This is a genomic window from Paenibacillus fonticola DSM 21315 (assembly GCF_000381905.1).
GTDB classification, from domain to species: Bacteria; Bacillota; Bacilli; order Paenibacillales; family Paenibacillaceae; genus Fontibacillus; species Fontibacillus fonticola.
In genome coordinates this window covers 1-49140 of the sequence record NZ_KB907284.1, presented here as the reverse complement: position 1 = coordinate 49140, position 49140 = coordinate 1, and the positions used below count along the sequence as shown (strand labels likewise).

The following is a 49140-nucleotide window of genomic DNA, read 5'->3' as shown; positions in this document are numbered from 1 at the left end:
CCCAGTTCTTTGATGAGTTTACGAAGTGCCGCCGCCGAATGTGGAATGCTCCCGTAATAGCGAGGGGCTTCCCCGGTTGAATCCGCAATGGCCACCGAAATTTTTTCTTTGGATACATCTAAACCGACGAATTTTGTGATAGACTGCATAGTATCAGCTCTCCTTTGCTATGTAGCTCTGAAATGGTTGGTCTTTCCACTTTCCATTTTAACCTACGAGATGTAGCAATGTGGAGGGCTGTCTGTTTATCGTTCATCATAGCTAGAATCATAAAACAGCTCTTGTTGCTCCTGAACGGATCTGCATACTCTTTTACACTCAGCTTATCTATGGCTCGATCATGTGCTTCTTGTTCACGAATGTATTTCGCAACAGCGGCTTCATTTAAGCCCACTGTACATAATATCCTTCTGCCCAGAATTTTCGATTCCATATTTATACTTCAACTGCGCATGCTTCTCAAAGATCGTTAACGAATCCTCCACCCGCATAGCGGGGCGTTTCTTTGTTTCGCGCGTTTCACGCACTCAACTGGCTAAAGCTTAAAAAATAAAAAACCTCGCTCTACGCGAGGTTTGTTCATTATCGGTTCGGCATCGTAAATTTGTCAGGCAAAACTGACCCATCGCTAAACCGGAAAAATTGATAGTAGTAGTGCTCTTTCTCTTTGTAAAACAGCTCCCATACATATTCGCGGTCATGGATCGCCGGTACAAGTCTTACGATTTTAATGCCAGGCAGCGTTTCCTTGATAATACTTCGCATCTGACTCTCCGACTTTCCGTTCGCCAGAAGCTCTTCATGCGCCTCTCCATTTGCCGGCAGCCAGACGATCAATTCTTCTCCCGCTTCGTTGTTCCCTTGGACGACCCAGCACACATCATCCCAAACCGATTTCCAGGTTTTCACCACTTCAACGATACCAGATTGCTGTTTAGCTTGCTGAATCGCCGTTTTCTCCTCGCTCCAGGTATCTTGCAGAATATATACATAGTAACGATGAAGGCCGAAGAGCAGGAGCAGCACAATGAGGATGGAAAGCAGAATCCATTTGGTTCTCTTCTTCAACCTTCTCTTCCTTTCCCAGGCAAAAATTCATTCTATTTGTATCTAGCAGATTAGCACAATTACGATCTGGCCAGCAGCCCCTCAAAAGCGGCCTGCGCCTCATGACGGATGCGTTCCTCATCCAAAGTAAGGCAGGCGCCGTGCTTTACAACCTGCTTCCCGTCTACCCATACGTGCTCGACATCTTTTGGCCCTGCTGAATATACAACATGGGATATATAATCCGTTCGCGGCACAAAATGAGCCTGCTCCGTATTCAAAGCGATAAAGTCCGCTTTCATCCCCGCGGCAAGCTTGCCCGTATGTTCCAGGAACAACGATTTGGCTCCGTATTCCGTGCCCATGCGCAGCGCTTCGATCGCAGGTACAGCCGTAGGATCGCCCGATACCCCTTTATGAATCAATGCCGCCAGACGAATTTCTTCAAACATATCGAGATTGTTGTTGCTAGCCGCGCCATCCGTTCCTAAAGAAACCGTTACGCCAGCTTTCAGCAATTCCGGCACCCTTGCCACGCCGCTGGCCAGCTTCAAGTTGCTGCCCGGGTTATGTGAAATGGCCACCTGATGGTTCGCCAGCACCTCGATCTCATCGTCCGTCAAATGCACGCCATGAGCAAGCAGCGTTGGACGCGAGAACATTCCGAGTTTCAGCAAATGCTCTACCGGCCTGACGCCGTAATCCGCAACGTTTTGCTCCACCTCTGCCTTCGTCTCGGACATATGAGTATGCATTGGCAAATCGAGATCATGCGCCGCCTGTACGAATTGCGCAATATAGTCCGGCGGGCAAGTATAAGGCGCATGCGGCGAAATCATCGTCGTAATCCGTCCGTCCGCCTTGCCATGCCAGGTCCTAGCAAATGCAACGGCTTCATCCAGCTTCTGCTTCTGTACATCGGCAGGACATAAGCCGATCGCGCCCCGCATCAGCACTCCGCGGATTCCAGATTGCTCCGTCACTTTGGCAACCTCGTCCATGTGGTCATACATGTCCAGAAAGGTTGTCGTCCCGCCCTTGATCATTTCCAGAACGGATAGCGCTGTACCCCAGTATACGTCACTGCCGGTAAACTTCGCTTCCATCGGCCACATTTTTTCCTGCAGCCACTTTTGGAGCACCATATCGTCGCCGTATCCGCGCAGAAGCGACATCGCCGCATGGCCATGCGTATTGATCAGGCCCGGCAGAAATAACAAGCCGCTTCCGTCAAATATAGTTACGTCGTCTGTAACCTCTGGCTTCTCGGAGCCAACATAAGTAATAAGATCGTCCTCGACCAGCATAAATCCGTTAATGACGGATTTATCCTGCTCCAGGACAGCAAAGCTTCCATTCGTGATAAGCAATTTACGACTCATCTGCTACGGTTTCCTTTCCATTATCCAAGTAATAAGCAAGGCTCAGCAAATCCGTTGTGAAATCCGCCGCATGGATTCTCACCTCTGCAGGCACTTTCAAAATAGTAGGGGCAAAGTTAAGAATCGCCCCAATGCCTGCGGCGACCAGCTGATCAGCGACACGCTGGGCTTCAAAATCAGGAACGGTAATTATCCCGATCCGGATGCCCAGGGCCCGGACCGTTTCTACGAGCTCTTCAATCGGCTGGACGGTAATGTTGTTGATTTTGGTGCCGATTTTAGACGGGGCTGCGTCAAACACAGCCACGATCTTCATGTTGTCCTTCAAATAAGCGTTATAGTTGGACAGCGCCTGACCTAAATTACCGGCCCCGACAAGCGCTACGTTAATCTGCTGATCCAAGTTCAAAATCTGTCTTATTTTCTCAATAAGATAAGATACATCGTAACCGATCCCCTTCCGCCCGAAATCCCCAAAATACGCCAAATCCTTGCGGATTTGAGCCGGATTAAGATCGAGCTTCTGACCTAGCTCCTGAGAGGATACCGTCGGTACTTCGCGAAGGCTCAGCTCATTGAGGAAACGCAAATACACTGGCAATCTGCGTACAACCGCATCCGAAATTTTTTCTGATTTCATTAGCTTTTCTCCCCTTATAATAGCGCGATATGAACAACCGTTATTCCGTCTTTCCTTCCTCATCCCGGCCGGCCTGAACATCGAGCCATTCCGAAATTCTCGGTACCATTTGCTCTGTCGGCATATGTTCGATTTTGGGCCCAGGCAAGGAATATAAAAAATATTTACCGTAGTAAGATTCCAAGATGCGTGTGTCATAGACAACGACGATGCCGCGGTCCTGTGAAGAGCGTACCAGGCGTCCAAAGCCCTGTTTGAAGCGAATGACCGCTTGCGGTACAGACAATTTCATAAACGGGTTCTTCTTCTCCTTCTGCAGCCGTTCGCCCTTCGCTTCTACAAGCGGGTGATTCGGCGGCTGAAACGGCAAGCGGACAATCGCCAGACTCGTCAGCGCTTCTCCCGGAATGTCCACCCCTTCCCAGAAGCTGCTCGTACCCAGCAGGACGGACGCTTCCTGACCTTGGAACCTGCGGGTCAGCTTCGTCCGGCTGCCGCTGTCCATCCCTTGGCCGATGACGGTTATCCCCGCGGAGGATAACTGCTCCTTCAGCGGCTCATAGACCTGCCTCAGCATCCGGTAGGACGTAAACAGCACGAGCATCCGGCCACGGGTCGCTATAGCGGTATCCGCCAAGGATTGCACGAGCGTATTTACAAAGTGTTCATCCCCAACACTGCCTTTGACGCTCGGAAAGTTGCGGGGGAGGACCAATAGCGCCTGGTCCCGGTAATTAAACGGTGAAGGGAGCATCGAGGTAAGCAGCCGGTCGCCAGCCGCTGCCTCCTGCAGCCCAAGCTGGTCGATCATGTATTGGAATGATTTATCGACCGAGAGCGTCGCTGAAGTCATCACCACACTTTTCTTCTTATCGAAGAAATAATTTTTGAGCTGCTCACTTACGTCGATCGGCACTGCATAAAATTGCAATGAGCGGCTGCGATAATTGCCATTGCCTTCAATCCAATAGACCGTCTCAGCATCATCAAGCTTAATAAAGGCGCGGATCGCCTCACGTTCGGCAGCCAAATCCTTGAACAGTCCACTGATATCCGTCAGCAGACTGTCTGCCCCGAACTCCTCCTGCTCGTCCCGGATGTCGTTCACCATGCGCTCCCCTTTGCGAAGCGCTTCGCCAAGCAATACGTAGATATGATTCTCCATTACTGAAAGCGAATCCCAATCCTTAGGCTTCTTATGCGGAAGCAGGCGGAGGACAAACTGCCCGGGATCGCCAGGCGCAGCATCGCTGCGTTCCGGCATAAGGGAAAAAAGCATCTCACACAGCTTATCCCAGTGCTCCTTCACATCCACTAAAGCCGGATAAATTTCATCGATCGTGCTGCACCAATCGGCTGACTTCTCGCTTTGTGCACTTTGCATCATAGCTCTAAGATTGGGAAGCTGTCCCGTTTTGCTATCCTTGAACAAGCGGGTTAGCGTATGCACCACGGTGAAATATTTCATATTCAAGCCAAGGTGCTTGCCTGCAACGTCCTCCAGGTGATGCGCTTCATCGATGACGAGCCGCTCATAACCCGGAAGGAGCTGATGCCCTGCCTGAATATCAGTGAACAGCTTCGAATGGTTCGTAATCACGACATCCGCCACGCCGGCCTCATGCTTGGCCCTATGGTAATAACATTTACGGAACCAAGGACAGGAGCGTCCAAGGCACGAATCGGAGTCGCTGGCCACCGTCTCCCAGAAGTCTCCGCCGCGATTTCCGAGGTTCAGTTCCTCATCATCGCCGGTCACGGTTTGAGTCAGCCACACAATCATTTGCGCAGCAATCATTATCTCTTCCTTAGGTGAAGCAAAATCTCTTCTACTTATTTTATGTTCAAATTTGCGCAGACACAAATAATGCTGCCTTCCTTTAAATACTGCCGCGCGAAAAGGAAACGGCACGGCCTCTGTCAGGAGAGGCACATCGCGCTCGCGAAGCTGCTCCTGCAAATTAATCGTATGCGTGCTGACCATAACCTTCTCGTCATGCTTCACGCCATGATAAATGGCCGGCAGCAAGTATCCAAGTGATTTGCCGGTTCCCGTACCAGCCTCCACCAGCAAATGCTTATCTTCATCGAATGCGCGCATGACTTCTTCCAGCATCATATTTTGCGCTTCCCGTTCCTCATATTGAGGCAGCTTGCTCCGGAGCCGCTCCCTCACCTGCTCCAAAAACTGCCCAAACGTCACATTTTCAAGCGGATTGTCGTACATAGTATCCCTCGCGGGCACGATATCCATCCAGTCTTCCACCTGCAGAGCATACTGACGATAGTAAGTAAATCCGTCGGTGTCCTGCTCGCTCTCCCGCTCTCTTTCCTGCAGGGCAGCATCGAAAAACCAGCTCAAATCGCTGTCCTCTCCCGCAAACAAGTCGGCTAGCCGCTGCAAAGTCAAAAGCGGAAGGCCAGTCAGCTCCTCCAGGCATTTCAAGAACACATGGGCGGTTGCAAGCGCATCGCTGTCTGCCTGATGAGGACGGTCATGCTCCACGTCAAACTCAATGGCAACAAGTCCCAGCTGATAAGAGCTAAGAGATGGGTACAATATTTTCAGAAAATCCATCGTATCCAAAATACGTCCTGTAAAAGGAAGATATCCCGTCTTATCGAGTGCGCTCTGCAAATAATTGAAATCGAAAGCTACGTTGTGGCCAACGAGCACCACATCGTTCAGGAGCGGAACCATTTCCATCATCACTTCATCCAGATCAGGCGCTTCCTGCACATCCTCCTCGGAAATTCCCGTTAGCCCTGTAATAAATGGAGGGATCGGAATCGTCGGCTTAACAAAGGAATGGTACACCTGGGAAATGGTCAAATCATGATCTATTATGGCAAGTCCTACTTGAATGATTTCATCAGTGGACTGGTTACCTGTTGTTTCAAAGTCAAGTACAGCATATTTCATTTGTGATCAATGGTCCCTTTCGTTCCAGTCTCTTTCTTACAAAAACGTTCAGAAGTCAAAGGCTGATGCTGCGGCCCTGACACGTAACTTATTGAACAATCTCTTAACAGCATAACAGAAGATGGCCGATTTGAAAATTAATACAGATAAACACAAAAAGAAGCGATGCGCTCCCAAGGCGGGTCGCGCCTCGCTTCTTATGGCCTGGGCTTCCGCCTACAGCAAAAATGTAAGCTGGTTGCCATATTGAAGCTTTCCTGTACTGTGCAGACAGGCTTCCCAATTTGCTAATGGCTCCGGCAAGGTGGGATCGCTATGGTAAGCCAAAGTGAAATATTCCCTTGCTTTACTGCGGGCGCCTCGTTTGGCCTCAATGCAGCCGAGCGCATTGTAAATGATGGAGCGCAGCCTTTTATTGGCAGCAACTCGGAGCACTTCTTCGAAATAATGAACAGCCTCTTCACTTTCTTCCATATGAAGATAACACATCGCCAAATAAGTGCGGCCAATCACGCTGTCAGGATATTGCTCCAGAACGTCCATAAACTGTGCCATCGATTGCTGGAACATCAGAAGCTTATAGTAGCCTTGCCCCTTTACAAATGCTTCGGCGTTCATTTCCGGATAATCGAGATCCAGCTTCTCTTCGAGACAAAATCCCTTTTGTCGCAGCGCACCCATTTTCTCCTCAAAATTCAGCCATTCCTCAATAATGCTATCGCTCATATGCCGCAGAAGATGCCATTTCTGCGTAAGCTCATGCTTGTGAGCGCCTTGGGCGATCGGGTAATGCCGGGTAATCTCATCCAACATCTCATTCATTTCCGCAAATACATGTTGAAACATCATCCGCAACCCACCCTTTAACGAAAATGAAATCAGTGCGAGGCCTTACGTTCATTTTTTGTTCCGGACGGCCTTTTCATTCCCGCAGGCATTAATTGCATAACCAAAGCATCTTGCTGGATTATAATGCGAGGAGCCTTATTATCGGATCGTTGCGTGAACTTCCTCATGCATCGTCTCTACAGGCCGATTATGCTCATCAACGAACACGACGGTCGGCTTGTGGCTTCTCAGCTCTTCTGGAGACAATTGCGCATAAGAAATAATGATGACGTTGTCTCCCGGCTGAACGAGCCGCGCTGCCGCTCCGTTCAGGCATATGACTCCGCTGCCGCGCGGACCCGGGATCACATACGTTTCAAGGCGGGCACCATTGTTGTTGTTCACAATTTGCACCTGCTCATTTTCAAGCAAATCCGCTGTTTCCATTAAATTCTCATCGATCGTAATGCTGCCTATATAATTTAAATTGGCCTCCGTCACAGTGGCCCGGTGGATTTTGGATTTCATCATCGTTCTAAGCATGGTCAGCTGACCTCCTTCGCTAAAATAATATTGTCGATCAATCGTGTTGCACCGAACTTGACCGCAACTGCGATTAATATGTCGCCTTCGGCATCTTTTACGCTCATCGAGTCGGGCAAAGCTATTAATGATGGGAAATAACTAATTTCCACATAATCAATTTGAGCCGCAGGCTCTAACGCAATGGAACGCGTAATTTGCCGGAATATTTCCCCCGCTGTTATCTGATCGTTCTCACGAACCGTCTGCTCCGCATCGCGCAATGAACGGGACAATACCAGCGCAGCCTGCCGCTGCTCGGGCTCAAGGTAAACGTTGCGCGAACTTAGAGCGAGGCCGTCCTCTTCCCTTACAATAGGGCAGGGAACAATTTCTACGTCCATATTAAGGTCGTTAACCATTTGGGCCACAACTGCGGCCTGCTGGGCATCCTTCTGACCGAAATAAGCGCGATTGGGCGAAACGATGTGCAGCAATTTGCTTACGACTGTCGTCACGCCATCAAAATGGCCTGGACGCGCCGCGCCGCAGAGCCGCTCCGTCAGTTCCTCCACCCGCACGATCGTCTTCGTTGGCTGCGGGTACATTTCCTCGACGCTCGGCAGAAATATGACATCGACGCCTTCCCGTTCAGCAAGGTGCTTATCTTTATCGGGATCGCGCGGATAACGGTCAAAATCTTCATTCGGCCCGAACTGAATCGGATTGACGAAAATGCTCAGCACAACCAAATCATTATTTTTTCGGGCATACCGCAGCAGACTGGCATGCCCCTCATGCAAATACCCCATCGTCGGCACAAATCCGACCTGCAGCACTTTCCCCTCATGAGCTGCAGCGAACCGCTCGGTCCGTAAATGAGCCTTTAAAGCAGCGATTTCCGTAAAAACGATCATGACTGCGAATCCACCTTCCCTTTTCCATACAAGCTGCCAAGCAGCTTCTCATCCGCTGTAAAAACATGCTGCTCCGCAGGAAAGGCCCGCGTCTTCACTTCTTGCACATATGTTGAAATGCCGCTGCGGATTTGTTCTCCGAGATCGGCATAAGTTTTCACAAATTTTTTCTCACGGTATTCCGATGTGTATTTCAGCACGTCATGGAAGACAAGCACTTGTCCGTCACAGCCCCGGCCTGCACCAATGCCGATCGTCGGGATCGTAAGCTCCCTTGAAATCGCCGCCGCTGCCTCTTCGGTCACCAGTTCAAGAACTATGGCGAATGCCCCCGCCTGCTCTAGTGCTTTGGCATCCTCCAGCAGCCGCCGCGCATCGTGCTCATCCTTGCCCTGAATGCGGTATCCGCCGATTTGGTTAACGGATTGTGGTGTCAAACCGATATGACCGAGAACAGGCACTCCCGCCTGGACGATCGTTTGGACCGTAGAAGCAATTTCGGCGCCACCCTCCAGTTTTACTGCATGGGCATGGCCCTCCTGCATTATTCTCCTCACCTGGCGAAGCGTCTCATCGGCGCTGCCATGATAAGTCATGAACGGCAGGTCCGTTACGATAAAAGTATGCCCTGCCCCGCGGGCTACAGCCCGGGAGTGGTAAACCATGTCATCCACCGTAACCGGTATCGTCGTGTCATAGCCCAACACCACATTGCCAAGAGAATCTCCGACAAGAATGATATCGATCCCTGCCTCCTCCGCCAGACTAGCAGAAGGATAATCATAGGCGGTGATCATCGTGATCGGGATGTTATCCTGTTTCATTTTTTTCATTTTAACGATGTTTAACGCATGTTTGGACGTCATTACCTTCATCTCCTTTGGTTTACATTCCTGCAGAAGGATGTAACCGAACATTTTGCCTGAACGACAAAAAAACCTTTTATCGTCGAAGCGCTAAAAAGGTCCGAATCCAAAGAAGAATTGCTTTCTTTCGTTCGTCCCTTCTGTCTCGGTCCTTCCCGGCTCAGAGCAGAATCCAACGTAGCCGACAAAATCGGCCAATACAGCTATTCTGTAATACAAGATGATAAGTCCCCATGAGTGCAGCTCAAGCGATGATGCCGCCTCATGTGGACAGTATAACAAAATTTATTGCGAATTACACCCGTCAAACTGCACTTCACCAGAGAAAATTGTGGTGGGCTGGTTATCCACCCCGATGAGAAGGAGTCCGCCCGTTGCATCCAGGCCAATTGCCCGGCCGCTGATTTCCCCTTGAGCGGTCTTTACGGTAATAAACCGTCCAGTCGTTATCGACTGTGCTTCCCATAAATGCCCGATAGGGGAAAAGCCCTCTTCCATATACAGTTCGTAAAGCTTCTCCATTTCCTTCATAACCGCACCGATCAGCACGGCCCGATCGGCCTTTTTCCCGCTTTCCATTTTTAGTGAGGTCGCAATCGGCACTAATTCGGAAGGGAGATCCTCCTCTTCCAGGTTAACGTCAATGCCAATTCCAGCAATACAATAACGGATCATTTCATCCTCGCCGACCGATTCAAGCAAAATCCCGCATACTTTGCGGCCATCGACAAGCAAGTCGTTAGGCCATTTAATTCCTGCGTTAACTCCCGTTACGGCCCGCACGGCCCGGCATACGGCGACAGCCGTCAACAAGGTAAGCTGGGGCGCTGCTGATAACGGCAGCTTCGGGCGGAGCAGCAAACTCATCCATATTCCCTTGCCTGGCGGCGAATGCCATTTTCGCCCCTGCCGGCCGCGGCCGATCGTCTGTTCCTCGGCAATAACAAGCGTCCCCTCCGCCGCTCCCTGCTCAGCAAGCAGGCGGACCTCTTCCTGTGTCGAGGTCGTCACTTCCAGCAACTTCACCGTCTGCCCGAAAGATGCCGTATCCAATGCATGAAGCAAAGCGCTGTATTCCAGCCGCTCAGGCTTGCTGACAAGACGGTAGCCTTTGCGCGATACCGCCTCAAATTCATAGCCTTCCTCGCGCAGTTTATTTATTTGTTTCCATACCGCTGTACGGCTAATCGACAATTTCCGGCTTATTTCTTCTCCGGAAATAAATTCTCCCGGACGGGACAGAAGCATATCCAGCAAACGACTATGACTCATTATGTTTCACCACAGCTTTCACATATTCGAGCAAGGGCTCCTTTTCATTGGGCAGCTCTTGATTGGCAACGAGCAGCAGTATGTGTTTCATCAGCTCGCCGAGCCAAGGCCCGCCCTTCTTCTCAGACACAACCAGCACATCGTTGCCCCGGATAGCCAAATCCTGCAAATGTTGAACAGGTACTTCAAGGAACCACTTCTGCTCCTGCTCCAACTCCCGTCCCAGCTCTTGCAGACGAGGCAAATCCGCACTCCGGTCCCCATGCTGGGAAGCCAGCCATTGATGCTGCCGGCGCAGCCACAGCTCTGCCGTCGTTTTGCCGAACAAAATTTGCAGCTCGATCCAGCTTTGGCGCAGCCGGTCCGTCCCCGTTTTAGAGGAGGCACCTCTTGCTTCACACCAGGCTTCGTCAAACAAAATGATTCGGGCTGCTGCCTGGGCCATATGATTGGGAAATGTCCATTGCTTCATTTTGGCCGCCGCCTCGCCTCCTGAAACACCCAGTCCTTGCAGCAGCATAGACCAGCGCAGCTCCCCGGGCTCAGCTGCCAAATGAGGGAGCACCGCTAGCCGTTCCAGCCTCTGCTTTGGAGCAGTGTTTGCCTCGTTCAACGGAACCTTGGCATAATGCAGCAGCTGGCTTCTGCGCAGCAGTTCCATGCCCCGCAGCGGATCGGGCCCTAGCACCACCCGCTCCAGCTCAGCCCGGATCCGCTCCATCGCGACGAATGACAGCTTGTCTCTTCCTTTAATTAACGCCCTCCACAAACTTTTCACCGGCCGAAAGCCAAATACCGACGCAAAGCGGACCGCCCGGACCATCCGCAGAGCATCCTCCTCAAAACGCTCCTCAGCCTTGCCAACGCAGCGAACAACGCCGCCGCGAATATCCGCCTCCCCGTGAAAAGGGTCGGTCAATCGCCCGTCCAAGCTGCGCGCTATCGCATTCATCGTAAAATCCCGCCGCTGCAAGTCCTCGATAATCCCGTCCACAAATTCGACAGCGGCTGGACGCCTGTGATCCTCATATTGCGATTCTCTGCGGAAGGTTGTCACTTCAAAAGGAATATCCTCCATCAGCACCGTTACCGTTCCATGCTGTAATCCTGTCGGGATCGTACGCTCAAACAATTCCATCACCGCTTCCGGCTTTGCGGAAGTAGCGATATCCATATCATGAACCGGACGCCCCATCAGCTCATCCCGCACGCAGCCTCCGACGAAATAGGCGCTGTGCCCCGACTCCAGCAATGCTTTAAGCACCTTTTCCCCCTGATGCAGCATCAGGGGGTCTACTTGCTTCCATTCATTCATCGTTCACAACCTCCGAGAAGACCTCTCTTCTTTACCCCAGCGCGCGATGCTGCGCTGTATGAGGGTAGCCTGCGCCGGCTCCGCGCTGACTTGCACAATGCAATCGTCGAATCACCAATCAGTTGCACCACGCGAAGCACCCAGCGGGCGGTGGTCGGCGTCACATGACGGTGGTCAACGGGCATGACAGCATAGCCAGCGTCCGCAGCGGTCTTTATCCGCAAAGCGGCTTTAATGCCGGCACTTTTCTCCCAAGCACCTTGTAATAAATGCTCTCATACTGCGTAGTTATCAGCTCACTGCTGAACTCTCCTTTAGCCCGGGCGATACATGCTTTCTTCATGTTTTGCGCCAGCTGCTCATCTTTAAGAATAGCCAGCGTGTCATCTGCCATTTGCCGCGTATTGCCGATCGGAGCCAGGAAGCCGGTCTCTCCTTGAGCCACCAGCTCGGGAATCCCTCCGGCGATCGATCCGACCGTAGGTATGCCGCAGGCCATCGCTTCCAGGGCTACGAGGCCGAAGCTTTCTTTCTCGGAAGGAAGCAGCAAAATATCCGCCATGGAAATAACATGGGCTATATCATCTTGTTTGCCTAGGAAGTGAACGCGGTCGGCAATGCCTAATTCTTTCACTTTCGATTGAATTTTAGGAAGATCCGGACCTTCACCAACGAACAACAGCTGGGATGGAATTTCCTTATTCACCATTTTAAAAATATCGACGACATCGCCAACCCGCTTTACAGGGCGGAAGTTGGAAATGTGCATCAGCACCTTCTCCCCCGGTGCGGCAAATTCACTGCGGCATGATTTCGTATCACGAGGGTAATAGACCCGCTCATCTACAAAATTATAGGTTAGCTCAATATCTCGCGTAATATCGAGTACTTCCCGGGTTTCTCTCATCAAATCACGCGAAACTGAAGTTACGGCATCACTTTCATTGATCGCAAGCCGAATCAAGTCTTTCAGCGACTCATCCTGGGCAAGGACTGTGATGTCCGTTCCATGCAGCGTAGTGACTACTTTCAGCTTATCTCCCACCATCTGCTTCGCCAAAAAAGCGCAAACTGCGTGAGGGACCGCATAATGCACATGCAAAACATCCAAGTCTTGCTGTTTTGCAACCTGTGCCATCTTCGTCGCTAAAGACAAATCATAAGGCGGATAGCGGAATACATAATAGTCGCTGACTTCCACCTCATGATAAAAAATGTTCTTATGGTAACTGCCGAGGCGAAAGGGGACACTGTGCGAAATAAAATGCACTTCATGGCCTTTCTCAGCCAACAGCTTGCCCAGCTCGGTAGCCACAACCCCAGACCCGCCTAGCGACGGATAACAGGTAATGCCTATTTTTAAAAATGGGTCCATATAGTTGGGGCCTCCTTCATTGTTGAGTACCTTTCAATTTGAACTTATGAGCTGGCGGACCCGAATAGTTCTACCAAATACGGTGACTTGACTGCAAAGCCTTCGGCATAAGGAATGAGCTTTCGCTGCCCAAGCAAGGCATCCCTTGCTTTCACCCGCTCGATATAACCTTGATTCAACGGCGTCGGAGCAATGTCTTCACCTGGTGCAGCCTGTCCAAATTGAGAGCGATAACAGAGTAACGTCTGTTCTTTAATCGCATAAAATTCCGTGACATCAACTAACAGATCTGGCGTACGCCAATCGTTAATGAAATAAAAGTATAGCTCGGGAGCCGGCACGGACGGCGTATCCGGCATATACCTGCGCAGCTTGGCATTAAACACGGCTTCTTCCACAAGCTTGCTTGCCGCGACATGATCCGGATGCCGATCCTCCCAATATGGAGCAAACACAATGTTCGGCGCATGCAGCCGGATCACTTCGGTTACAGCAGCGATGTTGCCGGAAGTTGCTTGCAGTCCCCGGTCAGGCAATCCGAGATTGCTCCGGTGCGACAGCCCAAGCACCGAGGAAGCGGCAGCCGCTTCTTCTTTCCGGAGCTTCACATTGCCGTTAGATGACAGCTCGGCCTCAGTCAGATCAACGATGCCCACCTTATGTCCGGCAGCCACCTGCTTGGCAATTGTGCCGGACATCCCAATCTCCGCATCGTCTGCATGGGCCCCAATAATCAGTATGTCAAGCTTGCTCATTGCGTTAAACCCGGTTTGTTCTGTTCCACAAGCTCGCGCCAGGCAAAATCCCCACGGTCAAGGGCGCGGATTAAAATCTCGGCGCTGGCCATATTCGTTGCTACAGGGATCCCATGTACGTCACAAAGGCGAAGCAGTGCCGTAATGTCAGGCTCATGGGGCTGGGCCATCAGAGGATCGCGCAAAAAAATAACGAGATCCATTTCGTTTTGAGCGATAAGTGAACCGATTTGCTGATCTCCGCCTAAAGGCCCCGAAAGAAAACGGTGAATTTTCAATTCTGTGCTCTCCATAATGCGCATGCCTGTCGTTCCGGTGGAATACAGTTTTTTGTCCTTAAATACATGCTCATAAGCGATTGCCAAATTAACGATATCTTCTTTTTTACGATCGTGAGCAATAAATGCGATATTTATCATGGTCCCTATCTCCTTATCGTGCTTGTTACAATTGGATGCTTTTGAACAAACCTTATATATAATTAATCTACAAAATGCTCGAAACCATAAATTAAGCCTTCATATTCCATTACTTTCTTAATCGCCAGATTGACTCCTGGCATGTAGCCGGCACGCTCATATGAATCATGGCGAATTTTCAGCGTCTGCCCGAACCCGCCAAAAATGACCTCCTGCTGGGCAAATATACCTGGAAGACGCACGCTGTGAATCCGGAATCCGTTATAATATCCGCCTCTCGATCCATCAATTGTCTCTTCTTCAAGCGGATTGCCCTGCCGCAGCTCCTCGCGGTTCATAGCGATTAATTCTGCTGTCTTCACCGCTGTTCCTGACGGGGCATCAAGCTTCTGATCGCCATGATATTCAATAATTTCGAGATGAGGAAAATACTTGGCTGCCTGTGCGGCGAATTTCATCATGAGGATAGCCCCGATGGAGAAGTTTGGCGCAATCAATCCGCCGATTCCTCTCTCCTGGCACTGCTTGTCCAAATCCTCGATTTGTTCCGGAGTGAAGCCTGTCGTCCCAATCACCGGACGGACTCCCTGCTTAATGGCTACCACAGTGTTGGAATATGCGGATTGCGGCGTCGTGAAATCGACCAGCACCTGAGGCTTGCCCTCCACTAAAGCCAATTCCAAATCATTGCTAAGTGTTACGCCGCAAGCTGGAAGACCGACGAGCGTCCCGGCATCCATCCCTTCATCGGATAAATTAACGGCTGCTACAAGGCGCAATTGGGGATCCTCGAGAACCATCTTTACTACTTCTTTACCCATTCTGCCGCCTGCTCCAGCAACAGCTACTCTTATTTGTTCTGTCATTGTCATTAACCTCACATTTCCTAGGATGATGATTGATTGATCTTAGACTTGAATCGTTGTTCCAATTTTAATAGATGCTGCGCGATAACGTCGTCCTGCGGAAGCAAGGAAGCCTCCTGAACCGCCTGCAGGGCGCGTGAATATTGCTGTAATTCACCGTAAGCAATCGCAAGCCATAACTGGGCAAATACGGATAACGGATCAAGGTGAACCGCCCGTTCCAACAAGACCACCGCGGACTTGGCTAACCCGCTGTTCATTTCGGGTTGTTCAAGCTGCTTCTTGGCCATCAATGTAAACTCTCTGGACTGCAGCCGGTCATAATGAGATTTATATTCCCCATGCGCAGGCTCAAGCGTTGCCGCCAGACGGGCATGATGAATCGCTTGCCCCAGGCGGCCGCTTCGAGCGCAAGTAATAGACAGACGAAAATGAATGTCTGCATTGTCAGGTCCCTCGGCTAAAGCCTGTTCAAACCAGTGAATCGCCCCTTCAAAATCATTATCCAAAATGCTTCGAAAAGCTCGCTTCAGCTGTTGTTCCCCCTGCATATGCCGTCCCCCCAGCTGTGGGTAAATATTACTACAGCATATGATACTGCTTGCTAATCGGTGTTCTTCTTAGTCCAGCGATCAGCATCGCGGGTATTAAATTTATGCATAACCTTATTATGGGCTTCCGTTAAATCAATGCCCAGTGAATTGGCAAAGCAAATCGTAATGAACAATATATCGCCTAGCTCCAGTTCAATAGAATTATCAGCTTCCTCCGGCTTTTTCGGCTTCTCTCCAAACCGGTGGTTTACTTCCCGGGCAAGTTCGCCGACTTCCTCACTCATCCGGGCAAGCATACTGAGCGGGCTGAAGTAGCCTTCCTTAAACTGCGATATGTACTCGTCCACTTCCCGCTGCATTTGCGAAAGTGATTTCTCCTTCAAAGCCTGTGCCTCCCCGTCTTTACTCAGGTTTTAACCCTATGTTAACGTAAAGACGTTTTGAAAACAAATCATTTTTTATCGCTGCACAAAAAGGTATACTATATAGATTGAATGAAAAATGATAACTATAAAAGCGACTGGGTTACTTATTCGATAACAGGCGAGGGATCTATGATGAAAATAAACAAACTTTCGGGTTATGTGAAAACGATACTGCCGATTATGCTGGGAACGGCGATTTACGCTTTTGGTTTGCTCTATTTCATTATTCCGAATCAACTAATGGAAGGGGGGGTTACAGGAATAACTATCCTCCTCAACTATGCATTAGGCATCTCTCCGTCCATATCCAACCTGGTCTTGAACATACCGCTGTTCCTGCTTGGCTGGAAAATCCTCGGAAACCGTTCGATTGTATATACAGGCCTGGGCATCGCTTCATTATCTTTCTTTCTATGGCTGTTCGAAAATTTGATCCGGACCGGTTGGATCAATCCATTTACGACGCAGCATGACTACATACTGGCCTCCCTCTATGCCGGCGTTACGCTGGGAGCAGGTCTCGGCATTGTATTCCGTTTCGGGGGCACGACCGGAGGATCGGATATCATCGCGCGAATACTTGGCCGTAAATATGGCTGGAGCATGGGACAGGTTATATTAAGCCTCGATATTATCATTATTGGTCTTTCTCTGTTCTATATTCGGGAGGAAAATATTTTATATACCCTGGTTGCGGTGTTTATCGCTTCCAAGGTCATCGACTTCATTCAGGAAGGCGCCTATTCGGCCAGAGCATTTACGATTATCAGCGACTTTGCTCCTGAAATTGCGGAAATTATTACGAAGGAGATGGATCGCGGGGTAACCTTGATTCCAGCAATCGGTGCTTATTCCAAGCAATCCAAGCATGTGGCATATTGCGTTGTTTCGAGGCAGGAGATCCGGCGCTTGCGCGGGATCGCCAGATCTGTTGACCCCCGGGCCTTTATCATAATCAGCGATGTCCATGATGTACATGGAGAGGGCTTTAAAGAGGATTAGCCCCGCTCCGGGGGAGCAGGGCTATGTGAATAACAATAATGATAATAAATATACGCAGTTTAATCTCGTCTTCTGAACAAACTGCCATTTCCTTGCGGCGGCTTGCGTACGGGCGATACTACCTGCCATGCCTCATATTTCCGAAGGCCGGTATAGATTAACGCCAGCATAATCCAGCCGCCAATCAGAGCTGTCCAGTGCCAGGGATTGCTTGAGCCGGTAAGGGGCAAAAATACCGGTTCATAGCCTTTTCGTCCAAACAGCTGCTTGAGCAGCGGCTTTCCGTGAGGCAGCACCTCCTTCAGCGCCGCCTCGTCCCAGTTCTTGTCGAATCCAAGCCGTCCTACCAACGAGATCCAAGAGTCGAATTTAGTCAACTCTGAAGGGCCTCGCTGAATGAGCGCGGCTGGCCTGATCAGCTCATAATGCTGCTGAAATGCCTGTAATGCCTCCTGGAACGAACTGCGCTTTCCGCCGGAACGCGCTGTGTCCATTTCCGCCAACTGGCTGGACATCACTTTGTAATACTGCTGCCAAAGGGCGTCCCGCTCTTGTATCAAGCTATTTACCGCAAGTCTTAATCGCGCCGACGTCTCTCTCCACGCCTCGGGCGACAGCTCTGCCCTGTTGATCGTTTCCCTTGTATCCATAATGCATTCTGCGAGGGCATGTATGCCATCTACTGATGTAAGCCCCTTGAAAGATAACCCTTCCAGCGCTTCGATCAACCGGTCCATTTCCTGATGAGCTGCTGCTGTTTTCCCTTGCTGCATGGCAGCGTATAAACGTTCGGCAGCGTCCGCAAACCCTTTCAATTTCTCCTCGCGCTTCTCGGCGGACAGTCCATGAGAATCCGTATTGCTGGCAGCGGCATCACTCAAGAACTGTCCGCTCCAGACAACGGACAGCAGAAAAGTTAACAGCATTAGCAGCATCTGTCTTTTCTTATTCCGCTTCACGGACATCCCTCCTTACCATTCATGGTATGCAGGTTGTCCTCACTTAGAACCGCTACTTACTTGGAACTGCTACCTTCTTTGGGCCCCGCGCATAGATAACCAGCCCACAGCGATACTGAACCCGGTAAGAGCTACCGTAAACAGCATCACAGCAGTAATGTCATCCCAGAGCGATGCAGGCAGCCAAGGGTACACACCAAACGAGTAATCGATCGCGTCATTCAAAAATGTCCACCCTCCGGCAGCAAGCAGCATTATCGTACCAAACTTGAATAATCGCACAAACAGCAGCGCTTCTACAGCCATGGCCAAATGGGAGGCCACGAGCATCCAGTCCTGCCAGACGAGCACCTCGCCCTGATACGCCCCGGCAAAAATAATGGCTACCGCCCAAATCCCGTATTTCACGCTGGTGACGACCGCCAGCGCTTCGATCAAGGTTCTGAACTTATGAAACCTTGAGAGAGGCTTTGGAAACATAAGAAACAACAAAGCGAGCGTAAAAAACAAACTGGCCGTCGGGCTATCCGGCACGAACGGAATCAACCACCGCGGATTATTGACCCATGTATATTCGAGCTGGGCTCCATACCATATGTATCCATAGATCGTTCCCAGTAAATTGCTAATAAACAATGCCCATAAAATGATTCGGCTTGATAAAAACTCCTTGCTCCAAACCAAAGACAATCTCAACCTCCATCCTCCTTCCTTTCTTAGCATCAACTTCACTATACCTTCGATTGAAATTCAAAAGCCTGACCGTAATCACGATCAGGCTTTTGAATTATTTCTATTTTACTGTTCGGCTTTTTGTTTCGCAAGCCATTCAGCCAAGTGGTCGATGTCCTCGTCTGTCAGCCCCGCTTTAATCGCGTTATCATAAGCCGGCTGCATGTTGTTATAACCATTGTGGATAATCGCCAAAATGGCTTCCTTGTCGTGCTTGTCGCCAATGCCGCGAAGCGAAGGGCCAGCGCCCCCCTTCAAGTCAGCCGCGTGACAAGATATGCACGTGGCTTTCTTGTAAGACTCCATGGCTGGATCATCTTTGTCGACAATGCTGATTTCTTTCGTTTTAATCGCATTGGACGTAGGCAACCCTTGTGCGCGCTTTTCCCTAGCCTCTTCTACACGCTGAATATGCTCTGGCTTTTGGCCGGATTTCTCAAGCTCATCCACATAATGCGTCCATGCTACGTTCGTCAAATAAACGATCGAAGCAAGGGACAGGAACATTAAAGATGAAGCGATCGGACGGCGATAGAAACGGCGCTCCTTACCGCGATCCAGAAATGGAGCGAGCAGAAGACCGCCAAAGGCGACGCCAGGAATCCCTAAGGTTCCCAATACTACCCAGTCTCCCGAAGCATATGGATACTTCAAATACTGATACAGGAACAGGAAGTACCAGTCCGGCATCGGAATTACCGATGCGCTTGGGTTAGCGGGATAACCAAGTGGAGCAGGTTCCGAAATAGTCAGCACCAGGAAGCCCACAAGCACTACAACCCCAACCATCCATTCCTTCAGCAAAAAGTTAGGAATAAACGCCTCCGACTTCCCCGGATAAGCCGAATAGTCGGGAGGAGTAATAAATCCGTTACCCTTGCGTACGCGCGAATCACCGACAAATACGACTTTCTCTTCCGATTTGTCTATGCGAGCCATGTAAATGCCTCCCCTCTTCTATTTTATAGCGGACCGGAAATACCCTGTCTGCGGATCATAATAAAGTGTCCCACCAGAAGGATAAGCAACACGGCCGGAAGGAAGAACACGTGAATGGCGAAAAACCGGGTGAGCGTCTCCGCACCTACAATCGAACCGCCCTGCAGCAATTCTTTAATAATCGGTCCAACAATTGGCACAGAGTTTGCTATTTCCAATGTAACCTTTGTAGCAAAATATGCTTTACTGTCCCAAGGCAGCAAATATCCGGTCAGACCGAGCCCGATCATGACGAAAAATATCAGCATACCAACAACCCAGTTCATCTCGCGAGGCGCCTTGTAAGAACCCGTGAAAAATACCCGGAGCGTATGAAGGAACATCATAACAATGACCAAGCTTGCCCCCCAGTGGTGCATCCCGCGGACGATTTGGCCAAAAGCCACCTGCGTCTGCAAATACTCGACACTGTTATAGGCATTAATAATATCGGGAACATAGTACATCGTAAGGAACATCCCCGATAAAATCTGGATTACCGTAATAAAAAACGTCAGTCCGCCGAAGCAATAGACGAAAGCGGAGAAATGATGCGCGGGGTTAACGTGTTCCGGAACCTCATGATCCGCAACATCCCTCCAAATCGGCGTGATATCAAGACGTTCATCAATCCAGTCGTAAACATTTTTAAACATCTGAATCTACGCCTCCTTATTTCACTATTGTATTCGGGATAATTTCTCCCAAATAGACCCAATCATCCTTCAGCATGACCTTGTACTCGTCAAGCGGAGCCGACGCAACGGCCAATTGCTTTCCCTCTTTCGTATAATGCGCATTATGACAAGGGCAGTGATACTCGTTCGGGAAATTCGCATTTTTATTCCAGTCGACCGTGCAGCCCAAATGCTTACAGATTGGTGAAAGCGCATAAATATTTCCGCTCTCATCTTTACGAATCCAAGCGACGAGTGCTGCTGTACTTGAGTACCAGCCATCCTGCTGCTGCAGCTCAAATGTAAACTCTTGCGGCTCATTCGTTATTTTACTGGCTTCAACCACCTTAACAAAAGTGCCCGCGCCTTTCTTGTGCAGAATCGGATCTACAGCAAAACGTACCATCGGCAGCGCCGCACCTCCTACCATAAAAGCGGTAGCGCCCCCCAATGTATATGTAAGAAACTGCCGACGGGACATTTCCTTACGAGTAGGCGGTTTATGCGATGATTCATGCTCGTCGTTATGAATGCTCATACTGTCTTCAACCCCCTTTGCAAGCCAATTCTTTCTCCCGTTTCAATGATAAATATCACATGTATTGGTAAGACATATTAATAATATATTAGGGTTCCTAGAGCGTCAAGAATATACGGCGTCTTTTTCCGCTTACATCAGTCAACCGCCGCTAAAAATGTTGATAATTTGTCACAATTAGCGTTTTTGGCCATCCTCCCACATTTGTTGGATTTGCTGCTTTACAATAGCAGCTGGATCGTCTTCGCCGAAATCCAGCAATTGCCGTGCTGCAACGATTAAATCCGCATTGTTCATTTCCGCTGCCGATACTTCCACATCAGCCGACACGACGATCACATAGGTGAATCCGGTCAGCTTGACATGATGACATATTTCATTTACCTGCGGCAATATTTGTTCCCTGCCATATTGAAACGAGGGATATGTTACAACTCTCCCTTTGAACGGGATTTCAATCCAATCCATTACATCCCTTAATTTCTCCAGCGCGGCCGTCACTTCATAAGGCTGTTCTTGTCCTGTCAATCCGGTAATCGGGATAAGGCACGTATCTAAATATGGACGCAGCTCCTTCCAGGAAGCTTCCTCTACTTCACTAAACTTCATCTTTATTCCCCCTTCATGATCTCTAGCCATTATAAACTAAGCTCGGGCAGCTTAACACAAAAAGAAAGAATGCCTTAACGGCACTCCTTCATGTCTTCCAGCGCTTTCAACTCCTCGGTCAAAAGCCGAAATGCTTCCTCATCACCCTTGGCCAAAGCGGAATCAATTTCATGATATATTTGTTCAGATCGATGTTTGCGCAGAGCTTCATCCCATATCATCTCCGCCGCTAGACCAAGCATCACTTCGTAGGTTACCTTCATTTGATCCATAGGATGCACCTCCAAAAATTATAGTGCAGACATCCTATATTCTTTTCCCTTCGCCACATAACTGTCCGTTGTCAGCTTCATTCTCCGCAGGTCGTCTTCTGTAAGTTCGCGGACAACTCGAGCCGGTGAACCTAAAGAAAGAGTATAGGGTGGTATTACTGTATTTTCCGTTACTAAAGAACCTGCTCCTACTAAAGCATATTCACCGATATCAGCTCCGTTTAAGATGATAGCCCCCATGCCAATTAAAGTGCCTTTGCCTATATGACAGCCGTGTATGATCGCGCCGTGGCCAATGGAAACATCATCGTCCACGATCAAAGGCTGACCCGTATTCACATGACCGATAACTCCGTCTTGAAGATTGGTTCGCTCTCCAATGACGATCGGGGCCAGGTCTCCCCTTAGCACAGCATTAAACCAAATACTGCTCTCCTTGCCGACCGTTACATCGCCAATCAGCTTGGCGCCTTCAGCTACAAATACGGAAGCGTCTACAATCGGCCGTCTGCCCTGACACTCCATGAACATGATGACCACCCCTCCATCCTAATTTGGAAGGATTGTAACAATCCGCTGTGCCGTTGTCAATGATGGACGGCCGGTTGTTCATTCTTCATAGCTAGCCTTTTTGGAGCTGTTGGATCGCCTGGCTGCCAAAAGGCGTTACCTGAACAAAACGTTCGGAACTGCCATCTTCTCCAATGCGAATTAAACCGAGATGCAGCATCATCCGCAATATACGCTCTTCAAAAATAGACTCCGGCGTATCATAGAAGAACGGCCTGATCAAAAACCCGATTTGCGCAAACAGCGAGGAGGCGGTGACCCATTGAGCAGAACAGCGCTCGATCCAGTATATGAGAGAGAGTAAGTTAGAAATGGGCCCTTTATAAAGTCTTAACCAAAAGCTAACAAACTGTATCAACGCTTCCTGCTTATTCTCTTCCAGAAACGAGCTCCCGCTTGCCGTTAAGGTCAGCACCCCGCCTTCCTCGCGGATGAGCCTCAAATGGTAGGCATAATCGTACAATAACGCAAATCGGCTTGGGTAGTCCTTGAATCTTCGCCCATAGCCAAATCTCCAGCCTCCCCCTACCAGCGCCTCTGAAACATGAAGCTTCTCCATAAGCTGCAGTTGATTTCTCCGATACATAATCCCTTCGGCATTTAACGGTACTTCATGACGGGATACGTAATCCAGCAGCTCTCTTAAATCTTTAGTAAGCAGATCGAACTCCTCACGGTATGCAGCTGGCTCGGCTTTCGCTTTTACTATATTAGCTTTAAAGCGGCTTTCCAGCGTCTCCTTGAACCGCCTCTTCAAATCCTCGGGCACCTCGAACAAGTATCTGGTGTTCGCGGTAGAGCCGTTAAACAGCCATCCCCGCTGTCTGAATGCGGCGATCACTTCTCGCGGGCTCTCCCGTTGTTTGGCTTCCTCGGTAAAGCGCGACTGCTGCGCAAAAGCGATTAACTCTTCTAAACTGAACTGACGATGCCCGGCAAACAGCAGCATGTTCAGAAACCGCAAATCTTCCACACCTAATTGATCGACACGCTGTTTAATAAATTCTCTTCGCCCAATCATTTGGAGAATGGATTGGATCAGCTCATGCTTGGAGTTCCCATTACACTCGCATTCGTAATGATTTGCTATTCTGCTAAGCTGTCCGATATCGGCAAAAGTGAGCATATCCGCCAAGTTCATATTTTACCGCCTCGCTGTTTTACTACCATTATGGGAAAATTTCCAAATTTTATTCCGGATAAAAAAAAATAACCCGGTTTCACGCCGAGTCATCTCATATGTTCTTCAAGCTTTATTCCAGGTGCTTTGTACAGTTATACAGCAGCAAATCCCAATCACGCTCTGTCCGCTCCACGATCGTCAGTGATAAATTCCCAATCCGCTCAATGCATTTATTATCATATAAGGCCGTATATAACTGAGCCAGCAGCGCTCCATGCGAGATCACCAGCATGCGGCTGTCCGGGTAACGTTCGTACATTTCTTCCATAAACGCCAGAGCTCTTTTCCGAATGTCCGTCTCCTTCTCCTGCCCCAGCTCCAGTTCGTGCCAATCTTTCCCCCATAACGTCTCCCTCTCTTCCGAAGTGAGGCCTTCAACCTGCCCAAATGCCCGTTCCATCAGTCTGGAGTCAGGGTCATACAACGGGATGTCCAAAATACGGGCAATGATCTCACCAGTTTCCTGAGCACGGGATAATCCGCTTGTAATAATAAAATCCCATGGCCGGACATCGCTCTCCTGCTTCAGCCTTTCAGCCAGATTGACCGCTTGCTTTCGCCCTTCATCATTTAACGGAATATCGCTTTGGCCTTGAATTTTTCCTGCAGCATTCCAATCTGTCAATCCATGACGTATTAATCCGACAATCATATTAAACCTCCGAATAATTTAACTTCCTTGTACTTGAAAACAAAGCGCTTCTCCCCATCGTTAGGTGAAGAAGCGCTTGATTATGGATCATCATCTTCTCGCACGCCGTATCCCTTTGAAGGATATGAACGCGAGCACCATTCCTGCCATTGACAGGACCATCCAGTACTGTGGATAAGCCGGGCCAATTTGGACGACGAAGGGTTCAACAACTCCCCTCGATACACTAGACAGATCAAACATAGGTAATCCAGAGGATGAATCCATATCCGCAGTAATTACAGCTGGCTGCATTACCCCCGTAACGGGCTTGATCGATTGATTGCTCTGACCATATCCACCGATCATAAAAATGAGGAAACTGCATAGAAACACAGCCAAGAAGCAGGCTGACCAAATCGAGACCCGCCGTCTGAGCGTTCGCGTAATCGTGCCATGCTCGCCTCCAGGGGCCAGCCAAGGCGACTCTGCATAAATACGATCCATCACTTTACGGTTTACCCGCTCAGCTTCCTCAATCGAAACGCTGACCGGCAAATCATGAACGATTTCCATGCTTTGCTGCCACACGGTATATTCAGCCGCACAGTATTCGCAGCCCAAAATATGCCATTCCAGCATTTTACGCTGGGGATGATCGTCCGGCAAGTCGGGTATTAATCCGAACAACTCCTGGGCCTCTCTACAATTCATCTGCTTTTCATCCCTTCATACTGCTCGTAAGTCTGTTCATAAAAGTAGGGTTCAAGCTGAGTTTTTACACTGCTGCGTGCTCGGAACAACAAAGATTTCACTGCGCTTACGCTTTGTCCCAGCACATTAGCAATCTCCTGATAATCCAATTGGTCGTATTCGCGAAGTATCAAAGCCGACCTTTGCTTTTCCGGAAGATTGTTTATAGCTTCACGCACCAGTCCGACTTTCTCGCTGCGTAAAATCGCCTGCTCCGGCACTACTTCATTCGGCGCAACCGGAACAATTCCGCTCTCTTCCAGCGGAACGCTTCCCGCCCGCTGTTTGCGAAGCTCACTAAGTACGGTGTTTCTGGCGATCGTATACAGCCAAGTGGAGAAAGATGCATCGACTTCACGGAAGGAGTGCAAACTCCGAAATGCTTTATAGAACGTTTCCGAGCATAAATCTTCTGCAAGCAGCTCCATATGAGCGCTCTTTAGCATGTGATAAATGAAAGCCAATATTTTGCGCTGATATCTTCGCATCAGCTCCGAGTATAACTCCGTATTGCCTTCTTTAATTTCACGAATCATTTGGGAATCCGTCATTTGAGTGCGATCCTCCTCGCCCATCCATGTGCTTCTTCCCGTTCGACTCTCTACTCTATATTACCGAACAGGACGTAAAAAGTTGCGGTTTTAATAAATTTTCATCTTCATAAAACCATAATATTTCTGTATTAGCAAACTGCCACCCAGTCCTTGAATATTATACCATAGATTTTTCATTTGAAAAATAATTGCTATGTATGTGCCCCTTCTTCCCTTAAACGCAATTGCCGGATGAAATGTTGCATAAATTTAGTATTTTTCTAAAAATGGCAAAAAAAAAAGACCACTATGAAGTGGTCACTGCTCAATATAGAGCAACAGTTATTGGATAGGAGTGGAGAGAAACCATACTGTAGTTCTATTATATTGTATACGTTTTCATTCTGTCAACACTATTTTTTAAATCGCTTTCATTTTTGTTTGGGCATAAGGTGCCTCCAGCACCAGCGCCGCTTAAACATACACTTTGTAATTTAAAGATTGCAGCAATTGCTTCGCTTTCTCCATATCCTCTTCCTGGCGGAATGATAAGCGCATTACACCGGGAACGTCCTCCCGGCTCTCGATAATTTGCATGTTGCTGAGGTTAATATGCCGGTCTCCAAGCACCGTTGCAATTTGACCGATAATTCCTGGATGGTCCGGTACGTCAATATATATATCAAATAAAGAAGTAATCGCCCCTTTGCGCCGTTCCGGAAGCTCGCTGCGGAATCGATTGGCTTTCTCGAACGCTGCCTCGATCCCTTGCCCGTCCCGGGACTCCAGCAAAGATATAAAGCCGTCGATTTCCTGATTCCAATCCTTGAGCAGGGCAAGCAGAATGTCCCTATTGCTAAGTAAAATGTCGCGCCATATGACCGGATCGCTTGATGCGATCCTTGTAATGTCACGGAAGCCTCCTGCAGCGAGCATTTGGTACAATCCGTCCGTATCGGCATCGTTATAATTGCGGATTTGGTTCACAAGCGCCACAGCGATAATATGGGGCAAATGGCTGATCGCGCCGACAATCTCGTCATGCTTTACCGGATCAACCCGGACGATCTGCGCTTTCGTATGGGTCAGCAGTTCCTCGAGACGCGCATAGGATGCTTCAGGAACATCGCCAGAAGGGGTAAGTACATAATAAGCGTTCTCAAATAAAAGCGTAGAGGCCGCTTCTACTCCCGAGCGTTCCGAACCTGCCATCGGATGACCCCCGATAAAATAAACACCAGGCTGGTTAAGCGTCTGTGCGCAGGCAGTTACGGAAGCCTTGGTACTCCCTACGTCAGTAATAATGCACCCTTCCTTGAGCGGCAGTTCGCTTAACTTGCGGAGATACGGTTCCAAATTTCCTACAGGAACGCACAAAAAAATGAAGTCGGCCCCGCTAACCGCTTCCTCCATAGATAAAGTAACGGCGTCAACGACGCCGCGATCCATAATTCTTTGCAAGGATTGGGGACGATGGCTATGTCCTACGACGGTGATGCCGGGCTTGCCCTTGAGGCAAAGCGCCAGCGACCCGCCGATCAATCCTACGCCAAATATTGCTACTTTTATTGACATGAATTTTCACTCGATTTCTGCGATTTAGATTTAGGGAAGCTGATCAGCAGCTTCCCTCTATCGGAACTATGCCGAAATTAGACCTGTGCTTTACGCTTGCTCAATACTTGCTCCAATGCAGCAATGAACTTTGCATTCTGCTCCGGCGTTCCGACAGTCACCCGGATATAGTCCGGATATTTGTTAAATCCTGCCCGGATAATAATGCCCAGCTTCATCAAATCCTGGAATACTTCTGCGCCCGGTTCCTTGACCTGCACTAATATAAAATTGCCATGAGTCGGAAAATAAGCCAAACCGAGACGGTCGAACTCCGCACTTAAGTATTGAAGGCCTCTATAATTGTTATCCCGGCATTCCTTGACAAACGCCTGATCGGCGATGGCTGCCTTGGCAGCAGCCTGACCGAAACGGGACGTATTAAACGGTTCGCGTACCCGGTTGATCAGTTGAATCACTTCAGGCTGTCCAACGCCAAACCCGATTCGCAAGGAAGCAAGCCCATAAATTTTGGAAAAAGTACGCAGCACAATAACGTTGGAATATTTGCCAAGCAGGCTGATGCCGTCGGTATAGGAGCTGTCTGTCACGTATTCGGCATATGCCTCATCCAGCACAACGAGAACATGGCTTGGAATCCGATCCAGGAAAGAGGTTAACGCATCGTCTGAAACGATCGTGCCTGTCGGATTGTTTGGATTACAGATCCAGACGATCTTCGTCTTCTCGCTGACTTTGGCCAGCATGGCATCCAGATCGTGAGTACCATCCTTCAAAGGAACTTCAACGATAACAGCGCCTTCGATCTGCGAATTTGTATTATAGACGGAAAAGGTCTGATCAGCCATAACCGTCTCGTCACCAGGCAGCAAAAATGCCCGGCAAATCAAAGCGATCACTTCATCTGAACCGCAGCCGAAAATAATTTGCTCCTGCTTTACGCCCAAAAACGCTGCTAGCTCCCCCGTCAACTCGGCAGAGCTGCCGTCAGGATATTGCGTAATGTTAGTAAATTCTGCTTCAATCGCCTCGCGTACTCGAGGGGAGCAGCCATAAGGATTTTCATTGGAGGCCAGTTTAATGACTTCCTCCAGGCCCAATTCCTTCTTCACTTCCTCAGCTGGTTTACCTGGCTGGTAAACGGGAAGATTAACTATTCGGGATTTTGGCAGCATCAGAAGTTCCTCCTTAAAATAACACTATGATTTTAATTGTGCCACAAAATCACGGATTTGCAATATGCCCTGTGACTTCGTGTCTTTGTTCTGCAGGAACGGTATAGATTCCTCGATTTTGCGAACGATCGCACTGCCGATGACGACGCCGTCGCAAATTTCCGAGAAGCGGCGCACCTGCTCATTGCTGGAAATGCCAAAACCTATCGCCACAGGCAAATCGGTTTGCGCTTTGACGGAATTAATGAAGTGTTCTACCCCTTCAAAGAATGAAGCTCTCTCCCCGGTAACGCCTAAGGAGGATACGCAATAAATGAACCCTCGCGCTGCGGACAAAATCCGGGCAATCCGGTCGTTGGAAGTCGGGGCGACGAGCGGGACGAGCCTGATGTTGGCAGCATCCGCTAATGCCAATACTTCTTTAGATTCTTCAAAAGGCAGATCGGGAATAATGACCCCGCTGATGTCCGCCTCCTGCAGCATGGCAAAGAAACGATCCAATCCTAGCTGCAAAGCTGGATTGTAATAAGTAAACAACACGAACGGCATCGTCACCCCGCGCTCTTTGGCCTTCCTTGCCGTATCTAGGCAAGTCTCGATCGTAATCCGGCGTACAAGGGCGCGTTCGGAAGCCCGTTGAATGACAGGTCCGTCAGCCAGCGGATCGGAATAGGGAACGCCAAGCTCTACAATATCGGCCCCGGCTTCCTGCAGTGCGACGAGAATGTCCACTGTAGTATCAGGATCGGGATCACCGACGGTAATAAACGGCATAAGCGCTGCCTTTCCCTCGGCTCGAAGCCGCTCAAAAGTCAAGTCCAAATCATTTAACGCCGCTGCATTCATGAAAGCTTACCTCCTTCCGAATAAGCCATAATCGACTCGACATCCTTATCCCCGCGCCCCGATAAGCAGATGACGATAATTTGATCCGGGCTCATTGCTGGAGCCAGCTTTACAACCTGCGCTACAGCATGCGCGGACTCCAATGCGGGAATAATGCCCTCGGTACGGCTCAGCAAGCCAAGGGCATCCAATGCTTCGGCATCTGTAATCGGTACATACTGGGCGCGCTTAATATCTTTTAAATACGAGTGTTCTGGACCGACGCCGGGATAATCAAGGCCTGCCGAAATCGAATGCGCAGGCTGTACCTGACCATAGTCATCCTGCAGCAGATAGCTCAACGCGCCCTGAAACACCCCTTTCGATCCTTTGGTCATCGTCGCCGCGTGGTGTTCCGTATCGACGCCTTTGCCGGCCGCTTCCACGCCGATCATTTGCACGTCGACATCCTGTACGAACGGATAGAACATGCCTATCGCATTGCTGCCGCCGCCTACCGCGGCTACAAGCATATCCGGCAGCCGTCCTTCCGCTTCGACAATTTGCCGCCGTGTCTCGTCGCCGATGATGCGCTGAAAGTTGCGAACCATCATCGGGTAAGGATGCGGTCCGGTTGCCGACCCCAATATATAGAACGTATCCTGCACATTGCTGACCCAGTAGCGCAGCGCTTCGTTACAAGCATCCTTCAGCGTTCTCGTTCCGGATACAACCGGAACAACCTCCGCTCCAAGCAGCTTCATGCGAAATACGTTAAGCTGCTGACGCTTCGTATCTTCCTCGCCCATGAACACTTTACACTCTAGGCCGAGCAAGGCGGCAACCGTAGCGGTCGCCACACCATGCTGTCCAGCGCCCGTCTCCGCGATCACCTTGTTTTTGCCCATGCGCTTTGCGAGCAGCGCCTGACCGATCGCGTTGTTGATTTTGTGCGCCCCGGTATGGTTCAAGTCCTCGCGCTTCAAATAAATTTTAGCTCCGCCCAGCTGTTCTGTCAGACGGTTGGCATAATAGAGCGGAGTTTCTCTTCCGGAATACTGCTTCAGCAAATAGCGGATCTCCTCTATAAACTCAGGGTCGTCTTCATATTTACGATACGACTCCTCCAGCTCGATGAGCGCATTCATTAATGTCTCCGGCACATACCGGCCCCCAAAAGGACCAAAGCGCCCTTTTTCGTCAGGTACTTGCGTCATATGCCTTTCACCCTCTCTACGAATGCTGTAATTTTTGAAATATCTTTCACTCCATCTGTCTCTACGCCGCTGGAAACATCCACGCCATCCGGCGATATGAGAGCGATTAGTTCCTCTACATTGTCCGCATGCAGCCCGCCGGCCGCCAGAAATTCTACCTGATGCTCCTCGGCCCACTCTTTATAGGGCTGTGCCCGTTCCCAGGCGAAGGTCTTTCCAGACCCTCCACCGTAAAGGGGATCATACGTATCCAGCAGCAAGCCGTCGATAGCTCCTTCATACCCAGCTAAAGGATGAGCATCATGAATGGAGCCATCTTCTTTGACCGACAGAGCTTTGAATACTTTCACTCCGAGATTTTGCTTCACTTCCCTGCAGAAATCAGGCGTCTCCGCCCCATGCAGCTGTATTATATCGAGAGGAGCCTCCGCTAAAATATGCGAAAGCTCCAGTAGAGTGGGATTAACGAACACGCCAACACTCAAAGGCGCGGCGGCTGTCTGCCATTCTTTTAGAATAGGAATCAATTCGGCTGCTTTAGCTCCGCTCACCTGGCGCTTGCTCCTGGCGAACACAAAACCGACATAATCGATAGGTAAGTGTACTATAGATTTTAGCACTTCAACGGATTGAAGTCCACAAATTTTTACCGATGTGCGCTTCATTTACATATGGACTCCCTTCTAAAATAGCTATAAATAAGTTGATTATGGTTCCACTTTGCCTAACGGGCCCATCAGGTCATAAACCGCCTGCTCCACATTCGGCTTGCGCATAAAAGTCTCGCCAACCAAAACTCCTTTCGCCCCGCAGGCGGCCAAATATTGAATATCCTCCGGCGTCTGAATGCCGCTCTCACTGATCAGCGTCACATCCGCCGGCACCTGCTTGGCCAAATCCGCTGTCACCTGCAAAGCCGTCTCAAACGTCTTTAAATTCCGATTGTTAATGCCTACCAGTTTGGCGCTGCCCAGACTTAATACCCGTTCCATCTCGGAATAATCATGAACCTCCACCAAAGCGTCAAGACCGATGGACTCCGCAGCCTGCAAATAATCCCGCAGCTGGATATCGTCCAATATTGCTGCGATGAGCAGGACCGCATCGGCCCCAAGCAATCTCGCTTCGAATATTTGCCGCTCATCAATGATGAAATCCTTGCGCAGAAGCGGCAACTGCACCGCTTCACGGATCGCCGCCAAATAATCGGGGCTGCCCTGGAAATATGCTTCATCCGTAAGTACAGAAATACAATCCGCTCCGGCAGCCTCATAACTGCGGGCAATGTCCACCGGATGAAAATCTTCCCGAATCAGCCCTTTGGACGGCGATGCCTTCTTCACTTCAGCTATTAAGCCCAGTTTACGGTTTGGCCTCTCGGCCAATGCCCGGTAGAACCCCCGGGTCGGAGCCATATTGGCAATCCGCCGTTCTGCTTCATTTTGCGAAAAATGGGCCGCCAGTTGCGCGACCTCCTGCCGCTTCGTTTCAACAATTTTATCAAGATACATAGTTCAATGCCTCCGTTGTTTGAATAAGCTGCTGCAGCTTGCTGTAAGCTTTCCCGGAATCAATCGATTCCGCGGCGATGACGACCCCTTCACGAATGCTGTTGGCTAGGCCCGAGACGTAGACACATGCCCCTGCATTGGCCAGGACGACATCCCGGTAAGCGCCCCGTTCTCCCTGCAGCACCCGCCGGATAATATCTGCGTTCGTGGCCGGATCCCCGCCCATCATCTCGCTGAGCGGATAAGTTCCAAGGCCAAGCTCACTAGGATTCAGCTCATATGTCGTTACGGCCCCATTCCGCAATTCCGATATGCGCGTCGCTGAAGAAATGCTGATCTCATCCAGCCCTTCTGCGCTTGCAACGACAAGCGCACGCTTCAAGCCGAGCTCCCGCAATACTTCAGCTACGGTCTCCGTCCGATCGCGGTCATAGATGCCCAGAACCTGGCGATCCGCGCCGGCTGGATTAGTAAGCGGGCCAAGCATGTTGAATACCGTGCGTACCCCCAGCTCTTTACGCGGCGCTGCCGCATATTTCATCGATGGATGATAAAGCTGGGCGAAGAGGAAGCAAATTCCGATATCGTCCAGACAGCTCTTGGCCTGATCCGCGCTAAGATGAATATTGACGCCCAGCGCTTCCAGCACATCGGCGCTTCCCGCACGGCCCGAGGCCGAACGATTGCCGTGCTTGGCGACCCTTACGGATACGGAAGATGCCACAATGGCGGATGTCGTCGAAATGTTGAACTTGTGAATTCCCGATCCCCCGGTCCCGCACGTATCGAGCAGTTGGCTCGTTTCCGTATGCAAGCGGTGCGCATGGTTCCGCATTACTTCGGCAAACCCGGCAATTTCATCCACAGTCTCCCCTTTCATTCTAAGCGCCGCCAGGAGAGCGCCGATCTGGGCATGCGTCATTTCACCGTTCATGATCATTTCCATCACGCTGCGGGCTTCATCCCGCCCTAAATCATGTCCTTGTATAATACGGTTAAGCACCGATTGCAGCATTTGCTGTCCGCTCATCATCTGTTCCTCCTCTATCTCTAATTTTTTAAGGGGTGTATTCATACAAATAATCCTGATTAATGACCGCTCCATCGCCCGCTTCTGCCGGGAACATCATTTCCGCCATGCGAATAGCTTTCAACAGCGCCTTGGCTTTGTTCATCGACTCCTGATATTCATTCTCCGGCACCGAATCCCAGACGATTCCGCCCCCGGCCTGAACATAAGCTTTGCCGTCCTTGAACACAATCGTCCGGATCGTAATGCAGGAGTCCATGTTGCCAGAGAAGCCCAAATAGCCGATCGCTCCTGCATACGTGCCGCGCGCTTCCCGTTCCAATTCCGCGATAATTTCCATCGCCCGCAGCTTCGGCGCGCCAGATACCGTTCCCGCCGGCAGGCAGGAAATAAAAGCGTCAAAAAAGTCTTTATCACTGCGCAGCGTGCCCGACACTTTGGAAACCATATGCATAACGTGGGAATAACGCTCAATGTCCATGTATGATTCACATTTCACACTGCCAAATTGCGATACACGGCCCAAATCGTTCCGTCCCAGATCAACGAGCATCAAATGCTCGGCACGTTCCTTCTCATCCTGCAGCAAATCCGCCTCGAGCGCTTTATCTTCCACCTCCGTCCCTCCGCGCGGCCTCGTACCGGCGATGGGCCGGGTTTCCACCCGGTCGCCCTCTACTTTCACCAGCGCTTCTGGAGAAGTGCCTACAATAATTTCCTCGCCCATTTTAAGATAATACATATAAGGGGAAGGATTCATCGTACGCAGCACCCGGTATACATGCAGGGGATCCACTTCAGTTTCGATATGAAAGCGCTGGGATAACACAACCTGAAAAATATCTCCCGCGCGGATGTACTCTTTCCCCTGTTCGACCATGGAGATGTACTGCTCCTTCGTCATATTCGAGTGAATGTCGCCAAGCTCGACATCTCCAGGGACCGGCCTGCGGTTCAACCTTTCCCCCGGCCCTTCGTCGAGCAGCAGATCCGCCATTTCATCCAAGGCGCGCTGCGCTTGTTCATAGGTGCCGCGGATATCGCTATCGCTGTCGCCCTCTTGGACATGCACGTTTGCTACGAGCAAAATGCGCTGCTTCACATGATCGAACACAATGACCCGGTCACAGAACATAAACTGAATATCCTGCAAGTTCATATCATCCACTTTATGAGCCGGGAGCTTCTCGTAATATTGAAGCAAATCGTATCCAAAAAAACCGATCGCCCCGCCTGTAAATGGAGGCATTTCCGGGAGCTCAGGGCTCCGGTATTTTCGCAAAATCGCTTTTAGCTCCTCAAGTGGCTTACCGGGCAGCTCTGTTTCTTCTCCCGACCGCTCGATGAAGACCTTGCCTTTCTTGGCTCTCACCATCATGAAAGGATCGGTTCCAATGAAGGAATATCTGGCCCACTGAATTCCCCCTTCTACGCTTTCCAGCAGAAATGCTTTATCCCGCTGGGCGATACGGCGAAATATCCGGATCGGCGTCTCCATGTCAGCCAGCAGCGGACGTACGATCGGAATTAGATTGTATTGCTTGGCCAGTTTGATTACCTCTTCTACATGCGCGGTTGTCATGTCCTTCACTTCCTTCTCCTTAATGTAATGGTGCAACAGGTTGGTTCTCATCGCTTTGCTCCGGTTGTCCCCGCTGCCCGTCAGAGCATCCCCATAGTACAAATAAAAAAACCTCTACCGAGGTAGAGGTTTAATGATTTCGCAGTTCATACAACGAAAATTACAGCATGCTTACCCATCACGCAGAACAAAAGCCGGTTATATCATCATAATTTCTGATTTTCGACTTTACGTTCCCGCCCAATTGGCAAATCACTGCAACTTCAGCTCAACTCTTCTATGCTCTGCTCATCTATACTCTACTCGGCTCAACTCTAAATTCAACTAAATACTGTTCTTAATATACATGATTCTACTTTCCATGGCAATAGTGCGAAATAAAATTATAAACTGCAACAGGAACTAAGAGCTTGATGACGCCAAATCCGGGCGCAAGCTTCTCGCCTCGTTAAGGTATACATGCTTCATTTCGCGCTGACTCTTATTTGTATTCACCTGGATCAAAAACCGGATGCACTTCGGCAGGCTGCCTTTCACCGGAATTTCTGTAGAGCACATTAACGGAACGAGCTCCCACCCCTTTAATCCGCGAATCGCCCGGGCAGGAAATGTCGCATCCAGGTCTTCGGTCATCGTAATCCATACACTGCAAATATCTTCCGGCTCGATCTCGTTGCGGACTACAATTTCTTTCAAAAGAACAGCCGTTGCCTGTAATATTTCCGCCTCGTCATTATGGGTCACAGTCGTTGCTCCCCGAATACCTCGATTATACATGCTGCCCTTCCCCCTTCAATTGAGCAATTACTTTACGGACTTCATCCAGCGTCATATCCGATACGATTTCTACTTCGCCAATCCGCACCGGCAGTACAAATACAATTTGATTTTCTTTGAACTTCTTGTCATGCAGCATAGCCGAAATAATATCATCTTCGTTTAAGTGCCGGGGCATCGTCGTCGGCAAGCCGAATTTTTGCAGCAGCGCCTTCGTCTCTTCATAAATCGAACGGTCCCGCCCCCGGTTCACAGCGAGCAAAGCAGAACCGGCCATGCCTATAGAGATGGCCTCACCATGCAGGAACTCTCCATAACCGCCAATCGCCTCGAGCGCATGACCGATCGTATGCCCCAAATTAAGTATCGCGCGCAGACCTTGCTCCGTCTCATCAGAGGCAACGACTTTCGCTTTAATGGAGCAGCCTTCCGTCAAACCGTGCTCCAGCGCTTTCCGGTCAAGCGACAGCAGCTGCTCCGCGTTATCGCGGCACCAATAGGCGAATTGTTCGTCCCAAATGAGACCATGCTTCACCATTTCAGAAAGCCCGGCCCGTACATCGCGCTCCGGCAGGCTTTGCAAAGTATCCACATCATACAAAACCATCGCCGGCTGATGAAAAGCGCCGATCATATTTTTAGCCAAACGATGGTTAACCGCCACTTTCCCCCCCACGCTGCTGTCATGGGCCAGAATCGTTGTCGGCATTTGCACGAAATGCACCCCGCGCATATAAGTTGCGGCCACGAAGCCTGCCAAGTCGCCTACAACGCCGCCACCTAAAGCGACGACCGTCGATTTGCGGTCAAGCCCGCCTTCAATTGCCGCAGTCATCACTTCCTCGAATACGTCCAGCGATTTTGACTTTTCGCCGGCTTTAACAACAATGCTCACAGTGGCATATCCGCTTGCTTGCAGCGATTGTTCAACCGTGGGCAAATACATCGGTGCGATGTGCTCGTCGGAGACGATCAGAACCGGACTTTTCGCCGACAAATGATGCTGCTGAAAAAAATGACCCGATTGCTGCAGCAAGCCTTCGCCAATGTAAATCGGATATGAGCGCTGTTCCAAGTCAACCATTAATGTTCTCATTTAGCAATTCTCCTCATCCCATTCTTTAGTTCATCTTATATAGCACCATGGGCAGGCGCACATTTCCCCTTTAAATTGGTAAACCGTAAAACTGTAAAGAGCTAAAATCCGATAATATCTTTGCTCATTATAGTATATGCCCCTTCCTTTTGACAAGGAAAGCAGAGCCGTTATTACCTGCAAAAACGCACCGTAATCACTGTCATTACAGCAATTACGGTGCGTATGGCTTCAATGTATCTCATCACTTTATTTTCTACAGCATAAATCGTTAATGAAGCTGATTAGCGCGATGCCGGGCGTTTGTTAGCCGGAGGAGCTGCAATTTGAAAGGTTTCCCCCGGCAAATTGAGCAATCCGTTCAACTGTCCGCATTCAACGCCGAGCACTTGCGCACATTCCTGCGGTGTCAGAAAACCTCTGCGGTATGCATCGATTACTTTTCTCTTATCCATGACCAGCCCTCCACAACCTTGGATATTCCAAGTATCGGACAAGACTGGAATGAATATACGTCAACCCTTTTTGCGATAGAAAAAAGTTTCTGAAGCTTCCAATCCGTAATTCCCCGGCGAGAAAATCTGCTCCGTACTGCCGACAAATAATACGCCGCCCGGCCGTAGTGACTTAGCAAATTTGTGATACAGCATTTGCTTTGCTTCTTCCGTAAAATAAATCATCACATTGCGGCATACGATAAGATCAAAACCGTCTTCAAATTCATCCAACAGCATATTTTGCTTCTTGAATGTAACGGCCTTCTTTAGTTGGCTGTCAATGCGGTACATGACCCCATCTGGCGTAAAATAACGTTTGACGACGTCGGGCGGCACATCCTTGAGCGAGCGCTCCAGATACAATCCATCCGCGGCTTTGCCAAGCGCGCCGTCATCAATATCCGTGGCGAGCAAATATGTACGCTGCAAAAGACCATGGTCGTTCAATATCATCGCCAAAGTATATGGTTCTTCTCCAGTTGAACAAGCCGCGCTCCATATGCGCAAGCGCGAATTACCAGACGCAAGCTCCGGCAGAACGACGTCCCTTAGCGTCTCCCATCGATTCGGATTTCTCCAGAACTCGGATACATTAATCGTCATTTTGTCCAAAAACTCATAAAATAATGGCTTATTGGCGATCATCGCCGTGTAAAAAGACGCGAACGTCGAGAATCCGTTCTTATTTCGAAGCGTTGTCAAGCGCCGTTTCATCTGCGCTTCTTTATATTGTGCCAAATCAATCCCAGTATGCTGCTTCACATTTTTAATAAAACCCAGATAATCTGAATCGGGAACGCCCTCTTGACTAACACGAACCGGATCAGAAGTTAAATCTCTCATATCCATGGATCAATACTTCTGGAGTAGCTAAGTATTTCCTCCGGCTCAAAAAAGTTGGCGATTTCCCGTTCCGCGCTCTCTGGTCCATCCGAACCATGGATTAAGTTAAATGGCGTGTGAGCAGCAAAGTCACCCCGAATCGTACCGGGTAAAGCATCCGTAACCTGAGTCTTGCCAATCAATATCCGGGACAGCGCAACTACATCATCCCCTTGCCATACCATCGCAAACACCGGACCGGATGTAATGAAACGGACGAGACTTTCAAAGAATGGCTTGCCCTCATGTTCGGCATAATGACGCTTGGCCTGCTCTTCTGTTACGTGTATGAGCTTGCCGGCAATCAGCTTCAGTCCTTTGTCTTCGAATCGGCTAACAATTCTCCCAATCAAACCGCGCTGTACTCCATCCGGCTTGACCATTAAAAATGTACGTTCCATCGTTACCCTCCTGTGAATGTGATCCCATCATCTAGCGCATATTGTTACATTTTTCAATCTATTACTACAGCGTATTTTACCAGAAAAAAGGCAGTAAAGGTACCACTAATCCGCACGTTAAAAATAGGCCGTTGTTTAATAGGAGCGTTTATTGACGAATAGAGCTATTTCCTTCAAATGGGTTCTCGCCTTGCCCTCAGGAAGCTGTTCCAGGGCACTCAAAGCTTTATTCGTGAACGTCTCAGCCAACTGCTCCGCCCGCGCTATGCCAGGACCGGCTTTAATCATCTCAATCGCCGCCGCAACAGGATTGCCGTCCTCCCCCCGCCGGATCTTCCCGATCGTCCGGAGAAGCGGTTCCCGAAGCTTCGCGTCTTCGAGCGTATAAATAACAGGAAGCGTAATGTTGCCTTGGCGCATATCGCTTCCCGGCGGCTTGCCGATGCTTTTCTCTGTCCCGCACAGGTCGAGCAGATCATCGCGAATTTGAAAAGCCATCCCGACATTGTAGCCATAACGGTACAAGAGAGAACTGATGTGGCGGGGAGCTCCTGCTGCAACTGCGCCAAGCTGGCAGCTAATCGCAATAAGCAGCGCGGTCTTGCGCCGGATACGCAGCAAGTAGTGGCGCACCGTCTGATCGTTATTGAAGAAATCGCGAATTTGCTCCATTTCGCCAATCGACATTTGTACGAGCGCTTTGGACAAAATTTGATGCACCTCAGGCTCGGGGAGCTGGGTTGCCAGCATTAAGGCCCTGGCATAAATATAATCCCCGGTATACATGGCGATCTTATTGTCCCACTTCGCTTTTACGGTCGGTTTGCCCCGCCGTGTCCCCGCATCATCAATGACATCATCATGGACTAGCGAGGCGGAGTGAATCAGTTCAAGCGGAACAGCAACGTACTGGAGCCGATCCAAATCATACGTTCCAAACTTTCCGCCCAGCAGGACAAACACCGGACGAAGCCGCTTCCCCCCGGCTTTCAGCAAATGGAGCGATGTCTCGTTCAGCAATGCCTCATCGCCCTCAATGCTCCGGTACAGCTGCCGTTCGATGAAGTCCATATCTTTCTTCAACGTACCGAAAATATCCATTAGTTTCATTCTTTCACCCGTATCAACGTATTGTCAGACCATATATTCATCTCTACCTTGTTTTGAAGCAGTCCCAGTTGCTGAGCATAGGAGAAGTACAACGCCAGTCCCTTCTGCTGTTTTTCGCCAAAATCGTAACATAAGTTGTTGAAATAATGCTGCCAATATTGAGGTGTTCCGCCGATTTGACGGCAGGCCTGCTCGACCAATGGCCGAAGATCACTCTGGCTGCGCCGTTTGCTCTCCTCGAAAGCCGAGCATACCCGGGAGATCAATTCAGCATTCTGCTTTGCAAACGATTTCTGTACTGCCCAAACTGCAAAGGTCATGCCAAAGCCGGTCCATCTCTTCCAGACTTCCCCCAAATCGGTCACGATATAATTATGCTCCTGCCAGGAGGCTTGGATGGCATGGTCGCCAATGAGCAGGGCGGCATCGCTGCTCGCCATCATCGCTTCAAGATTCGGCTCGCTTTCCCAATAGACTGGCTGCCCGCCATAGGCCTTCTCCATAATGATTTTTAACAAATTAACAGACGTCGCAGACGTATTTGTCAATGCGATCGTCCCGTTCCTGATCTCCTCCGGCCGTTTCCGGGAGAATAGCAAAATTGAATTGACCGGTCCGTCCGAACTGACGGACAAGTTGGGGAGCAGCCAGAACTTGTTCCAGCCCAATCCAAACGCGAAGGACGAGACTGGCGCGATGTCCAGCGCTCCATTCAGCATTCCCCGATTAAGCAGCGAAGGCACCTCCGTAACCATGCGGGGGCTGCCCGGAAGAAGATCTGTACTGAAATAATGAAATACGGGCCATACATTGCTATATTTTATCCTTCCAATTTGAACAACCTCATTGTCCCTGCTGCTCACTTTGCTCCCCCCATCTGGTAAACAGAGAATGTTCAATTTTCAAGCTGTCCAGTACTTTGCCAACTAAGAAATCTACCAGATCGTCAATATGCTTCGGCCCGAAATAAAAGGCAGGCATCGCTGGAACAATCCGCACCCCAAGCCGGGCCAGCTTCAGCATATTTTCCAGGTGAATGGCATGCAGCGGCGTTTCACGCGGGACCAGAACAAGCTGACGGCCTTCCTTCAGCATCACGTCCGCAGCCCGGGTCAGCAAATTATCCGACACGCCTTGGGCAATTCCGGATAAGGTTCCCATAGAGCATGGCATGACGATCATACTGTCTGTCAAATAGGAGCCGCTGGCAATCGAGGCGCCGATATCCGCGATCGGATGATAAATATATTGCCCGGCAAAGCCGCCGAATTTTTCCTGCAGTACCGCAGCCCGGTCCGCCGTGTTCCAATCCAGCTCTTCCTTAATGACTCTCCAGCCGGCATTCGTAATGACGAGATGTACATCATAACGCAATTCCAGCAGCGTTTGAATCAGCTTTACACCGTAAATAGAGCCGCTGGCCCCCGTTATTCCGACAACAATCCCCTTTCGTCTTTCAGCACTGCTACTCATTTGAAATATTGCACCACCAAGTCAATCAATGTAAAGGAGAAGACTACAATGCTGAGTACGCCGTTCATAAGGAAAAAAGAAGTTTGCAGACGGCTAAGATCCCGCGGCGATACGATATAATGCTCATAAAATAAAATGAGATAGGCGATAATCATCCCGGCAATATACCACCAGCCGAGATCGCTCAGCAGCAGAAGCGCGATAAAGCCGAAGGCGGTAACAATATGAAAAGCTTGCGCTATTTTCAAAGAGGCTGCTACTCCGAACCGGACCGGTATCGAGTACAACCCCTCAGTCTTATCAAACTCTACGTCTTGACAGGAATATACGATATCAAAGCCGGCAACCCAGAACGTAACGGTGAGAAACAAAATCATAGCGGTCGCGTCCACTTTGCCCGTGACGGCAACCCAGCCGCCTAACGGTGCCAGCGCGATCGTCAGGCCCAGTACGACATGGCAGAGCCATGTGAACCGCTTTGTATACGAATACAGCACCAGCATGAAGACGGCAATCGGCAGCAGCTTCATCGACAGCGGATCAAGATTGGCCGCAGCCCAAAACAATAGTACAAAGGACACGATAATAAATAAGACGACTTCCCCGATTTTTAATAGCCCGGCAGGGATAGCCCGGTTAGCGGTCCGGGGATTTTTCTTGTCACTGACCCGGTCGATGAGCCGATTGAGTCCCATCGCGGCGCTTCTCGCGCCGAACATGGCCAGCAATACCCAGCCGATTTGCGCCCATGACGGCAATGTTTGATGAATCATCATCGAGCCGAGCAGCGCTCCCATGAATGCGAACGGTAAAGCGAATACAGTATGCTCAAATTTGATCATTTGCAAAAAAATAACGGCTTTTCTAAACATAAGGCGTCTCCTTCACTCCAATATGTAAGGCGGCGATTCCACCCATTAAAGGATACGCTTGGACCTTCTTTAATCCAATTTCCGTAAATATTTGGGCCAGTTCATCTCTTCCCGGAAACACTGCCAAAGAATCAGGCAGCCATTTGTATTGCTCATAGCGCTTCGCGAACAGCTTGCCGAGCTGCGGCATCATTTTCTCGAAATAAAAGTAATATATTCCTTTGAAGGGCTGCCACGTCGGCTTGGACAATTCGAGGCAAACGACCATCCCTCCAGGCTTTACGACCCGCTGCATTTCCCGCAGCACCTGACGAAGATCAGGTACATTGCGAAGACCAAAGCCGATCGTAGCGTACTGGAATGCGTTATCTTCGAAAGGAAGCTCCATCGCATTTCCCTGCACTAGAGAAATCCGGTCATGCAAACCGCGTTCGTTCACTTTGCGCCTGCCGAATTCCAGCATGTTCTCACTGAAATCAAGGCCTACTATTTGCCCGCCGCTTGCTTCGGCCATACTTATGGTCCAGTCGCAGGTGCCGCAGCAAAGATCGATTGCGGTGTCCCCTGGCGACATGCTCATCTTGTTCATCGTAAATTTACGCCATGCTTTGTGCCGCCTGAAACTGATTATATCGTTCATCATGTCATACTTCGGAGCTATGCTCTCAAATACCGAATGCACAAACTGCTCCTTCGGTTCAGAGGTAGAATTGCTCATATTTATTATTCACCTTACCCTTCCTGCATGGCACGTCGCTGCAGCGCAAGCGCAGCGCGAAAAGGCTCAACGATCGCTGTCAGTTCTGATCGTTCCTTGTCCCCTTTAAGCTCCTGAACCAGCGCCTGAATCCGCTCCACGGATTGATGCAGTATATGAATGAGCTGCTCGTGCACATTGTATTTCAATAGGAGCGAAGACCACTCCCGGTCACCTACTTTACGCCGCGAGACAACTTCCTTGTCCTCCACGGTTCCCGTTTCCAAAATGCGTAAATAAGCATACCCCTGATGCTCTTCCGGCAGCATTTTGCTCGATTTCATCTCGCTGAGCACAACCTCGCAGCGGCTGAGCTCTGCCAGGAGCAAGCGCCACAAGTTTTGCAGAGACTTATCCAGCAATTGAGAGAAAGATTGAAACAGCTTCATTTTCAACTGAGTACATTCCTTCAAATAGTCCTCCGCAGGCAGAAGCTTTTTCAGCTTGTTATACAGCCCCGCCTTCATGCGATTCACTTCACAGATGGCTGAACTCATGGAGGAGATCATTTCAATTTGTCCGGTCTTCGCCAGCAGTTCATAGAACAAGCTGCTGAAATAATCGCCCGCCAGAACCTTCAACTGGCGGGAGCGCATGGTTTTCTCCTCTTTGCAGGACGAATCCTCGTCAATCAGGTCATGCGTATCGAGTCCAAGCTGTACGAGAAACGCGGCTAATGCACAAGTCTCACTCACCTGTAATTTACCGTTGTCCCGAATGCTTAAAAACATGTAAAGTAAACGAACACGGGCAACCGGATAATCCGGGAGCGCCGTGTGATTGGTAATCATGTCGTATCCGACATACTTTTCTGCTAATTCAGTTATGCGATAAGGTTTCATCCTCTGCCTCCGAGCCGCTAATACTGACAACCCCACATTAGTAAAATAAGAGTTGTCACAATCTTGTCTATTATAGCATATGTTATTTGGCTGCGCACAAGGAACGAGGCTAATTTTCGCAATTATATGCACACCTGCGGATCCATTCGGTTATTTGCTGATCATCGTCTTCCACAAATTCGTTTCCGTCACTCTAAACCAGCTTTTCAACTCATGGCTCAGCTCCCTGTTTCCCCATGCGCGCAGCTCTTCCAAAGCATAATTTGGCCACTCGCCTCTACGCACGTCGGCTGCAAGCAGCAAGTACTTGTTGCCAAGCCATTGATCTTCCGCTACAAACCTTACGAGCAGGCGATTTATGTTGCTCGTCTTCTCGAAAGAGCAGGCGATCGCGTGAGATAGGCCCTGGTACAGCAATAAGGATTGTCCCGCCTCCGCCGTAATCTTGAAATCGATCGCCAATATATGTTGGCTGAGTTCCACCCGGTCGATGGGAACGAGCAGTTCCCAGGAAATAAGCTCATCTACGAGATTATCGCTGCGGAGCTCGGCCTGCTGGGGATGATTCTCCGTTAGTGCTGCAGCCGCTGCCGACGATTCCTCCATTTTTCCGGTAAACCAGGATAGACGTGACAGCAAAACTGCGCAGCCGAAAGCAACCAGTATAACCTGCATAATCATTGTACGCTTCACGAGGCATTTCTCCCTTGGTTTTTGACCTGGTTATATTGTGCCCAAACGGTCTATACCCCATTGTACAATTAAAAAAAGCAGGCTATGCCTGCAAAAATAAAAATCATTCTTCAGTATCGATTATGCCGTGTTTGGTCATAACGATTGCCTTGCCTCTGACCTTCACCGCCGACGTATGGTCGGTAAATTGGACGATAAACACTTCGCCCTTGTCCAGCTTCTCTGTATGATGGAAGCGCGTGTCCTTGCCACGGGTCAGCCCGATGACCTGCACGCCCTGCTCCTTCGCCTTTACGACGAAATAATCGCCGTTATTTACGTTTTGCTCTTCCCCGCTTCCGGCACTCTGATTGTGCTGATCCATCCTGTGCGATTCCTCCCATCGGATAAATACACTGATGACCTACATTCCTTTCGTCTGCTAAAAGAAAAGGCCGTGAACAACCGCCCACGGACTTTCTTAACAGAGAAGATATGTAGAAATCTTTATTTGATTCCATCTTTGAGCGCTTTACCTGGTTTGAATGCAGGAATTTTGCTCGCAGGGATTTCGATTTCCTCTCCAGTTTGCGGGTTGCGTCCTTTACGGGCGGAACGTTCGCGAACTTCAAAGTTGCCAAAGCCAACGAGTTGTACTTTGTCGCCTTTTTGCAGTGCTTCAGAAATCGCTTCGAATACGGCATCAACCGCTTTCGTTGCATCCTTCTTGGACAGCTCCGTGCTTTCAGCAACATGATTAACCAAATCAGATTTGTTCATTATCATTCACCTCCCCATTCAAGATATACATCACTCTGCTATTCTGTGTTTCCGTTTTACCGCAGAATATACGTTATTCTACATTATTACTGGCGTTTTGCCCAGTAAAAAAGGTTATTTGCCGCCGCAAGCTAAGGTGCGGAACAAACTTATAGTAATACAGCCCATCTATAATTTCAAGTTTTTTAAGTCTTGGACCGGTTCAGCACGTAAAAAGTGATCGACAATGCGAGCACCAGCACCGAGCCCTTTACGATGTCATGGGCAAAATACTGGACGTTCATCATCGTCAGTCCGTTCACAAGCACGCCGATCAGCACCGAGCCGATAAAGGTGCCGATAATGTTCGGTTTGCCCGCGCCGAAGACGGAAAAACCGACGAAGGTGGCGGCAACGGCCTCCATCAACAGAGGTGCGCCCGCATCGATTTGTCCCGAGCCGACCCGCGACGCAAAGAGCAAGCCGCCGATGGCGGCAAAAACGCCAGAAGCCATGTAGGCGAACATCCGCACTTTTTTCACCTTGATGCCCGATAGTCTAGCCGCTTCCTCGTTGCCTCCGGTAATATAGATTTGCCGGCCATATTTGGTCCGGGTCAGAAACAGGTGAACGACGATCACGAAAAAGATAAGCAAAATGACGCTGACCGGAACCCCGAGAAGTTCCCCTTGTCCTAGCAGCAGAAAGGTTTTATCCATTTTGCCCGCCGCCTTGCTGCCGTCCGGGAACTGCATATTGTTGTAGATTGTATAGCCTTGGGCGTAGGTTTTCTGGATGCCGGCGACGATGTACATCATGGCGAGGGTGGCCAGCAAATCAGGAATTCTCATTTTGATGATTAGAAAAGCGTTCAAAAGACCGACCAAAGCCCCGAGCAGCAGCGGGAAAATAATAACGACATAGAGCGGCATCTGATACCAGATCATCAGTGAGGCCGAAACGACCGTAGTCAGCGAAACCGTTGATCCTACGGATAAATCGAAGCCATCCACAGCCAGCGACAGCGTGACGCCAATCGCTACGAAGGTGACGATCGCAATCGAATTCAGGATGTCGCTTAAATTGCTATACGTAAAAAAGTACGGCAGCCGGATCGAAAAAAAGGCGATGACCGCCAACACGACCGTTATCGTTCCATACCGGAACGTTACATTCATCAATCTGTCTTTCACAGGTTTTCCTCCCGTCCCCCGCTTGCAAAGTACAAAATCTTCTCCAGGGTCGCTTCGCTGCGCGGCAATACGGCTGCGATGCTGCCATCATATAGCACGGCGATGACGTCCCCGATGCCCAGCCCTTCGTCAAGCTCGCTCGTCAAGTACAGCACGCCTTTACCTGCGGTCGCCAATTGCCCGATAATGCGGAAAATATCGCTCTTCGCCCCGATGTCGACCCCTTTGGTCGGTTCATCGAACAGAAGAACATCCGCCTCTTTCTCCAGCCATTTGCCGATGGCCACCTTTTGCTGGTTTCCGCCGCTCAAGTATTTCACTGGCAGCTTGGCGGAAGCCGTCTTAATGCCCAGCGAGGCAATCGTACGCTCGGCAAGCCCCCGTTCCCGGCTGCCGGAAATAAAACTGAAACGGCTAATCCGATTGAGCAGGGGCAGGCTGATATTTCGTTCCACAGTCTCCTCAATGACGATGCCCTGCTTGCGCCGCTCTTCAGGCACGCTAACGATGCCTGAGGCGATGGCATCCGCCGGCTGCTTGAACAGCATGCTGTGCCCGCGCATGTAAATCTCTCCGCCGTCTGGGCGCTCCGCACCGGCCAGCATCCGGGCGATTTCCGTCTTGCCGGCGCCGACCAGACCGACGACGGCCACGATTTGCCCGCTGCGCACCGTCAGATCGACGCCCTTGACCTTGCGGCCCTGGCACAGCCCCTTAACGTTCAGCACGACCTCGCCGATCTCGGCCGCAACCTTTGGGAACTCTTCTGCAAAGGTTTTCCCTAGCATTTGGGCAACCAGCTCCTCCATGCTCAAAGCGTCAACTGGTCCGGAATGCACCTTTGTCCCGTCCCGCATCACGGTCACATCATCGGCATGCTCCATTACTTCGGGCAATCGGTGAGTAATGAAGACGCAGGCCGTCCCCCGCTGCTTGAGCTCGCTCAATATACGGAAGAAGGTATCCGCCTCCGATCCGCTCAGCGGAGCTGTCGGTTCATCAAAGATGATGACCTTCGCTTCCTGCCTGACGATGCGCGCGAGCAGCACCATCTGCTTCTCCGCAATAGTTAAATCGGCAACCTTTCGCTGCACCGGAATGTCCACTTGAAGCGATGCCAATATTTGCCCGGCTTCCTGTGCTTGGCGCCTTGGACTGATCCATGCCTTGCCGTCTGCGGCCCCGATCGCATCCAGCATGACGTTCTCCGCGACCGTCAGCTGGGGAACGAGGCTGGCGTCGACCTCCTGATAGACGCAGTGGATGCCGAGCCGCTTCGCATCCGCAGGCGACTTGTGCTTTACGGGCCGCCCGTCCAGCAGCATCTCGCCTTCATCGTACTCGTAGGCCCCCGCTAAAATTTTCATCAACGTGCTCTTGCCAGCGCCGTTCGCACCGAGCAGCGCATGCACCTCGCCGCCCTTTAAGCCGAAATCGACGCCGCGCAGTGCCGGAACGCCGGCGAACGACTTCGTGATCCCTTTCATCTCCAGCACATATTGTTGCTCCGCCTTTGTTGCCGATGTTGCCGATGTTGCCGATGTCCCCACTTAACAGCACCTCCTTATTCAAAAAAGCGCGCCTCCCGGCGCGCCTTTCGCATTTTGCAGCCCTAGCCCTTACTCTACGCCATACTCTTTCATCCACGCTTGAATGCCTTGCTTGGAGCCGCCCCAGCCCTCAACGTACTGGGACAGGTCATCCGTGGATACTTGCTGGTCAGGCAGAGCATCCCGTGCAACGAGCACCGCCTTCAGGACAACATTATCCTCCGTCTCATCGCCATGCAGCTTCTGGTAAGCGTATCTGACCTGTACCCGGCCGATATCTTTCGGATCTACCGCCGCGGAAGCGACCCACGGACTTTCTGGATCTTGGATGATTTGCAAATCCTCGTCACTTAAATCGATGCCGTATACTTTGATTTCATCCCGGCCTGCCAGTTGAATCGCTCTGGCTGCACCTTTGGCGAACTCATCCCAAGCAGCCCATACCGCTGTAATTTCGCCTTTAGGATATCTCTTAAGAACGGCTTCCATCTGGGTTTGCGAGTCGAGAGCCGGATTGGACGCCGTTCCGAAGCTGGCGATTTCCTTGATCTCCGGGTTTTCCTCCAGAAACTTCTTGTACTCGATGTCACGGCGCTCCATAGGTGCGAATCCGGCCACCCATACCTTGACGATATTGCCCTTGCCGCCCGAGTCCTGCTTCAACTGCTCCAGCGACAGTGCAGCCATGCTCTGGTCATCCTGGGACAACACGGTCACGCCAGGCACTTCTACCGTCGCATCGAACACGACGACCACGATGTCTTTCTCCACCGCTTTCTTGATGCCCGGCTCCAAAAACTCAGCCGCGCCGTGATCCGTCAATATAATATCAAAATTTTGATTTACCGCCGATTCGAGCAGCGAGGACATTTTCGCTTTATCATTTTCCGCTACGAACGTCGTCAGCTCCCCGCCGAACTTCTTCACTTCCTCTGTCACGCCCTGCACATATTGCTGTGAGAATGTACCGGTATTGAATTCCATAATAAGCGCTACTTTCTTCCCTGCGAGCTCCTTGCCGCTCACGTCTGCCGCCTCATTGCCCTGCTCTGCAGCCGGCTGCGGCTCCGTCCCCGAAGCTGGCGCCGGCTCCTTTTTGATGCCGCATGCGCTGACGACGAGCACCAGCAGCACAATTAGCGCCGCCGTCCATGTTTTTTGCCAAAGTGTGATTTTATTCATTGTTTCTCCCCCTCTTGGTATGTATCTATAAAATCTTTATAAATTAATATATACCTTAATTCCAAGTATGTAAATCGGTTTTCACTATTTAATATTTAAAAAAATCATGACCACCCGTCCAACGGGTGGTTTTCTCTTGGGGTATAGCCCCTGTTGCCAAGCTGCGCCTAAAGGCGCTAGCCTGATCACAAATCGATCAGGCTCAGTGTTATTTGTCACTTTCACTCACCAGTTAAACTGGTTTATTTCTTTTTGCTCTTGTTTGCCATCCAAGACTGTTCCTTTCCCAGGGCTTAGATCGAAAATGTGACTCTGAACGTGAACAATGTGACTCTGAACGTGAACGAAATTTTATAACGAAGAATTTTATAACGAAGCCTGTGATCGTTATCTGTGTAAAAATAACCCTTCTCAAAATGTAACGAAGCTGGACAACGTTATTTCAGTCTTTACTGCTCCAAACAGACGATAAACAGCAAAATAGAGTGTCTGAGATTCCTTAGATTTAAAACCATCGCAAATATGTGCAAATAGCGTGGATGAGATTCGTTGCTATGAACGTTTTTGTCAAACCCTCTATTTTTTCTGCCTGAGCACGTGGCGCGAGAGCAAAAATGCG

Annotated in this window: 54 protein-coding genes and 1 pseudogene; 1 reads left to right on the top strand and 54 read right to left on the bottom strand. The window is 50.0% G+C overall.

Translation table 11 applies throughout. The annotated features are described in order from the left end of the window. Nucleotides 1-289: 289 nt before the first annotated feature. The 17 genes and pseudogenes from G358_RS34135 to G358_RS0127010 all read right to left on the bottom strand — a co-directional run. Nucleotides 290-473: pseudogene (locus tag G358_RS34135) on the bottom strand (IS200/IS605 family transposase); the annotation flags it as partial. Nucleotides 474-582: 109 nt separating this feature from the next. Then, nucleotides 583-1068, bottom strand: coding sequence for a cell wall elongation regulator TseB-like domain-containing protein (locus tag G358_RS0127085; RefSeq protein ID WP_019640407.1), 486 nt, complete (start codon nt 1066-1068; stop codon nt 583-585). A 59-nt stretch (nt 1069-1127) separates the two neighbouring features. Continuing rightward, nucleotides 1128-2429 (bottom strand): amidohydrolase, encoded by a 1302-nt coding sequence (locus tag G358_RS0127080; RefSeq protein ID WP_019640406.1) that lies wholly within the window; start codon nt 2427-2429, stop codon nt 1128-1130. Further along, nucleotides 2419-3069 carry a redox-sensing transcriptional repressor Rex gene (locus tag G358_RS0127075; RefSeq protein ID WP_019640405.1) on the bottom strand — a complete coding sequence of 217 codons (651 nt, stop codon included), beginning with the start codon at nt 3067-3069 and terminating at the stop codon, nt 2419-2421. Before G358_RS0127075 ends, G358_RS0127080 begins: the two co-directional genes overlap by 11 nt. A 40-nt stretch (nt 3070-3109) precedes the next feature. Continuing rightward, a complete protein-coding gene (gene dinG, locus G358_RS0127070) occupies nt 3110-5992 on the bottom strand; it encodes an ATP-dependent DNA helicase DinG (protein WP_019640404.1) in 2883 nt (960 codons plus the stop codon). Nucleotides 5993-6208: 216 nt separating this feature from the next. Beyond that, entirely contained in the window at nt 6209-6838 is a 630-nt protein-coding gene (locus tag G358_RS0127065) for a tetratricopeptide repeat protein (protein ID WP_026342500.1), read from the bottom strand. A gap of 141 nt (nt 6839-6979) precedes the next feature. Next, nucleotides 6980-7363 (bottom strand): aspartate 1-decarboxylase, encoded by a 384-nt coding sequence (gene panD / locus G358_RS0127060; RefSeq protein WP_019640402.1) that lies wholly within the window; start codon nt 7361-7363, stop codon nt 6980-6982. Nucleotides 7364-7365: 2 nt separating this feature from the next. Continuing rightward, nucleotides 7366-8259: a pantoate--beta-alanine ligase gene (panC, locus tag G358_RS0127055; protein ID WP_019640401.1), complete on the bottom strand. Its 894-nt coding sequence runs from the start codon at nt 8257-8259 to the stop codon at nt 7366-7368. Beyond that, nucleotides 8256-9125: a 3-methyl-2-oxobutanoate hydroxymethyltransferase gene (gene panB, locus G358_RS0127050; RefSeq protein WP_019640400.1), complete on the bottom strand. Its 870-nt coding sequence runs from the start codon at nt 9123-9125 to the stop codon at nt 8256-8258. Before panB ends, panC begins: the two co-directional genes overlap by 4 nt. A 285-nt stretch (nt 9126-9410) precedes the next feature. Further along, nucleotides 9411-10397, bottom strand: a complete 987-nt coding sequence (locus G358_RS0127045) for a biotin--[acetyl-CoA-carboxylase] ligase (protein WP_019640398.1) — start codon at nt 10395-10397, stop codon at nt 9411-9413. After that, complete coding sequence (locus G358_RS0127040; RefSeq protein WP_019640397.1) at nt 10387-11712, bottom strand: CCA tRNA nucleotidyltransferase; 1326 nt, start codon at nt 11710-11712, stop codon at nt 10387-10389. Before G358_RS0127040 ends, G358_RS0127045 begins: the two co-directional genes overlap by 11 nt. A gap of 214 nt (nt 11713-11926) precedes the next feature. Beyond that, on the bottom strand, nt 11927-13087 hold the full coding sequence (gene bshA / locus G358_RS0127035; RefSeq protein WP_019640396.1) for an N-acetyl-alpha-D-glucosaminyl L-malate synthase BshA: 1161 nt from the start codon (nt 13085-13087) through the stop codon (nt 11927-11929). 44 nt (nt 13088-13131) lie between these two features. Continuing rightward, entirely contained in the window at nt 13132-13842 is a 711-nt protein-coding gene (gene bshB1, locus G358_RS0127030; RefSeq protein ID WP_019640395.1) for a bacillithiol biosynthesis deacetylase BshB1, read from the bottom strand. Continuing rightward, nucleotides 13839-14261: a methylglyoxal synthase gene (locus G358_RS0127025; protein WP_019640394.1), complete on the bottom strand. Its 423-nt coding sequence runs from the start codon at nt 14259-14261 to the stop codon at nt 13839-13841. Before G358_RS0127025 ends, bshB1 begins: the two co-directional genes overlap by 4 nt. Before the next feature lie 62 nt (nt 14262-14323). Further along, nucleotides 14324-15127 carry a 4-hydroxy-tetrahydrodipicolinate reductase gene (gene dapB, locus G358_RS0127020; RefSeq protein ID WP_026342498.1) on the bottom strand — a complete coding sequence of 268 codons (804 nt, stop codon included), beginning with the start codon at nt 15125-15127 and terminating at the stop codon, nt 14324-14326. A gap of 20 nt (nt 15128-15147) precedes the next feature. Then, nucleotides 15148-15678, bottom strand: a complete 531-nt coding sequence (locus G358_RS0127015) for a tetratricopeptide repeat protein (RefSeq protein WP_019640392.1) — start codon at nt 15676-15678, stop codon at nt 15148-15150. Between the two features lie 53 nt (nt 15679-15731). Next, nucleotides 15732-16040, bottom strand: a complete 309-nt coding sequence (locus G358_RS0127010; protein ID WP_033404613.1) for a nucleotide pyrophosphohydrolase — start codon at nt 16038-16040, stop codon at nt 15732-15734. A gap of 198 nt (nt 16041-16238) precedes the next feature. Here G358_RS0127010 and G358_RS0127005 point away from each other — a divergent pair, with 198 nt between their 5' ends. Continuing rightward, a complete protein-coding gene (locus G358_RS0127005) occupies nt 16239-17108 on the top strand; it encodes a YitT family protein (RefSeq protein ID WP_026342497.1) in 870 nt (289 codons plus the stop codon). A 59-nt stretch (nt 17109-17167) separates the two neighbouring features. Here G358_RS0127005 and G358_RS0127000 read toward each other — a convergent pair whose 3' ends face one another. From G358_RS0127000 to G358_RS0126820, 37 genes are all read right to left on the bottom strand, one after another. After that, nucleotides 17168-18073, bottom strand: coding sequence for a sporulation protein YpjB (locus tag G358_RS0127000; protein ID WP_157274497.1), 906 nt, complete (start codon nt 18071-18073; stop codon nt 17168-17170). A 63-nt stretch (nt 18074-18136) separates the two neighbouring features. Further along, nucleotides 18137-18763 (bottom strand): DUF1405 domain-containing protein, encoded by a 627-nt coding sequence (locus G358_RS0126995; RefSeq protein ID WP_019640388.1) that lies wholly within the window; start codon nt 18761-18763, stop codon nt 18137-18139. Between the two features lie 102 nt (nt 18764-18865). Continuing rightward, entirely contained in the window at nt 18866-19738 is an 873-nt protein-coding gene (locus G358_RS0126990) for a menaquinol-cytochrome c reductase cytochrome b/c subunit (RefSeq protein ID WP_019640387.1), read from the bottom strand. Between the two features lie 23 nt (nt 19739-19761). Continuing rightward, the gene (gene qcrB, locus G358_RS0126985; RefSeq protein WP_019640386.1) at nt 19762-20433 is read right to left on the bottom strand and encodes a menaquinol-cytochrome c reductase cytochrome b subunit; all 672 of its coding nucleotides are present in this window, start codon (nt 20431-20433) and stop codon (nt 19762-19764) included. 16 nt (nt 20434-20449) lie between these two features. Then, nucleotides 20450-20992: a QcrA and Rieske domain-containing protein gene (locus G358_RS0126980; RefSeq protein ID WP_019640385.1), complete on the bottom strand. Its 543-nt coding sequence runs from the start codon at nt 20990-20992 to the stop codon at nt 20450-20452. Nucleotides 20993-21169: 177 nt separating this feature from the next. Continuing rightward, nucleotides 21170-21601 (bottom strand): DUF2487 family protein, encoded by a 432-nt coding sequence (locus G358_RS0126975; RefSeq protein WP_019640384.1) that lies wholly within the window; start codon nt 21599-21601, stop codon nt 21170-21172. Between the two features lie 74 nt (nt 21602-21675). Continuing rightward, nucleotides 21676-21873: an IDEAL domain-containing protein gene (locus tag G358_RS0126970; protein ID WP_019640383.1), complete on the bottom strand. Its 198-nt coding sequence runs from the start codon at nt 21871-21873 to the stop codon at nt 21676-21678. A gap of 18 nt (nt 21874-21891) precedes the next feature. After that, the gene (locus G358_RS0126965) at nt 21892-22404 is read right to left on the bottom strand and encodes a gamma carbonic anhydrase family protein (protein WP_019640382.1); all 513 of its coding nucleotides are present in this window, start codon (nt 22402-22404) and stop codon (nt 21892-21894) included. Nucleotides 22405-22495: 91 nt separating this feature from the next. Continuing rightward, nucleotides 22496-23584 carry a hypothetical protein gene (locus tag G358_RS0126960; protein ID WP_019640381.1) on the bottom strand — a complete coding sequence of 363 codons (1089 nt, stop codon included), beginning with the start codon at nt 23582-23584 and terminating at the stop codon, nt 22496-22498. A 112-nt stretch (nt 23585-23696) separates the two neighbouring features. Further along, complete coding sequence (locus G358_RS0126955) at nt 23697-24278, bottom strand: histidine phosphatase family protein (RefSeq protein WP_019640380.1); 582 nt, start codon at nt 24276-24278, stop codon at nt 23697-23699. 90 nt (nt 24279-24368) lie between these two features. After that, a complete protein-coding gene (locus G358_RS0126950) occupies nt 24369-24971 on the bottom strand; it encodes an anti-sigma factor (protein WP_019640379.1) in 603 nt (200 codons plus the stop codon). Next, nucleotides 24968-25561: an RNA polymerase sigma factor gene (locus G358_RS0126945; protein ID WP_019640378.1), complete on the bottom strand. Its 594-nt coding sequence runs from the start codon at nt 25559-25561 to the stop codon at nt 24968-24970. Before G358_RS0126945 ends, G358_RS0126950 begins: the two co-directional genes overlap by 4 nt. Nucleotides 25562-26017: 456 nt before the next feature. Further along, nucleotides 26018-27118, bottom strand: coding sequence for a prephenate dehydrogenase (locus G358_RS0126940; protein WP_019640377.1), 1101 nt, complete (start codon nt 27116-27118; stop codon nt 26018-26020). Between the two features lie 77 nt (nt 27119-27195). Next, nucleotides 27196-28293, bottom strand: a complete 1098-nt coding sequence (gene hisC / locus G358_RS0126935) for a histidinol-phosphate transaminase (RefSeq protein ID WP_019640376.1) — start codon at nt 28291-28293, stop codon at nt 27196-27198. A 24-nt stretch (nt 28294-28317) separates the two neighbouring features. Next, nucleotides 28318-29139 carry a tryptophan synthase subunit alpha gene (trpA, locus tag G358_RS0126930; protein WP_019640375.1) on the bottom strand — a complete coding sequence of 274 codons (822 nt, stop codon included), beginning with the start codon at nt 29137-29139 and terminating at the stop codon, nt 28318-28320. Then, nucleotides 29136-30335, bottom strand: a complete 1200-nt coding sequence (trpB, locus tag G358_RS0126925) for a tryptophan synthase subunit beta (RefSeq protein ID WP_019640374.1) — start codon at nt 30333-30335, stop codon at nt 29136-29138. Before trpB ends, trpA begins: the two co-directional genes overlap by 4 nt. Continuing rightward, nucleotides 30332-31000 (bottom strand): phosphoribosylanthranilate isomerase, encoded by a 669-nt coding sequence (locus G358_RS0126920; protein WP_019640373.1) that lies wholly within the window; start codon nt 30998-31000, stop codon nt 30332-30334. The genes trpB and G358_RS0126920 overlap by 4 nt, the downstream gene beginning before the upstream one ends. A gap of 42 nt (nt 31001-31042) precedes the next feature. Next, entirely contained in the window at nt 31043-31846 is an 804-nt protein-coding gene (trpC, locus tag G358_RS0126915; RefSeq protein WP_019640372.1) for an indole-3-glycerol phosphate synthase TrpC, read from the bottom strand. Next, nucleotides 31836-32876, bottom strand: a complete 1041-nt coding sequence (gene trpD / locus G358_RS0126910) for an anthranilate phosphoribosyltransferase (RefSeq protein ID WP_019640371.1) — start codon at nt 32874-32876, stop codon at nt 31836-31838. The genes trpC and trpD overlap by 11 nt, the downstream gene beginning before the upstream one ends. 28 nt (nt 32877-32904) lie before the next feature. Then, complete coding sequence (gene trpE / locus G358_RS0126905) at nt 32905-34458, bottom strand: anthranilate synthase component I (RefSeq protein WP_026342495.1); 1554 nt, start codon at nt 34456-34458, stop codon at nt 32905-32907. Between the two features lie 402 nt (nt 34459-34860). Next, nucleotides 34861-35235: a chorismate mutase gene (gene aroH, locus G358_RS0126900; RefSeq protein WP_019640369.1), complete on the bottom strand. Its 375-nt coding sequence runs from the start codon at nt 35233-35235 to the stop codon at nt 34861-34863. Continuing rightward, entirely contained in the window at nt 35228-36331 is a 1104-nt protein-coding gene (aroB, locus tag G358_RS0126895; protein ID WP_019640368.1) for a 3-dehydroquinate synthase, read from the bottom strand. The genes aroH and aroB overlap by 8 nt, the downstream gene beginning before the upstream one ends. 284 nt (nt 36332-36615) lie before the next feature. Next, on the bottom strand, nt 36616-36786 hold the full coding sequence (locus G358_RS33555) for a hypothetical protein (RefSeq protein ID WP_019640367.1): 171 nt from the start codon (nt 36784-36786) through the stop codon (nt 36616-36618). A 60-nt stretch (nt 36787-36846) separates the two neighbouring features. Then, nucleotides 36847-37677 carry a CheR family methyltransferase gene (locus G358_RS0126885; RefSeq protein WP_019640366.1) on the bottom strand — a complete coding sequence of 277 codons (831 nt, stop codon included), beginning with the start codon at nt 37675-37677 and terminating at the stop codon, nt 36847-36849. Beyond that, entirely contained in the window at nt 37668-38111 is a 444-nt protein-coding gene (ndk, locus tag G358_RS0126880; RefSeq protein WP_019640365.1) for a nucleoside-diphosphate kinase, read from the bottom strand. The genes G358_RS0126885 and ndk overlap by 10 nt, the downstream gene beginning before the upstream one ends. A gap of 135 nt (nt 38112-38246) precedes the next feature. Continuing rightward, the gene (locus G358_RS0126875) at nt 38247-39221 is read right to left on the bottom strand and encodes a polyprenyl synthetase family protein (protein WP_019640364.1); all 975 of its coding nucleotides are present in this window, start codon (nt 39219-39221) and stop codon (nt 38247-38249) included. Beyond that, nucleotides 39218-40084: a menaquinone biosynthetic enzyme MqnA/MqnD family protein gene (locus G358_RS0126870; protein WP_019640363.1), complete on the bottom strand. Its 867-nt coding sequence runs from the start codon at nt 40082-40084 to the stop codon at nt 39218-39220. The genes G358_RS0126875 and G358_RS0126870 overlap by 4 nt, the downstream gene beginning before the upstream one ends. After that, a complete protein-coding gene (locus G358_RS0126865; protein WP_019640362.1) occupies nt 40065-40694 on the bottom strand; it encodes a UbiX family flavin prenyltransferase in 630 nt (209 codons plus the stop codon). The genes G358_RS0126870 and G358_RS0126865 overlap by 20 nt, the downstream gene beginning before the upstream one ends. Continuing rightward, a complete protein-coding gene (locus tag G358_RS0126860) occupies nt 40691-41566 on the bottom strand; it encodes a UbiA-like polyprenyltransferase (RefSeq protein ID WP_019640361.1) in 876 nt (291 codons plus the stop codon). The genes G358_RS0126865 and G358_RS0126860 overlap by 4 nt, the downstream gene beginning before the upstream one ends. Further along, nucleotides 41559-42284, bottom strand: coding sequence for a demethylmenaquinone methyltransferase (locus G358_RS0126855; protein WP_019640360.1), 726 nt, complete (start codon nt 42282-42284; stop codon nt 41559-41561). Before G358_RS0126855 ends, G358_RS0126860 begins: the two co-directional genes overlap by 8 nt. A 14-nt stretch (nt 42285-42298) precedes the next feature. Beyond that, nucleotides 42299-43165, bottom strand: a complete 867-nt coding sequence (locus G358_RS0126850; protein ID WP_019640359.1) for a heptaprenyl diphosphate synthase component 1 — start codon at nt 43163-43165, stop codon at nt 42299-42301. A 150-nt stretch (nt 43166-43315) separates the two neighbouring features. Next, nucleotides 43316-43858, bottom strand: a complete 543-nt coding sequence (locus G358_RS0126845) for a hypothetical protein (protein WP_019640358.1) — start codon at nt 43856-43858, stop codon at nt 43316-43318. A 103-nt stretch (nt 43859-43961) separates the two neighbouring features. Continuing rightward, nucleotides 43962-44222 carry a trp RNA-binding attenuation protein MtrB gene (gene mtrB, locus G358_RS0126840; RefSeq protein ID WP_019640357.1) on the bottom strand — a complete coding sequence of 87 codons (261 nt, stop codon included), beginning with the start codon at nt 44220-44222 and terminating at the stop codon, nt 43962-43964. A 122-nt stretch (nt 44223-44344) separates the two neighbouring features. Further along, complete coding sequence (locus G358_RS0126835) at nt 44345-44617, bottom strand: HU family DNA-binding protein (protein WP_026342494.1); 273 nt, start codon at nt 44615-44617, stop codon at nt 44345-44347. Between the two features lie 185 nt (nt 44618-44802). Then, nucleotides 44803-45774, bottom strand: a complete 972-nt coding sequence (locus tag G358_RS0126830; RefSeq protein ID WP_420836076.1) for an ABC transporter permease — start codon at nt 45772-45774, stop codon at nt 44803-44805. Nucleotides 45775-45785: 11 nt separating this feature from the next. Beyond that, entirely contained in the window at nt 45786-47276 is a 1491-nt protein-coding gene (locus G358_RS0126825; RefSeq protein WP_033404598.1) for a sugar ABC transporter ATP-binding protein, read from the bottom strand. A gap of 132 nt (nt 47277-47408) precedes the next feature. Next, the gene (locus G358_RS0126820; protein WP_019640353.1) at nt 47409-48521 is read right to left on the bottom strand and encodes a sugar ABC transporter substrate-binding protein; all 1113 of its coding nucleotides are present in this window, start codon (nt 48519-48521) and stop codon (nt 47409-47411) included. Nucleotides 48522-49140: the final 619 nt, after the last annotated feature.

Excerpts from the sequence above, each read along its gene's own strand:
- G358_RS0127080 (WP_019640406.1), bottom strand. The coding sequence starts at position 2,429 with ATGAGTCGTAAATTGCTTATCACGAATGGAAGCTTTGCTGTCCTGGAG.
- G358_RS0127075 (WP_019640405.1), bottom strand. The coding sequence starts at position 3,069 with ATGAAATCAGAAAAAATTTCGGATGCGGTTGTACGCAGATTGCCAGTG.
- dinG (WP_019640404.1), bottom strand. The coding sequence starts at position 5,992 with ATGAAATATGCTGTACTTGACTTTGAAACAACAGGTAACCAGTCCACT.
- G358_RS0127065 (WP_026342500.1), bottom strand. The coding sequence starts at position 6,838 with ATGTTTCAACATGTATTTGCGGAAATGAATGAGATGTTGGATGAGATT.
- panD (WP_019640402.1), bottom strand. The coding sequence starts at position 7,363 with ATGCTTAGAACGATGATGAAATCCAAAATCCACCGGGCCACTGTGACG.
- panC (WP_019640401.1), bottom strand. The coding sequence starts at position 8,259 with ATGATCGTTTTTACGGAAATCGCTGCTTTAAAGGCTCATTTACGGACC.
- panB (WP_019640400.1), bottom strand. The coding sequence starts at position 9,125 with ATGACGTCCAAACATGCGTTAAACATCGTTAAAATGAAAAAAATGAAA.
- G358_RS0127045 (WP_019640398.1), bottom strand. The coding sequence starts at position 10,397 with ATGAGTCATAGTCGTTTGCTGGATATGCTTCTGTCCCGTCCGGGAGAA.
- G358_RS0127040 (WP_019640397.1), bottom strand. The coding sequence starts at position 11,712 with ATGAATGAATGGAAGCAAGTAGACCCCCTGATGCTGCATCAGGGGGAA.
- bshA (WP_019640396.1), bottom strand. The coding sequence starts at position 13,087 with ATGGACCCATTTTTAAAAATAGGCATTACCTGTTATCCGTCGCTAGGC.
- bshB1 (WP_019640395.1), bottom strand. The coding sequence starts at position 13,842 with ATGAGCAAGCTTGACATACTGATTATTGGGGCCCATGCAGACGATGCG.
- G358_RS0127025 (WP_019640394.1), bottom strand. The coding sequence starts at position 14,261 with ATGATAAATATCGCATTTATTGCTCACGATCGTAAAAAAGAAGATATC.
- dapB (WP_026342498.1), bottom strand. The coding sequence starts at position 15,127 with ATGACAGAACAAATAAGAGTAGCTGTTGCTGGAGCAGGCGGCAGAATG.
- G358_RS0127015 (WP_019640392.1), bottom strand. The coding sequence starts at position 15,678 with ATGCAGGGGGAACAACAGCTGAAGCGAGCTTTTCGAAGCATTTTGGAT.
- G358_RS0127010 (WP_033404613.1), bottom strand. The coding sequence starts at position 16,040 with ATGCAGCGGGAAGTGGACGAGTACATATCGCAGTTTAAGGAAGGCTAC.
- G358_RS0127005 (WP_026342497.1), top strand. The coding sequence starts at position 16,239 with ATGAAAATAAACAAACTTTCGGGTTATGTGAAAACGATACTGCCGATT.
- G358_RS0127000 (WP_157274497.1), bottom strand. The coding sequence starts at position 18,073 with ATGTCCGTGAAGCGGAATAAGAAAAGACAGATGCTGCTAATGCTGTTA.
- G358_RS0126990 (WP_019640387.1), bottom strand. The coding sequence starts at position 19,738 with ATGGCTCGCATAGACAAATCGGAAGAGAAAGTCGTATTTGTCGGTGAT.
- qcrB (WP_019640386.1), bottom strand. The coding sequence starts at position 20,433 with ATGTTTAAAAATGTTTACGACTGGATTGATGAACGTCTTGATATCACG.
- G358_RS0126980 (WP_019640385.1), bottom strand. The coding sequence starts at position 20,992 with ATGAGCATTCATAACGACGAGCATGAATCATCGCATAAACCGCCTACT.
- G358_RS0126975 (WP_019640384.1), bottom strand. The coding sequence starts at position 21,601 with ATGAAGTTTAGTGAAGTAGAGGAAGCTTCCTGGAAGGAGCTGCGTCCA.
- G358_RS0126970 (WP_019640383.1), bottom strand. The coding sequence starts at position 21,873 with ATGGATCAAATGAAGGTAACCTACGAAGTGATGCTTGGTCTAGCGGCG.
- G358_RS0126965 (WP_019640382.1), bottom strand. The coding sequence starts at position 22,404 with ATGTTCATGGAGTGTCAGGGCAGACGGCCGATTGTAGACGCTTCCGTA.
- G358_RS0126960 (WP_019640381.1), bottom strand. The coding sequence starts at position 23,584 with ATGAACTTGGCGGATATGCTCACTTTTGCCGATATCGGACAGCTTAGC.
- G358_RS0126955 (WP_019640380.1), bottom strand. The coding sequence starts at position 24,278 with ATGATTGTCGGATTAATACGTCATGGATTGACAGATTGGAATGCTGCA.
- G358_RS0126950 (WP_019640379.1), bottom strand. The coding sequence starts at position 24,971 with ATGAATTGTAGAGAGGCCCAGGAGTTGTTCGGATTAATACCCGACTTG.
- G358_RS0126945 (WP_019640378.1), bottom strand. The coding sequence starts at position 25,561 with ATGACGGATTCCCAAATGATTCGTGAAATTAAAGAAGGCAATACGGAG.
- G358_RS0126940 (WP_019640377.1), bottom strand. The coding sequence starts at position 27,118 with ATGTCAATAAAAGTAGCAATATTTGGCGTAGGATTGATCGGCGGGTCG.
- hisC (WP_019640376.1), bottom strand. The coding sequence starts at position 28,293 with ATGCTGCCAAAATCCCGAATAGTTAATCTTCCCGTTTACCAGCCAGGT.
- trpA (WP_019640375.1), bottom strand. The coding sequence starts at position 29,139 with ATGAATGCAGCGGCGTTAAATGATTTGGACTTGACTTTTGAGCGGCTT.
- trpB (WP_019640374.1), bottom strand. The coding sequence starts at position 30,335 with ATGACGCAAGTACCTGACGAAAAAGGGCGCTTTGGTCCTTTTGGGGGC.
- G358_RS0126920 (WP_019640373.1), bottom strand. The coding sequence starts at position 31,000 with ATGAAGCGCACATCGGTAAAAATTTGTGGACTTCAATCCGTTGAAGTG.
- trpC (WP_019640372.1), bottom strand. The coding sequence starts at position 31,846 with ATGTATCTTGATAAAATTGTTGAAACGAAGCGGCAGGAGGTCGCGCAA.
- trpD (WP_019640371.1), bottom strand. The coding sequence starts at position 32,876 with ATGAGCGGACAGCAAATGCTGCAATCGGTGCTTAACCGTATTATACAA.
- trpE (WP_026342495.1), bottom strand. The coding sequence starts at position 34,458 with ATGACAACCGCGCATGTAGAAGAGGTAATCAAACTGGCCAAGCAATAC.
- aroH (WP_019640369.1), bottom strand. The coding sequence starts at position 35,235 with ATGTATAATCGAGGTATTCGGGGAGCAACGACTGTGACCCATAATGAC.
- aroB (WP_019640368.1), bottom strand. The coding sequence starts at position 36,331 with ATGAGAACATTAATGGTTGACTTGGAACAGCGCTCATATCCGATTTAC.
- G358_RS33555 (WP_019640367.1), bottom strand. The coding sequence starts at position 36,786 with ATGGATAAGAGAAAAGTAATCGATGCATACCGCAGAGGTTTTCTGACA.
- G358_RS0126885 (WP_019640366.1), bottom strand. The coding sequence starts at position 37,677 with ATGGATATGAGAGATTTAACTTCTGATCCGGTTCGTGTTAGTCAAGAG.
- ndk (WP_019640365.1), bottom strand. The coding sequence starts at position 38,111 with ATGGAACGTACATTTTTAATGGTCAAGCCGGATGGAGTACAGCGCGGT.
- G358_RS0126875 (WP_019640364.1), bottom strand. The coding sequence starts at position 39,221 with ATGAAACTAATGGATATTTTCGGTACGTTGAAGAAAGATATGGACTTC.
- G358_RS0126865 (WP_019640362.1), bottom strand. The coding sequence starts at position 40,694 with ATGAGTAGCAGTGCTGAAAGACGAAAGGGGATTGTTGTCGGAATAACG.
- G358_RS0126860 (WP_019640361.1), bottom strand. The coding sequence starts at position 41,566 with ATGTTTAGAAAAGCCGTTATTTTTTTGCAAATGATCAAATTTGAGCAT.
- G358_RS0126855 (WP_019640360.1), bottom strand. The coding sequence starts at position 42,284 with ATGAGCAATTCTACCTCTGAACCGAAGGAGCAGTTTGTGCATTCGGTA.
- G358_RS0126850 (WP_019640359.1), bottom strand. The coding sequence starts at position 43,165 with ATGAAACCTTATCGCATAACTGAATTAGCAGAAAAGTATGTCGGATAC.
- mtrB (WP_019640357.1), bottom strand. The coding sequence starts at position 44,222 with ATGGATCAGCACAATCAGAGTGCCGGAAGCGGGGAAGAGCAAAACGTA.
- G358_RS0126835 (WP_026342494.1), bottom strand. The coding sequence starts at position 44,617 with ATGAACAAATCTGATTTGGTTAATCATGTTGCTGAAAGCACGGAGCTG.
- G358_RS0126830 (WP_420836076.1), bottom strand. The coding sequence starts at position 45,774 with ATGAATGTAACGTTCCGGTATGGAACGATAACGGTCGTGTTGGCGGTC.
- G358_RS0126825 (WP_033404598.1), bottom strand. The coding sequence starts at position 47,276 with ATGAAAGGGATCACGAAGTCGTTCGCCGGCGTTCCGGCACTGCGCGGC.
- G358_RS0126820 (WP_019640353.1), bottom strand. The coding sequence starts at position 48,521 with ATGAATAAAATCACACTTTGGCAAAAAACATGGACGGCGGCGCTAATT.